The sequence below is a fragment of the Sinomonas notoginsengisoli genome (genome assembly GCF_021554725.1).
In the GTDB taxonomy this organism is placed as follows: Bacteria; Actinomycetota; Actinomycetes; order Actinomycetales; family Micrococcaceae; genus Sinomonas; species Sinomonas notoginsengisoli.
Genome location: NZ_JAIZDP010000014.1, coordinates 1 through 56394, shown reverse-complemented (window position 1 = coordinate 56394; position 56394 = coordinate 1). Strand labels below are relative to the sequence as shown.

Annotated in this window: 50 protein-coding genes, 1 tRNA gene, 8 pseudogenes and 1 other annotated feature (1 of these 60 only partly in view); of the genes and pseudogenes, 25 read left to right on the top strand and 34 right to left on the bottom strand. The window is 68.4% G+C overall.

Going from position 1 to position 56394, the window contains the following annotated elements:
- The 3 genes in view from LF262_RS17030 to LF262_RS15780 are tightly spaced (at most 40 nt apart) and all read left to right on the top strand, a layout consistent with a single transcriptional unit that may run on beyond the window.
- Positions 1 to 17, top strand: the end of a protein-coding gene (locus tag LF262_RS17030) for a sugar ABC transporter ATP-binding protein (protein ID WP_308190550.1). The gene continues 991 nt to the left of window position 1, outside the view; 17 of the gene's 1008 nt are visible here — the last part of the coding sequence; its start codon lies beyond the left edge, outside the window; it ends in the stop codon at positions 15 to 17.
- Positions 14 to 1057, top strand: a complete 1044-nt coding sequence (locus tag LF262_RS15785) for an ABC transporter permease (RefSeq protein WP_235781355.1) — start codon at positions 14 to 16, stop codon at positions 1055 to 1057. The genes LF262_RS17030 and LF262_RS15785 overlap by 4 nt, the downstream gene beginning before the upstream one ends.
- Before the next feature lie 40 nt (positions 1058 to 1097).
- Positions 1098 to 2111, top strand: a complete 1014-nt coding sequence (locus tag LF262_RS15780; protein ID WP_235781354.1) for a sugar ABC transporter substrate-binding protein — start codon at positions 1098 to 1100, stop codon at positions 2109 to 2111.
- A 580-nt stretch (positions 2112 to 2691) separates the two neighbouring features.
- Here LF262_RS15780 and LF262_RS15775 read toward each other — a convergent pair.
- A complete protein-coding gene (locus LF262_RS15775; RefSeq protein ID WP_235781353.1) occupies positions 2692 to 3747 on the bottom strand; it encodes a PDDEXK nuclease domain-containing protein in 1056 nt (351 codons plus the stop codon).
- 514 nt (positions 3748 to 4261) lie between these two features.
- On the opposite strand from LF262_RS15775, the gene LF262_RS15770 reads away from it, so the two are divergent.
- The 4 genes and pseudogenes from LF262_RS15770 (at position 4262) to LF262_RS15760 (ending at position 6530) form a co-directional block, all read left to right on the top strand.
- Positions 4262 to 4564: a histone-like nucleoid-structuring protein Lsr2 gene (locus tag LF262_RS15770; RefSeq protein WP_235781352.1), complete on the top strand. Its 303-nt coding sequence runs from the start codon at positions 4262 to 4264 to the stop codon at positions 4562 to 4564.
- A gap of 188 nt (positions 4565 to 4752) precedes the next feature.
- On the top strand, positions 4753 to 5385 hold the full coding sequence (locus LF262_RS15765; protein ID WP_235781351.1) for a hypothetical protein: 633 nt from the start codon (positions 4753 to 4755) through the stop codon (positions 5383 to 5385).
- Between the two features lie 244 nt (positions 5386 to 5629).
- A pseudogene (locus tag LF262_RS17265) lies at positions 5630 to 5845 on the top strand (GH25 family lysozyme); the annotation flags it as partial.
- Between the two features lie 355 nt (positions 5846 to 6200).
- Positions 6201 to 6530, top strand: a complete 330-nt coding sequence (locus LF262_RS15760) for an LLM class oxidoreductase (RefSeq protein WP_235781350.1) — start codon at positions 6201 to 6203, stop codon at positions 6528 to 6530.
- Positions 6531 to 6536: 6 nt separating this feature from the next.
- On the opposite strand, the gene LF262_RS15755 is transcribed toward LF262_RS15760, so the two are convergent.
- The 5 genes from LF262_RS15755 to LF262_RS15735 form a co-directional block, all read right to left on the bottom strand.
- On the bottom strand, positions 6537 to 8018 hold the full coding sequence (locus LF262_RS15755; protein WP_235781349.1) for a sugar porter family MFS transporter: 1482 nt from the start codon (positions 8016 to 8018) through the stop codon (positions 6537 to 6539).
- A gap of 452 nt (positions 8019 to 8470) precedes the next feature.
- Positions 8471 to 9490, bottom strand: a complete 1020-nt coding sequence (gene iolG, locus LF262_RS15750; protein ID WP_235781348.1) for an inositol 2-dehydrogenase — start codon at positions 9488 to 9490, stop codon at positions 8471 to 8473.
- An 89-nt stretch (positions 9491 to 9579) separates the two neighbouring features.
- Entirely contained in the window at positions 9580 to 10446 is an 867-nt protein-coding gene (locus LF262_RS15745) for a sugar phosphate isomerase/epimerase family protein (protein ID WP_235781347.1), read from the bottom strand.
- A 20-nt stretch (positions 10447 to 10466) separates the two neighbouring features.
- Positions 10467 to 11549: a Gfo/Idh/MocA family protein gene (locus LF262_RS15740; protein ID WP_235781346.1), complete on the bottom strand. Its 1083-nt coding sequence runs from the start codon at positions 11547 to 11549 to the stop codon at positions 10467 to 10469.
- Positions 11550 to 11736: 187 nt separating this feature from the next.
- Positions 11737 to 13353 carry an IclR family transcriptional regulator gene (locus tag LF262_RS15735; RefSeq protein ID WP_235781345.1) on the bottom strand — a complete coding sequence of 539 codons (1617 nt, stop codon included), beginning with the start codon at positions 13351 to 13353 and terminating at the stop codon, positions 11737 to 11739.
- Positions 13354 to 13882: 529 nt separating this feature from the next.
- On the opposite strand from LF262_RS15735, the gene LF262_RS15730 reads away from it, so the two are divergent.
- From LF262_RS15730 to LF262_RS15715, 4 genes are all read left to right on the top strand, one after another.
- Positions 13883 to 14995, top strand: a complete 1113-nt coding sequence (locus LF262_RS15730; protein ID WP_235781344.1) for a maleylacetate reductase — start codon at positions 13883 to 13885, stop codon at positions 14993 to 14995.
- Positions 14996 to 15150: 155 nt separating this feature from the next.
- Positions 15151 to 16059: an aldo/keto reductase gene (locus tag LF262_RS15725; protein ID WP_235781363.1), complete on the top strand. Its 909-nt coding sequence runs from the start codon at positions 15151 to 15153 to the stop codon at positions 16057 to 16059.
- A 52-nt stretch (positions 16060 to 16111) separates the two neighbouring features.
- Positions 16112 to 17044 (top strand): hydroxyquinol 1,2-dioxygenase, encoded by a 933-nt coding sequence (locus LF262_RS15720; protein WP_235781343.1) that lies wholly within the window; start codon positions 16112 to 16114, stop codon positions 17042 to 17044.
- A 234-nt stretch (positions 17045 to 17278) separates the two neighbouring features.
- Complete coding sequence (locus LF262_RS15715) at positions 17279 to 17485, top strand: tautomerase family protein (protein ID WP_235781342.1); 207 nt, start codon at positions 17279 to 17281, stop codon at positions 17483 to 17485.
- Positions 17486 to 17784: 299 nt separating this feature from the next.
- Here the strand turns inward: LF262_RS15715 and LF262_RS15710 are convergent, their stop codons facing one another.
- From LF262_RS15710 to LF262_RS15685, 6 genes are all read right to left on the bottom strand, one after another.
- Positions 17785 to 18150, bottom strand: coding sequence for a TIM barrel protein (locus tag LF262_RS15710; protein WP_268933970.1), 366 nt, complete (start codon positions 18148 to 18150; stop codon positions 17785 to 17787).
- A 520-nt stretch (positions 18151 to 18670) separates the two neighbouring features.
- Complete coding sequence (locus LF262_RS15705) at positions 18671 to 19243, bottom strand: dioxygenase (RefSeq protein WP_235781341.1); 573 nt, start codon at positions 19241 to 19243, stop codon at positions 18671 to 18673.
- A 28-nt stretch (positions 19244 to 19271) separates the two neighbouring features.
- Positions 19272 to 20129 carry a sugar phosphate isomerase/epimerase family protein gene (locus tag LF262_RS15700; protein WP_235781340.1) on the bottom strand — a complete coding sequence of 286 codons (858 nt, stop codon included), beginning with the start codon at positions 20127 to 20129 and terminating at the stop codon, positions 19272 to 19274.
- Positions 20122 to 21495: an MFS transporter gene (locus tag LF262_RS15695; RefSeq protein WP_235781339.1), complete on the bottom strand. Its 1374-nt coding sequence runs from the start codon at positions 21493 to 21495 to the stop codon at positions 20122 to 20124. The genes LF262_RS15700 and LF262_RS15695 overlap by 8 nt, the downstream gene beginning before the upstream one ends.
- A 73-nt stretch (positions 21496 to 21568) precedes the next feature.
- On the bottom strand, positions 21569 to 22399 hold the full coding sequence (locus tag LF262_RS15690; RefSeq protein ID WP_235781338.1) for a shikimate dehydrogenase family protein: 831 nt from the start codon (positions 22397 to 22399) through the stop codon (positions 21569 to 21571).
- Positions 22396 to 23079, bottom strand: a complete 684-nt coding sequence (locus LF262_RS15685; RefSeq protein WP_235781337.1) for a hypothetical protein — start codon at positions 23077 to 23079, stop codon at positions 22396 to 22398. The genes LF262_RS15690 and LF262_RS15685 overlap by 4 nt, the downstream gene beginning before the upstream one ends.
- A gap of 221 nt (positions 23080 to 23300) precedes the next feature.
- Between LF262_RS15685 and LF262_RS15680 the strand changes: the two genes are divergently transcribed.
- The 3 genes and pseudogenes from LF262_RS15680 to LF262_RS17025 form a co-directional block, all read left to right on the top strand.
- Positions 23301 to 23894, top strand: coding sequence for a nuclear transport factor 2 family protein (locus LF262_RS15680; protein ID WP_235781336.1), 594 nt, complete (start codon positions 23301 to 23303; stop codon positions 23892 to 23894).
- A 115-nt stretch (positions 23895 to 24009) separates the two neighbouring features.
- Positions 24010 to 24795: an IclR family transcriptional regulator gene (locus LF262_RS15675; RefSeq protein WP_235781335.1), complete on the top strand. Its 786-nt coding sequence runs from the start codon at positions 24010 to 24012 to the stop codon at positions 24793 to 24795.
- Positions 24796 to 25134: 339 nt separating this feature from the next.
- Positions 25135 to 25203: pseudogene (locus tag LF262_RS17025) on the top strand (leucine zipper domain-containing protein); the annotation flags it as partial.
- Positions 25204 to 25415: 212 nt separating this feature from the next.
- On the opposite strand, the gene LF262_RS17185 reads toward LF262_RS17025, so the two are convergent.
- The 14 genes from LF262_RS17185 to LF262_RS15600 all read right to left on the bottom strand — a co-directional run bounded on the left by LF262_RS17185 (position 25416) and on the right by LF262_RS15600 (position 40709).
- Positions 25416 to 26432, bottom strand: a complete 1017-nt coding sequence (locus LF262_RS17185) for a Gfo/Idh/MocA family protein (protein ID WP_235781333.1) — start codon at positions 26430 to 26432, stop codon at positions 25416 to 25418.
- Complete coding sequence (locus tag LF262_RS15660) at positions 26429 to 27322, bottom strand: sugar phosphate isomerase/epimerase family protein (protein WP_235781332.1); 894 nt, start codon at positions 27320 to 27322, stop codon at positions 26429 to 26431. Before LF262_RS15660 ends, LF262_RS17185 begins: the two co-directional genes overlap by 4 nt.
- Positions 27319 to 28104, bottom strand: a complete 786-nt coding sequence (locus LF262_RS15655) for an SDR family oxidoreductase (RefSeq protein WP_235781331.1) — start codon at positions 28102 to 28104, stop codon at positions 27319 to 27321. Before LF262_RS15655 ends, LF262_RS15660 begins: the two co-directional genes overlap by 4 nt.
- Complete coding sequence (gene iolG, locus LF262_RS15650) at positions 28104 to 29117, bottom strand: inositol 2-dehydrogenase (protein WP_235781330.1); 1014 nt, start codon at positions 29115 to 29117, stop codon at positions 28104 to 28106. Before iolG (LF262_RS15650) ends, LF262_RS15655 begins: the two co-directional genes overlap by 1 nt.
- The gene (locus LF262_RS17180; RefSeq protein WP_235781329.1) at positions 29107 to 30147 is read right to left on the bottom strand and encodes a Gfo/Idh/MocA family protein; all 1041 of its coding nucleotides are present in this window, start codon (positions 30145 to 30147) and stop codon (positions 29107 to 29109) included. The genes iolG (LF262_RS15650) and LF262_RS17180 overlap by 11 nt, the downstream gene beginning before the upstream one ends.
- On the bottom strand, positions 30144 to 31070 hold the full coding sequence (locus tag LF262_RS15640; RefSeq protein ID WP_235781328.1) for an NAD(P)-dependent oxidoreductase: 927 nt from the start codon (positions 31068 to 31070) through the stop codon (positions 30144 to 30146). The genes LF262_RS17180 and LF262_RS15640 overlap by 4 nt, the downstream gene beginning before the upstream one ends.
- Before the next feature lie 92 nt (positions 31071 to 31162).
- A complete protein-coding gene (locus LF262_RS15635) occupies positions 31163 to 32185 on the bottom strand; it encodes a LacI family DNA-binding transcriptional regulator (protein ID WP_235781327.1) in 1023 nt (340 codons plus the stop codon).
- A gap of 2 nt (positions 32186 to 32187) precedes the next feature.
- Positions 32188 to 33399 (bottom strand): Gfo/Idh/MocA family protein, encoded by a 1212-nt coding sequence (locus LF262_RS15630; RefSeq protein ID WP_235781326.1) that lies wholly within the window; start codon positions 33397 to 33399, stop codon positions 32188 to 32190.
- On the bottom strand, positions 33396 to 34202 hold the full coding sequence (locus tag LF262_RS15625) for an HpcH/HpaI aldolase family protein (RefSeq protein WP_235781325.1): 807 nt from the start codon (positions 34200 to 34202) through the stop codon (positions 33396 to 33398). Before LF262_RS15625 ends, LF262_RS15630 begins: the two co-directional genes overlap by 4 nt.
- Positions 34199 to 36139, bottom strand: coding sequence for a 3D-(3,5/4)-trihydroxycyclohexane-1,2-dione acylhydrolase (decyclizing) (gene iolD, locus LF262_RS15620; protein ID WP_235781324.1), 1941 nt, complete (start codon positions 36137 to 36139; stop codon positions 34199 to 34201). Before iolD ends, LF262_RS15625 begins: the two co-directional genes overlap by 4 nt.
- 27 nt (positions 36140 to 36166) lie before the next feature.
- Positions 36167 to 37597: an aldehyde dehydrogenase family protein gene (locus LF262_RS15615; RefSeq protein WP_235781323.1), complete on the bottom strand. Its 1431-nt coding sequence runs from the start codon at positions 37595 to 37597 to the stop codon at positions 36167 to 36169.
- A gap of 7 nt (positions 37598 to 37604) precedes the next feature.
- Positions 37605 to 38570: an ATP-binding cassette domain-containing protein gene (locus LF262_RS15610; protein ID WP_235781322.1), complete on the bottom strand. Its 966-nt coding sequence runs from the start codon at positions 38568 to 38570 to the stop codon at positions 37605 to 37607.
- A 26-nt stretch (positions 38571 to 38596) separates the two neighbouring features.
- A complete protein-coding gene (locus LF262_RS15605) occupies positions 38597 to 39646 on the bottom strand; it encodes an ABC transporter permease (protein ID WP_235781321.1) in 1050 nt (349 codons plus the stop codon).
- A 67-nt stretch (positions 39647 to 39713) separates the two neighbouring features.
- Complete coding sequence (locus LF262_RS15600) at positions 39714 to 40709, bottom strand: substrate-binding domain-containing protein (RefSeq protein ID WP_443729158.1); 996 nt, start codon at positions 40707 to 40709, stop codon at positions 39714 to 39716.
- 451 nt (positions 40710 to 41160) lie between these two features.
- Between LF262_RS15600 and LF262_RS17260 the strand changes: the two genes are divergently transcribed.
- Positions 41161 to 41373: an ArsR family transcriptional regulator gene (locus tag LF262_RS17260; protein WP_372462791.1), complete on the top strand. Its 213-nt coding sequence runs from the start codon at positions 41161 to 41163 to the stop codon at positions 41371 to 41373.
- 506 nt (positions 41374 to 41879) lie between these two features.
- Here the strand turns inward: LF262_RS17260 and LF262_RS15595 are convergent.
- Positions 41880 to 42299, bottom strand: coding sequence for a DUF4913 domain-containing protein (locus tag LF262_RS15595; RefSeq protein ID WP_235781320.1), 420 nt, complete (start codon positions 42297 to 42299; stop codon positions 41880 to 41882).
- A pseudogene (locus LF262_RS15590) lies at positions 42292 to 43425 on the bottom strand (type IV secretory system conjugative DNA transfer family protein); the annotation flags it as partial. The pseudogene LF262_RS15590 and the gene LF262_RS15595, both read right to left, overlap by 8 nt.
- A gap of 43 nt (positions 43426 to 43468) precedes the next feature.
- Between LF262_RS15590 and LF262_RS15585 the strand changes: the two are divergent.
- Entirely contained in the window at positions 43469 to 43771 is a 303-nt protein-coding gene (locus tag LF262_RS15585) for a hypothetical protein (protein ID WP_235781318.1), read from the top strand.
- A gap of 72 nt (positions 43772 to 43843) precedes the next feature.
- Here the strand turns inward: LF262_RS15585 and LF262_RS17255 are convergent.
- Positions 43844 to 44002 (bottom strand): annotated as a pseudogene (locus LF262_RS17255) (hypothetical protein); the annotation flags it as partial.
- A pseudogene (locus tag LF262_RS17250) lies at positions 43974 to 44219 on the bottom strand (IS110 family transposase); the annotation flags it as partial. The pseudogenes LF262_RS17255 and LF262_RS17250, both read right to left, overlap by 29 nt.
- A gap of 549 nt (positions 44220 to 44768) precedes the next feature.
- Here LF262_RS17250 and LF262_RS15575 point away from each other — a divergent pair.
- Positions 44769 to 45044 carry a hypothetical protein gene (locus LF262_RS15575; protein WP_235781317.1) on the top strand — a complete coding sequence of 92 codons (276 nt, stop codon included), beginning with the start codon at positions 44769 to 44771 and terminating at the stop codon, positions 45042 to 45044.
- Positions 45045 to 45055: 11 nt separating this feature from the next.
- Positions 45056 to 45301, top strand: coding sequence for a hypothetical protein (locus tag LF262_RS15570; RefSeq protein WP_235781316.1), 246 nt, complete (start codon positions 45056 to 45058; stop codon positions 45299 to 45301).
- Between the two features lie 442 nt (positions 45302 to 45743).
- Here the strand turns inward: LF262_RS15570 and LF262_RS15565 are convergent, their stop codons facing one another.
- Together LF262_RS15565 and LF262_RS15560 are read right to left on the bottom strand one after the other, a co-directional pair.
- Positions 45744 to 46199, bottom strand: a complete 456-nt coding sequence (locus LF262_RS15565) for a hypothetical protein (protein WP_235781315.1) — start codon at positions 46197 to 46199, stop codon at positions 45744 to 45746.
- Positions 46200 to 46986: 787 nt separating this feature from the next.
- Positions 46987 to 47062: transfer RNA gene (locus tag LF262_RS15560), tRNA-Phe, on the bottom strand.
- Positions 47063 to 47797: 735 nt separating this feature from the next.
- Between LF262_RS15560 and LF262_RS17175 the strand changes: the two genes are divergently transcribed.
- The 3 genes and pseudogenes from LF262_RS17175 to LF262_RS15545 form a co-directional block, all read left to right on the top strand.
- Positions 47798 to 50491, top strand: coding sequence for a bifunctional YncE family protein/alkaline phosphatase family protein (locus tag LF262_RS17175; protein WP_235781314.1), 2694 nt, complete (start codon positions 47798 to 47800; stop codon positions 50489 to 50491).
- A 427-nt stretch (positions 50492 to 50918) separates the two neighbouring features.
- Positions 50919 to 52079, top strand: coding sequence for an alkaline phosphatase family protein (locus LF262_RS15550; protein ID WP_235781313.1), 1161 nt, complete (start codon positions 50919 to 50921; stop codon positions 52077 to 52079).
- Positions 52080 to 52645: 566 nt separating this feature from the next.
- Positions 52646 to 52750, top strand: a pseudogene (locus LF262_RS15545) (phosphotyrosine protein phosphatase); the annotation flags it as partial.
- Between the two features lie 80 nt (positions 52751 to 52830).
- Here the strand turns inward: LF262_RS15545 and LF262_RS15540 are convergent.
- Complete coding sequence (locus tag LF262_RS15540; protein WP_235781366.1) at positions 52831 to 53085, bottom strand: hypothetical protein; 255 nt, start codon at positions 53083 to 53085, stop codon at positions 52831 to 52833.
- A gap of 691 nt (positions 53086 to 53776) precedes the next feature.
- Between LF262_RS15540 and LF262_RS15535 the strand changes: the two genes are divergently transcribed.
- From LF262_RS15535 to LF262_RS15520, 4 genes and pseudogenes are all read left to right on the top strand, one after another.
- A complete protein-coding gene (locus tag LF262_RS15535; protein ID WP_235781312.1) occupies positions 53777 to 54304 on the top strand; it encodes a DUF805 domain-containing protein in 528 nt (175 codons plus the stop codon).
- Between the two features lie 101 nt (positions 54305 to 54405).
- Complete coding sequence (locus tag LF262_RS15530; protein ID WP_235781311.1) at positions 54406 to 54639, top strand: hypothetical protein; 234 nt, start codon at positions 54406 to 54408, stop codon at positions 54637 to 54639.
- Between the two features lie 48 nt (positions 54640 to 54687).
- Positions 54688 to 55334: pseudogene (locus tag LF262_RS15525) on the top strand (transposase family protein); the annotation flags it as partial.
- Positions 55023 to 55157 (top strand) — a sequence feature (AL1L pseudoknot). Its footprint overlaps the pseudogene before it by 135 nt.
- Positions 55335 to 55571: 237 nt before the next feature.
- Positions 55572 to 55757, top strand: coding sequence for a hypothetical protein (locus LF262_RS15520; protein WP_235781365.1), 186 nt, complete (start codon positions 55572 to 55574; stop codon positions 55755 to 55757).
- Between the two features lie 224 nt (positions 55758 to 55981).
- Here the strand turns inward: LF262_RS15520 and LF262_RS15515 are convergent.
- A pseudogene (locus LF262_RS15515) lies at positions 55982 to 56394 on the bottom strand (hypothetical protein); the annotation flags it as partial.

The following is a 56394-nucleotide window of genomic DNA, read 5'->3' as shown; positions in this document are numbered from 1 at the left end:
AGATCGAGGTGGCATGACAATGCTGTCCAAGCTGAAGGGCTTCGAAGTAAGCCGCTACTCCATATTCATCATCCTCGCCGTCGTGTTCATCGCCGCGAGCTTCCTCAGCCCCAACTTCCTCAGCGGGGACAACCTCCTGAACGTGCTGCGCCAGGTCGCCGTCATCACGATCCTCGCCTGCGGGGCCATGACACTGATCATCGGCGGCATGATCGACCTCTCCGCCGGCGCCGTCATGGCACTGGCCGGCGTCGTCTCGGTCCTGGTGTACAAGGACACCAAGAGCCTGCTCCTGGCCCTCGTCGTCGGCATCCTCGTCGGGATCGCCTGCAACCGCATCAACGCCTTCCTCGTCGCAACACTGAAGACCCCGGCGTTCATCGTCACCCTCGGCATGATGATGGTCGCCCGCGGCGCCGTCCTCCAGCTCACCAACGGCCAGAACGTCCTCCAGCTCGGCGACTTCGTCATCTTCGGCCAGGGCAACTACGGCTGGATGCCCATCCCCACCATCTTCCTCATCGCCATCACCGTCCTCATCTGGTACCTCATGAACCAGACCCGCTACGGCCGCTCCGTCTACGCCGTCGGCGGCAACGAGGAAGCCGCCCGCGCCGCAGGCATCGCCGTCGAGCGCGTGAAGTACAACGCGTACATCGTCAACGGGCTCCTCGTCGGCATCGCAGGCGTGATCTTCATGTCCCGCGTCAACGCCGGCCTGCCCAACGCCGGCGTCGGCTACGAGCTCCAGGCCATCACCGCCCCCATCATCGGCGGCACCAGCTTCTCCGGCGGCGTCGGAACCACCGCCGGCACCCTCGCCGGGGCCCTCATCGTCGGCCTCCTTGGCAACATCATGAACCTCACCGGCGTCGGCTCCTACATCCAGCAGATCGTCATGGGCGTCATCATCGCCGTCGCCGTGGCCTACGACGTCTGGAGCAAGCGCGGCAAGGCCAAGACCGTGATCCTCAAGTCCCGCAAGGAAGAGCCCCCGACCGCATCGCCCGGAACGGCCCCGGAAACCTCCCCCGCCGGCACCCGCTCCGCCCTCTGACCCACCCCCCTCCCCTCCCCTCCTCCCACGAAGGAAACCAGTGAAGAAGAAGCTCGCCCAGCGCGTCCTCGCCGCCGGCGCCGCAGCAGCCGCCGCCCTCTCCATGGCCGCCTGCTCCGTCACCGTCGGGAACCAGACCGCCCAGAACGCGTCAGACCGCCAGGCCAAGGACCACTACCGCGTCGCCTACACCGCCCGCGCCCAGGTCGACTCCTTCGCCGCGTGGCTCGCGAACGAGATGAAGGCCGAGGCCGCAGCCAACTACAAGGACATCAGCCTCGACGTCTTCGACGGCCAGGCCGACGACGAGGTCGAGAACAAGGCGATCGAGAACGCCGTGGCCAACAACTACGACGCCATCATCGTCCAGGCCAACAACGGCGAGGCCCAGCGGCCCTACATCGAGCAGGCCGTCCAGAAGGGCATCGTCACCATCACGACGAACCCCCGCGTGCAGGGCATCGACGGCGCCAACTCCGTCGACGCCAAGCCCTACGACCAGGGCGGAGTCGTCGCCAAGTACGCCCTGGACAAGATCTCCCAGAACGCCAATGTCGTCGTGCTCAACGGCCCCGGCGGCAACTTCCACAGCGAACAGCGCCGCAAGGCCTGGCAGGACGAGTTCTTCGCCAAGCGACCCGACGTGAAGATCGTCGCCGAGAACATCGCCAACTGGAGCAAGGACGAAGCCCTCCGGCTCATGGAGGACTGGTCCCTCGCCAACCCCAAGATCGACGCGATCGTCTCCATGAACGACAACATGGCCACCGGCGCGCTCGAGGCAGTCAAGGGCAAGCCCGCCTTCGCGAAGATCCTCGCCTTCGGCGTCGACGGGACCCCGGAAGCTACCTTGGCCATCCAGAACGGCCAGATGACCGCGACCTCGCTGCAGAACGCCAAGGAACTGGCCCAGCTGAACATGAAGTCCGTCCACGACCTCCTCAGCGGCGCCCAGAAGAGCGTCAACGTCGACATCGGCAACCCCCTCATCACCAAGGACACCGCCGACCAGTACGTCAAGCTCTACAAGGACGCAGGACTCATCAAGGGCTAGCACAGGGCGAAACCAGTCCCTTCCTTCCGCTCCCACTCGAGCGCACAAAGGCCCCGGACCCGCACAGGGTCCGGGGCTTCCCTGCCCTCACACCGGATTCATCAATATGCACCACGGGCGTGCCAACCGGGGCGCCGGGGCGAGCGGACGGCCCGCCAGCTCCTCGGCGGCCACGGCCACGGCCAGCGCCGCCACTGACAGTCCCAGACCCGGCCACGGCTCCAGCAAGCAGAGCCGTCCTGTCCGCCTGCGCGAGTACGTGCGTCCACGGCCGCGCACAGACGAAGCGAGGGGACGGTCAACGGAGATCATCGTCAACTCGGCCGCCCCGGAGAGGATGCCCCCCTGTTCCCGGACCAGGAGGATCCGGACGCCGACGACAGCAGGCTCCGCCGCTGCGTACCTGATGGTGCGGGGGGAGCGAGCAGACAGCCCCGGAGCAGGTGCTGCGCCTCTCGGCCGGGGACGTCTGGCTGACTGTCCCATCTGACCTGTCTGCTCCCCGCTGTCCCTCCGGGGCCCTCGCTGCCGGGGCCTCAACTGGCTCTGGGGGCAGCGATGTCGGCGGCCGGAGGCATGCTCATTCTGCTTCTCCGGACGCTGGCACAGTGCCCTGCTCGAGGGCGGCCGTGATTGCCTCCGGAGAGGGCAGCGTGGCCTTCTCCTGCGGCGGAAGGGTCTCGTAGGTGTAGGCCGTGACGGCGACCGGTGCGGCGGAGGCGTCGAGTGCGTACCGGACGGTCTGGTCGTTCTTAAACCCGCAGACCAGGATCCCCACGGTCGGGGCGTGCTGGGGCAGGCGGAGCATCCCGTCGACTGCCGCGACGTAGAAGTTCAGCTGCCCCAGATGCTCAGGACGGAACCTCTTCGACTTCAGCTCCACCACGACATAGCGGCTGGAAGGGATATGGAACAGGAGCAGGTCGATGAAATAGTCCTCGTCCCCTTCGATGCTGAGCCGGTACTGCCGTCCGACGAACGCGAACCCCGGCCCGAACTCGGCCAGCGTCTGCGACATCCGCAGCGTCATGGCCTCCTCCATGGCAAGCTCGTCCGCCTCCTCGGTCAGGCCGAGGAAGTCCAGCACCAGCGGGTCCTTCGCGACCTCCCGTGCCAGGTCCGTCCCCTCCCCCGGCAGGCGGGCCTCGAGATTGTTCGGCGCGGCCCCGGCCCGGGTGTGCAGGGCGGTCTTGATGTGGTGCTCGAGCACGGCCACCGACCAGCCATGCTGGACAGCCTTGGCCGCGTACCACCGGCGGAGCTCCTGGTCGTCGAGCTTGTTCAGGAGCACGACGTTGTGGCTCCAGCTGATTCGTCCAGACACTGTCTGGACAATTGGCTCCGGCCCGGCCCACGCGGCGGCGAAGGCCCGCATGCTGTAGACGTTGGTCCGGGAGAAGCCCTTCACGTTGGGGAACTCGGCCCTGAGGTCTTGGGCGAACCGGTCGATGACCCTGTTCCCCCAGGGCTCGGACGCCTGCCGGTCCAGGATGGTGCGGCCGATATTCCAGTAGAGCTCGATCATCGCCGCGTTCACGATCCGAAGCGCACGGTGCTGGGCCTCCCGGACCTGTTCCTTGACCGAGGCAAGGGCCTCGGCGTAGCCGCTAGGGAGGTCCGTTTCGAGCTGCACCATGGAGCCCAGCCTAGAGCGCCGGGCACAAGTAGTGCCGCAGAGTGTCCAGACACTGTCTGGACACCTGCCGGGAAACCGGTCCGTTCCAACCCCTCGCCCAGCATCCCGAACGGCCGAGGCAGCATTCGGCTGCAGTGGCGGGCTCCGTGCCGACTTCAGCGCGTCACCGGTGTGGCCGACCATGATCAGCCATCAGCCGCGCGGACGCCGACTTGGTCCCCACACGACTCGGCCCCCTCCCTGGCGGCCTCAGACCTCCGTCGCGGCCCTCCCGGGAACTGCGGCCGCCTGCGTGTCTGAGCGATCCGGGTTCCGGAGGCGTCTACGGTCATGGCATGGCCGTGGCGGAGGAACTCGAGGGCCAGACCTCCATCGAGGACGCTCTGGCGGAGCTCGGCGAGCCCTGGGCCGTCAGGACTGCAACGGATGGCACGGAGCCGCCGACGCTGTTCTGAACGTCTTCCGTCCATGCCTCTTCACAAGCTGATAGGTTCACGGCCATGGGGCAAGGACAGTGATCACCCAGCTCGTCGACGACATCGACGGCGAGCCTGCCGCGGAAACCGTCCGCTTCGCGCTCGACGGGACGCGCTACGAGATCGACCTCAGCGCGTTCAACGCTGCCCGCCTGCGGGAGGCCCTTGCCGAGTTCACCTCGGCGGCCCGCACGGCCTCGGCGCCCCGGGCGCGCCGGACCGTCCTGAAGCCCCAGCAGCGGGTCATCCGCGAGTGGGCCGCGGCCCAGGGAATCGCCGTCAACCCCCGCGGCCGCATCCCCCAGGCCGTCGTCGACCAGTACATGGCGGCTGCCGGTTAGGGCCGGTGCCCCCACTTCCGAAGAGCAGCACTCCCCCAGCGTCCTCCCCCAGCGCCGAATGTCGTCCGGGGGAAGGAAGTTCTCAATCCGGTCAGGGCTGGACCACAGGGCAGCGACAGGTTCGGGCCGGACTGTGGGAAGAACGGTGCGGCGAAATTCGCCGGACCGCCAACCGACAGGAGAACGCCATGAGAGTCACCCGACGCATGCGCTACGCGGCCGCATCCGCGGTCGCTGCGGCCGCCCTCATCGGAGGCGGGGCGGCCGTCGCCAACGCGGCGACCACCCCGAACCCCTCCGCTACTTCGGGCACGTCCAGCGCCGGCGCGCAGCTAGGGGGCCAGCACACGGCCGCCTCAGCGGACGAGACGGCCAAGGTCACGGCCGCGGTCGCGGCCAAGGACGCCAATGCCAAGGTCACCCAGGTCGAGAAGGACACCGATGGCTCCTTCGACGCCACCGCGACGTCCAACGGTTCCACTGTCCGCTACGAGGTCGGCGCGGACTACCAGACCGTCACGGCCGATGACCATGCCGGCCGAGGAGGTGGCCAGCGGACTCCTCTCTCCAGCGATGAGCTCGCCAAGGCAACCGCCGCGATCAAGGCCAAGGACGCCAACGCCACCGTCGAGGACTCCTGGAAGGACGCGGACGGCTCGTTCGACGTCGTCGTGACGTCGGGAAGCACAAGGACCAAGTACGAGGTGAGCGCCGACTACACCTCGGCCACCGCCGATTCCGGCTTCGGCCAGGGCGGCGGACGCCACGGGCACGACGGGACGGCTCCGTCGAGCGCGCCCAGCGGCACCACTCAGGGCTGACCACCTGCAGGCGAGCCCACACCGGCGGCTCCGCCTCCCCAGGTTTACCTGAGGCGGCGGGGCCGTAACGCTTCTGCATGGCCGGCGGACGCGGCGAAGAAGCCCCTGCTGCGCATCCGAGTGGCACGTGACCTGGTCCGGCCGATCGGCGTGGAGGGGACAGCCAGCTGGCCAGTTGGCCGGTTCGAGCGCAAGGGGTCCTTGGCCGCCTTCGGCACGCTCATCTCCGTGAGCGGCCTCCTGTATGGCTTGGATCCAGGACTTCTCACGCGAAGTGCAGCAGCGCATCGGCCGCCCGCCTGCCATCCGTTCAGGATCCGAGTGGTGGAGCGCCTGCACGGGCAACAGCGCAGCGTTCCGCGAGAACCCGCTGTGGATCACCGCGCGCGACAGGGCTGGCCCGGGCACCCTGCGGGCGGGCCGGCAGTCGTACTCCTTCTGGCAGTACAGCAGCGCCGGGCCATTCGCTGGCGGCTCGGACAAGTGGAGTGGCAGCTACGACTCCCTGAGGTGCTTCGCCGGCGGCGATGGACCGGTCAAGGCCCCTGTCTCGGTCGGGGACCTGCTCGTGGCGGACACCGCGGGGCACCTCTTCGACCACCCTCCCGACGGACACGGCGGGACAGCACCGCCCCACCAGGAGTGGTGGGCCTCCTGGCAGAACGTTGCCGCGTCCTACTTCGTCGACTGGAACCAGGACGGGGTCCTGGACATGGTCTACCAGCTGGGGGACGGCACCCTCTGGGTGCGCCTGTGGTCGCCGGAGACGCCCGACGGCTATCGGACAACCACCCAGACGTCCCCGCCCCGAGCTCATGGTGCTGCGCCACACCCACGTCCATTCTGCAGAGGACCCGGACGGGTGGCGCCCCGCGGCCGAGGCCATCAACCGCTACTACCGCACCTTCGATGCATCGTTCGGCAACAAGACCACCCCGCTGAACGGATTCCTCGAACTCAACCGCGAGTCGACGTTCGAAGGGCGGCCGGAGTTCGAGCCGGAATCCCTGCACAGGACGGCGATGATCGGAACACCCGACGAGGTCATCGCGCGCCTGCGCGAGTACGAAGCGCTCGGTGTCGACGACAGCATCAGGAGGCAGCGGTCCCTTGGGCCTTCGTTGAGCGTTCCCGAGCTCAGCTAGCGCCCATCAGGACGCGTGGGTCCGCTGGCCCCTGGTGATGGTGTTGATCGCACCGGTGGTGACGTCCATCTCGAGCGCCTCGAGCGACCGACCTCGCGTCTCGGGCACGAGCCGCCACACGAACAGGACGGCTCCCACGCCGATGACGGCGAACATGAAGAACGTTCCCGTGATTCCGATGGAGGAGATCAGCGTCGGGACGAACAGCGCGAGCACCCCGCCCATGGCCCAGCCGCAGAGGGCCGCGATGCCGAAGCCCAGCCCCCGCATGTGCAAGGGGAAGATCTCTGCGAGCCAGACCCATACGGCGATGTTCAGGAAGCTCTGCATTGAGAACACGAAGCCCACCACGAGCACGAGCACGACGAAGGGACGAGCTGGGTTGCCCTCGGGGAACATGATCGACGCGGCGCCGACGAGGAGGTGGAAGGTTGTTGTGAGGGAGAGGCCGATGAGGAAGGTCTTGCGGCGGTCGATGCGGTCCATGTTCCGCAGGGCGATGATGCCGCCTACCACTGCGACGACGCCGAAGGAGATGTTCGCGAGGACGGCCTGCTCGGCGGTCATGCCTGACTGCTCGAGCACGCGTGCGCCGAAGTACATGATCGAGTTGATGCCCGTGAGCTGCTGGATCATGCTGAGTCCGGCGCCGACGGCGACGATCCGCACTAGCCACTTGTTGCTCAGAAGCGCCCGGAAGCCGACCTTGGCCTGGCTTTCCTCCTCGGCGATGATCTCGACCTGTTCGAGCTCGGCGTTGGCGCGGCCCTCCGACCGCACTGTCTCAAGGACCTTCAGTCCCTCCTCGGGGCGCCCGTTCTCGACGAGCCAGCGCGGCGACTCTGGCATCCGCACCATGCCGAAGAACAGGAAGGCAGCCGGGAGCGCGCACACGGCGAACATGAACCGCCACACGTGGCCCTCGGAGCCGAAGATCGTCGCTATGACGGCGTTGACGACGAACGCGGCGAGCTGCCCGGAGACGATGGCGAGTTCGTTGCGGCCCGTGATCGAGCCGCGGATCTCGTATGGGGCCAGCTCGGCGAGGAACACGGGCACCACGGTGGACGCGCCACCGACCGCGAGGCCGAGCACGATGCGCCCGGCGAGGAGCATGGTGAATCCGACGGGCGAGAAGTTGCCGCCGCCGCCAGGCGAGAAGACAACCAGGAGCACTCCGACGAAGAACAGGACGGCGAGCACGATGATCGCCCTGCGGCGTCCGATCGCGTCCGAGACCTTGCCACCGACGAAGGCGCCCACCGCGGCCGCGAAGGAGAGGGATGCGATGACGAGCCCGAGCTGGAGGAGGTCGAGGCCGAGATCTTGGGCCATGGGGCCCTCGGCGCCGTTGGCTACGCCCGTGTCGTAGCCGAACAGCAGACCGCCGAGGCAGGCGACGACTGAGATGAGCCCGAGGCGCCTGGTGTGCGGTCCCGGTTCGAGTTTCGGCAGAGCGGCTTCTGCGGCTCTCGCGGTGTGTGTCACGGTGACTCCTTTGTCTTGGGATGTGGGCCTCGGACCGGCAGGGGCGGAGCGGCAGGGCGGACGCTGCCGTCAGGGCGAGGCCGGGAGCTGTTCTCTTATGTGCGCGGCATCAGGGGCGGCAACGAGGAGCACGCTGGCCCTCGCGCGTCACGGCAGAGGTGACGAAGGGCGCGGATGCAGCACAGATCAGTCACGGCGTCTTTGGACGCGCTGCCGGATGCTGGCACCCGGGCGGCTGGCCGGCCCAAAGCCGGCGGTGGGGTGAGGATCGTCTCGTCCCGCCAGATTTCTTGGCGGATCTTGGCATGGGGTGCCGGGGTTGCAGGCGATCCCCGCTCGTCACCACGCGGAAGCGTTCCTTCAACCCGAATGGGGGCGTGGCGCCCGCGGGGTGGCGTTGCCCTGAGAGGTCCTCCGAGCCGACCTCTCAGGGCACGATTCGTTTCTTCGGATCAGGCGTTCGCGCCGGCGACACTCACAGTCTTGCCAGTGAGCGCAGACTCCGCGGCCGCATTGGCGAGGACCAGAGCGGCGACGCCGTCCTCGAAGCTGGGCGAGCAGGGCGCGCCAGTGCGGATCGAGTGGGCAAACGCGTCCAGTTCCGCCATGTAGGCCTGGGCGTAGCGCTCAAGGAAGAACGGCAGGTAGGGGGCCGACTCCTCGGTGCCTTCGGCACCGGACTTGCGCACGGTGGTCGGGGTCACGTTCCCTGCGGAGAGCATGCCTGTGGCGCCGAATGCCTCAAGTCGCTGGTCGTAGCCGAACGCGCAGTGGCGCGAGTTGGTGATGGTGATCAGTTCCCCGCCGCTGCCGCGGAGGGTGACCGTGACCGAGTCGAAGTCGTCGAGTTCCTTGATCTCGTCGCTGAAGACGTTGGAGCCGACGGCCGAGACTTCGACGATGTCCGGAACGAAGAACCGCGCCATATCCAGATCATGGATGGTCATGTCCCGGAAGATTCCTCCAGAGCTGGCGATGTAGTCGCGTGGGGCCGGGGCGGGATCACGGCTGATGATCGTGACCTGCTCAAGCCGGCCGATCTCGCCCGCCTCGACGCGGCTGCGCACCTCGGCGAAGCTGGGATCGAAGCGACGGTTGAAGCCGAGCATGATCGGGACGGTGTAGCCCCTGATCTGTTCGCGGCAGGCCAGGACCGTGTTGATGTCCAGGTCGATGGGCTTCTCGCACAGCACGGCCAGACCGCGCGCCGCGGAACGGGAAATGAGGTCCACGTGGGTGGGGGTCGGAGAGCCGATGATGACCCCGTCGAGCCCGGGCTCGGCGAAGACCTCCTCGGGGTCCTGCACGGCCCGAGCGCCGGTCGCCTCGGCGAGGCGGCGGGCACCGTCGATGAACGGGTCCGCGATCAGGGCCAGCTCAATGCCGGGGTGGGCGGCCATGTTCCGGGCGTGGACCTGGCCGATGCGGCCGGAGCCGAAGAGTGCCAGGCGCAGAGGACGTTCGGTGGACATGATTCGTCCTTTCGAGGAAGAGAAAATGGGGAGGGAATCGGCACCACTTCCCGAAGGAGGCCGGTGCGACAGCTGTTGGTGGATCTGTCTCAGCTTGTCTGGAGCGCCCCGGAGAAGCAGCTCATAGCGGTGTCGTAGGCATACTGCAGGCCTTCGAGGAGCGGCCTCTGGCGGTGCTGGGCGGAGATGATCTCCACGCCCCACGGTCCTCGGTAGCCGGCTTCGACTGTGCGCTGGACGAAGGTGGCGGTGTCGAAGTCGCCCTCGCCGCAGTAGGCACGGTTGTTGATCGTGTCCTCGAAGAGGGTCCCCACGACCTGCTGGTAGCCATCGTCGATCTCGACGGCGTAGACCCGTTCGATCGGCACGACCTTGTACAGGTCCTCGTGGGAGAGCCCGCCCCTATAGGTGTGCCAGATGTCGATCATGAGGCCGGCGGCGGGGCTGTCGGACTTGCTGACGACTTCCACCGCCTCCTGCGTGGTGCGCAGGTGCGAGAAGGGGGTTGCCTCCAGAGCCAGGCGGATGCCGGAGTCGGCGGCCTGGTCGGCGAGGTCGGAGAAGGCGCTGGCCAGCGTCGACAGCGGCAGGGGGTTGTCCGTCATGCCCGCCCCGACCTTGATGTGCCGGGCGCCGAGGGCGGTGGCCGCCTCGAACAGGTCTGCGCGGATGACGTCGGAGGCTGCCCGCTCCGCGCCGGTGGTCCACCAGTCGTTGAGGAACTCGACTTCCACGAAGCTGAGGCCGGCTTCGCGAATCATCCGGGAGAGCGAGTCGTAGCCGATGGTGTCGCGTGCCTGCACCAGGTCGGCGTGGACCAGGCCGATGCCGGCCCACCCTGTCTGGGCGACCGCTGAAATGCGCTCGGCGATGGGGAGCGGGCTGCTCTCGTCGCCTCGCATCGGGGCGGCGTCGCCAGCGCTGACCCAGCAGGTGGCGATGAATTGGGGCTTCATGTGTTCCTCGTTCTGCTGGTTCATGCGGAGCCCACCTCGACGCTGGCGCCCTGCTCCTTCTCCGAGCGGTAGCAGGCGTCGACGATGCGCGCGACTGCGAGGGCGTCGGAGACAGGGGCCACGACCGGGGCGCCGGTGCGGATGCTGTCCACCCATCCGCGCATCTCGGTGTGGAAGTTGCTGATGTTCTCAAGCTCGGGGAGCTCGGAGAACTTGTTGGCCTCGGTGCGCGCAAATGGCGGTGTGAAGTAGCTCTGGGTCCACTCCGTCCAGCCTGCCGGCCATCCGGCCCTGTCCGAGTCCACGTATACGCGCAGGGTCTGGGGCAGGACGCCCGCCTCGATCATCCCGCGGGTGCCGTACACGGTGATGCGGGAGGTTTCGAACCACTCCAGAGGATCGTGTCCGTCGAAGCTGAACGTCGCGGACATGTCGGGGTAGTTGAGCAGGACGGCCGCGGAGTCCTCACGGCTGGACTCGTCCGAGAGCCTGGCGGACTTGTGCACGCGCGCGTTGACGGACTCGGGCGCCCCGAACACGCGAACCAGAGAATCGAGCATGTGGCAGCCGAGGATCCACAGGACGCCGCCCATGTCCGCGGCCTGGTTGAGGTGCTCGGTGCGGTGCTCCCCCACCAGGGCAGCGCCGCGGGCGGACACGGAGACGACTTCCCCGATCAGCCCGGCTTCGATCAGCTCCTTCGCCCTGGTGATGGACGGGGCCAGACGCACGTTGTAGCCCACCTGGACGACCTGCCCGGGCCCGGCCTTGGCCTCTGCCTCGGCGAGGTGCTCGAGGTCCTCCACGGTTCCACCGCCGGGCTTCTCCACGACCACGGACTTGCCGGCGGCAAGGGCACGCACGGCATGCGGGACCATGTCCTTGCTCTTGGAGTGCACCATGACCGCGTTGATGCGGTCGTCCTGGAGCACCTCGTCGATGCTGCGGGCCTCCATGTCGTACTTGTCCGTGAAGTACGTGAGGCGCGGGTCCGTGTCGGCGGCGGCCACGACCTCCACGCCCTCGATCTCGCGAAGCGCGCGCACCCGGGCAGAGGCGTGCGGGTGGGTGATTCCCAGAAGTCCTACGACGATCGGTTCCATCGGATTGTCTCCTGTCGTTGCGAGCACCGGGCTCGGTAGTGATGAGGCTTGCGGCACGCTGGCGGGGCCTCGACATTGTCTGTGCTGGTCGGCCCTCCGCTGCTCCACTTCAGGCATCTGCGCCAGAGGGGTGCGGTGCCACGTAATGGACAACTTGTCCAAAGCATGTCACGTGGGGCTCGCCACGTCAAACTATGAGCTGCGACACTGCGCGGCCCTCCAGGGCACCGCCCTCCGAGGTCAGCTGGGGGGCGGCCGACCCGAGGTAGGCAGAGAGCGCCCGGGCCCCTTGGAGCACGCGGTCGGTCACGGAGGGTCCGTCCTCTGGGGTGGCGAGAATGCCCTCGCGCAGTCCACTGACCGAAAGGGAGGCCACTACTTGCCCGCGATGGTCGAAGATCGGGGCGCCGACGGCTGCGATGCGCGGGGTGACGTCGTTGTCGCTCCGGACGAACCCCTGCGCTCGGATTTCCTCGAGCTCTCCGAAGAACTCGGAGCGTGAGCGCACGTCGCGCCACGGGTCGCCGCTGTTCGTCACGACAGCGGCGTATTCCTCCCAGGCGGCGCGTTCTTCGAACGCCAGCAGGGCGCGGGGTGCCGCGCCCACGTGCAGGGGGAGGGACTCCCCCAGCTTCAGCACGCGGCTGTTGACGCGTATCCCGTCGATGCGCTCGATGCACACCGCACGGGTGCCCCTTCGGATGCAGAGGAACGTCGTCTCCCCGGTCGCCTGATGGATCTCCCTCAGGATCGGCGCTGCAGCCCTCCGGACATCGAGGCGACGGGTCAGCTCTCCGGCCAGTGCGAGCATCCTGCTGCCGACGCGGTACGCTCCGCGGTGGCCGATCTGCTCAACCCATCCGGCCTCCGCCAAGGTGGCAAGCATGCGGTAGACCGAGGTCACCGGCTCCTCGAGCAGCTCAGTGAGGCGCCCGGAGGTGGCGATGCGTTCCGCAGCCAGGGCCTCCATGAGGGCGCTGGCCTTGGCGATCACAGCCCGGGGCCGAGGGCCTTCCGGCTCCCCGCCCAGAGTGGGCGGTCCGAGGCGACCCGACGGGCGCGTCCCCTTGGCGGAGGCGGCGATCGCTCGGGCAGCAGCGTCCAGGGCGCGGACCGCTTCGGCCTCCTGGCCGAGTACGCCTTCCCGTAGCCCCGCCACGGCAACCGCCCCCAGCAGCTCCCCCTCGGGGTCCCGCACGGGCATCGCAATCGACGCCACGCCCTCGGTGATCGAGCTGTCCTCGAGGCTCCAGCCCCTCGCGGCCGTCTGGGCGAGCCTGTCCCCGAGTGCTTGGGCAGCCAGGGATGTGCCGGATGCGAGCCGTTCGTACGTCCCCCTGGCGAGCATGGAACTCCGCGTTTCCTCGGGTGCGAAGGCAAGCAGGGCGTGCGAGGGGGCCCCGGCGTGCAGGGGCAGGACCACGCCAGGGCTGACGTTGAAGAGGTCGACGTCGGCGCCGTCGACCTGGTCCAGGCACAGCGCGCCATCGTCACGAAGCACGCAGAAGAACGCGCTGATGCCCAGTTGTCCCCGGATCCACTGCAGCTGCCTGTGCAGCTCGGCCCGGTCCACCAGGGCATCGACCGCGGCGTCCCCCAGCCTCAGCAGCGCAGTTCCGAGCTCGAGCCGGCCCTCGCCGGCCGGCCGGACCAACTCGACCTGCTCCAACCCCGCAACGATGCGGTACACGGTCGGCCGGGGCTCAGAGATCGCCTTGGCCAGCTCGGCTGGCGTCGAAGGACCCAGCCGGGCCAGCTCGTCGACCACTTGGGCGGCCTTCATCAACAGCTGGATCGTCGTCACTGCCCACCTCCTCCTTCTCCGCACGCTGGACGGCGCTCCATGGGTGCCGGGGAAGCGGCTGGCGCCCCGGCCGTGGCGGCGGTCATCTGCCCTGCCGCCGAGCTGCCGGATTGATGGGCGGGCAGGGCCTGGGCCCTGAGGTAACGCGGATCATCTCTGGCGCGACCCCGTGGTACTGTGCGAACATGTTGTCCATTCTACGGTAGTAGGGCAGGATTAAGGCAACAGACTGCGCATACGGACCGCGTCCGAAGAGCCCAGCGCGGCCCGTCAACCCCCCGAGCTTCGAAGGAGAAGACGGTGTACAGCAGGCTATTGGTCCCCGAGGGGTCCGACCTCCTCACTCCTGTGCTGGCGCCGTCGGCGCGGGCAGGCGGCCGTGAGAATGCGTGTCTCGCGGCCCCAGCGGTCGCCCCGCGTCCGCCGCAAGTCCCCGGCCGGTCCTTTCCTGACCGTTCCCCACACCGCAGAGCCACCCCGGCTCTGCCCTGATGACCACCAGAAAAAACTGCAGAAGGAAGCTCATTCCATGACTCGTAAGTTCGTCTATGAAGCCCTCCCCATGCGCGTGCGGTTCGGCGCCGGCTCCCTGTCGACGCTCCCCGAGGAACTCGACCAGATCGGTCTCCGCCGCGTTCTGGTCCTGTGTTCCCCTGAGCAGGAGGCCACAGGCCGGCAGGTGGCCGAAGCCCTCGGTGACCGCAGCGTCGGCGTCCTCGCCGAAGCGGTCATGCACGTGCCCAACGAGGTGGCCCAGCGCGCCAGCGACGAGGCGGCCCGTGTCGGCGCCGACGGCTGTGTAGCCGTCGGCGGCGGCTCGGCCATCGGCCTCGGCAAGGCCATCGCACTCAAGCACGGGCTCCCCATCGTCGCTGTCCCCACCACCTATGCCGGCTCGGAGATGACTCCCGTGTGGGGCCTGACCACCGACGGACGCAAGGAAACCGGCCGTGATCCGCGAGTGCTGCCGCGCAGCGTCGTGTACGACCCCCAGCTCACGGCCACCCTGCCCGTGCCGATGTCGGTCACCAGCGGCATCAACGCCATCGCGCATGCGGTGGAGGCGCTCTACGCCCCCGACGCCACGCCGATCATCTCCCTGATGGCAGAGGAGGGCGTGAGGGCCTTGGCAACCGCCCTGCCGGCGATCGTCGCCGACGGCTCCGACCGCGAGGCCCGCAGCAACGCCCTGTACGGGTCCTGGCTGTGCGGTGCCTGCCTCGGAGCCACCACGATGTCGCTGCACCACAAGCTGTGCCACGCCCTAGGCGGCACGCTCAACCTCCCGCATGCCCAGACCCACACCGTCGTTCTCCCCCACGCCCTTGCCTTCAACCAGCCGGCGGTCCCCGACGCTGTCGCTGCCCTGTCGCGGGCACTCGGCGGGGTGGAAGACCCCGCGGACCGGCTCTGGGAGATCGCCGGGGAGCTCGGCGCCCCGCGCACCCTGGCCGAACTCGGCATGAAGGAAGAGGACATCCCCCGGATCGCCGAAGAGGCGACCAGCCGCTCCTACGGCAACCCCCGGCCCATCGCCTATGACGACGTCACGGGCATCCTGTACGCGGCCTGGGGCGGGCAGCGGCCCAGCGCCAACCCCGTCTGGGCCGGACAGAAGCAGAACTCACCAGCGGGCGCCTGAGGCACCCGCCACCACAGGCAGCCGGCCGGCAGGTCCCGCGCGGAGAAGGGCTCCGGTCCCTTCCCCGCGCGGCCCCGCCGCCTCTGCCACCCCTCGACCCCGAACACCATCCAGAAGGTAGACCCTTGCCCGCCAATAGAACCATCACCCCAGGCATTGACGTGTCCCCACTCGCGCTCGGCACCAACGTCTTCGGCTGGACCGCCGATACCAGGACGTCCCACACAATCCTCGACGCCTACATCGCCGGGGGCGGCAACTTCCTGGACACCGCAGACTCGTACTCGTTCTGGGCACCGGGCAACTCCGGAGGCGAATCCGAGTCCGTCATCGGCAAGTGGCTGGCCAGCCGCGGTACCCGGGACGACGTCGTGATCGCCACCAAGGTCAGCCACCACCCTGATCTGCAGGGGATGGCGCCTGCCACGATCCGCAAGGCCGTGGACGGCTCGCTCACCCGCCTCGGAGTTGATGCCATCGACGTCTACTACGCCCACTTCGACGACCCCGAGACGCCGCTCGAGGAGAGCATCGCCGCGATGTCCGAGCTCGTCGATCAGGGCAAGGTGCGAACCATCGGCATCTCCAACTACTCCGCCGACCGCATCCGCGAGTGGCTGAAGATCACCGAGCGGGAACAGTTCCACGCCCCCGTCGCTGTAGAGCCGCAGTACAGCCTCGCAGAACGCGAAATCGAGGCCGACATCCTCCCCCTGGCTCGCGAGCACGGCCTGGCTGTGATGCCCTACTACTCCCTCGCCCACGGATTCCTAACCGGAAAATACGCGGTGGGCCAGGCGGTCGACAGCCCCCGCGCCGGCGACGCCTCCAAGTACCTCACACCTCGGGGAGAGGCGATCCTGGGTGCCCTCACGCAGGTGGCTGCAGAGCAGTCCGTCGAACCCGCCGCGGTTGCCCTGGCCTGGCTGGCCGCTCAGCCCGGTGTCGTCGCCCCCATCGCCAGCGCCAGGAATGCCAATCAGCTGGCGCCCCTCCTGCAGTCGATGGATATTGAGTTGAGCGAAGCCCAGATGCGCCAGCTCGATGACGCATCCCGTCCCTGACCCTGCAGGACCCAACGACACCGACTCCCACGCCACAGCAAGGAATACCACCATGATTGAGCAGACTCGAGTGCCCCACACCGGAGGCGCGCAAGGCTCGCAGCCAGTTTCCGAAGCCCAGCAGGCCGTCGAAGAACGACTCGTTCAGAACGTGCTGCGATCCTTCGAGAACTGCGAGGACCCGCGGCTCAAGCAGCTGATGCAGTCGCTCGTGAAGCACCTGCACGCCTTCATCCGCGACGTGCGGCTGACCGAGGATGAGTGGAACAAGGCCATCGAGTTCCTCACCGCAGTGGGCCACATCACCGACGACCGGCGCCAGGAGTTCATCCTGCTCTCCGACGTCTTCGGAGCCTCGATGCAGACCATCAACGTCAACAACGAGGCCTACGGCGACGCCACAGAGGCCACGGTGTTCGGGCCGTTCTTCGTCGAGGACGCCCCGGAGATCGCCAATGGCGGAGACATCGCGGGCGGCGCCCCGGGACAGCCCTGCTGGGTGGAGGGCACCGTGACCGACACCGACGGCAACCCCGTGCCGGGGGCCCGCATCGAGGTGTGGGAAGCCGACGAGGACGGCTTCTACGACGTGCAGTACACCGACGACCGCGTCTCCGGCCGCGCACACCTGTTCAGCGACGAACACGGGAACTACCGGTTCTGGGGACTGACTCCCACGCCCTACCCGATCCCTCACGACGGACCCGTCGGCAAGATGCTGGACGCGGTCGGACGGTCGCCGATGCGCGCCTCCCACCTGCACTTCATGGTCACCAAGCCGGGGCTGCGCACCCTGGTCACGCACATCTTCGTCCGCGGCGACGAACTGCTGAAGTACGACACCGTCTTCGGCGTCAAGGAATCGCTCATCAAGGACTTCGTCCAGCAGCCCGCAGGCACCCCGACTCCGGACGGACGAGATCTTGGCGACAGCACCTGGGCCAGGACGCGGTTCGACATCGTCCTCGCCCCGGCAGCGGCCTAGGTCACCAGACCCGGTCCCCTTGACGGCCAGGGCCGGTCCACGCCCGCCGCGCCGGGTCGTCCGCGCTTCACGGTCCCCGCATCCGGTCACAGCCGGGTGGCCACGTCGGCCATCACCGCGTCTGTTGTCCGCTGGACGTCTTAGGACAGCCCGCCCCTCCCGGACAACCGCCGGACCACCGCCTCGCCAGCACACCGCACCGCGACCTTCGAGGCCACAACGAATCGAGACAAAATGCCCATAGTCACCATCAACATGGTCGCCGGACGAGATCGAGGTGCAGTCCAGGACTGCCTGCGAGAGGTCGCCAAGGCGGTCTCCAGCACTCTGGACGTCCCACTGGCTTCAGTGCGCGTGCTGGCCAACGAGGTCGACCCCGAACTGTGGGCAGTGGGGACAACCCTCAAGAGCGAGGGGACATCCCCGCTCCCGGCACCCTAGGCCGCCATGCTCCTCCGGTCCCACACAGAGGACGCGAGGACGGGCTGGGGTGCTCTTGGAAGGACGGCGCCGTACTCAAGCAGCAGTTCAGCGACCACAAGCGCACGGGCAAAGCGGCTTGGCCACGCGCCAGGCGTTGCTTGTGGAGACCGCCACTATCTGGAGGGCATCAAGGGAAAGGACCCGGTCTCGGATAGACCGGGACCTTCCCCTTCAAGGTGGACCAGCAGGCAAGGAGCCCGCCCCGCGCCAGTGGGGCTTCCGTTCACCCGTCGCCGCGTCGGTCTTGCCGAAGCAGCTCAACGCTGCGTGTCGCGCCCGCTGCAGTCCCTCTCCCAAGGGCATGCTCCGATGCTCGGCCGAGAGAGCATCTCCACGCCCCTGGACCCCTCCCAACCCAGGCGCCGCATGCTCGTGATGAAGCCTGCAACGTCCCGCTCGCCCTGGCCGGGGTAACGGCGGTTGTCTCGGGTGTCTTCGAAGAGCGTTCCGCGAGGCTCGGCATCGGCATCGCTGAGCTCGACGCCGAAGACCATCTGGGGCGGCGCCACCACTGCCTCGAAGTCCTCAAGGGCAGTTCCGGCCCGGAAGACGTGCCAAGAGTCGACGATGAGACCGGCTGCCTTGTCGTCGGCCTTCCTGATCAGGTCCGCGCCCTGGGGCAGGGAAGGCGATCATGGCGAACCGCAGCGGCTCGAGTGCAACCCTCGTCCCAGCTGCAGCAGCCTCGTCGGCTAGCCTCCGCAGGGGGCAGCCAACGGGTCCACCGCGGAAAGGGCAGGACCGAAGCTTGTTCCGATCTTGATCCACGGCGCGTTCAAAGCCTTCGCCCGCGTCGAGGCGCAGCGACCAGGTCTGCCGCCACGGCGATCCTCCCGGTTCGAGCCACCACTCACTTGAGCTCCACTTCGATTGGGCGGGCCCCCGCGCGTCAACTCTGGATTGCCACGCATCTTGGTTCTCGGGACCAACGTAGGAACTTGTGATCCCGCGGGTGTGGGTCTCCCTACACAGCGCGGGTTCTTATGATCGAGGATGGTTCTTTTCTAAGCAGGACTTGGCCTGACGAAGGGCGAGTCCGGCCCCCAAAAGACTGCGGACGTCTCAGCCGTCCAGTGGCAGGTGCACCGGGAGGAGGTGCCTTCGCCATTTCCTGGCGCATGGCCATGCCCTTCGGCCAGTCATTCATTCGACGTGACGGGTTCGCCATTGAGCGCTGCGCTGAGGAGTCCCAGGATCCCTTCGGGGGTGGCTTCCCGCGGGTTGCCGTATGGGTTGCGGGGCGCTAGTTCGACCGCGGCCTCTACGTCCTCCTCGGTCGGCCGAGGTCGCGCGGGGATCGGGGGGTGGCGAGTTCGAGGCCCAGTTCGCGCAGGTGCGCGGCGGGGCCCTCGGTGCCGGTGACCCTCTGGAGGGCGGCGATGACCCGGAGCGCTGCGGGGCTTTGTAGGCGACGGCGTGCGGGAGGACGACGGTGTGGGTCTCGGCGTCGTTGACGGTCTCCGCGAGCATCGACACGCCGAGGACGTCGGAGAGGAGGATGAACTCCTGCCGTGCGTCGGTGCAGGTCTTGCCGGTGCGTGCGAGGAAGTCGATCGCCTGTTCCCATTCCTCGATCGAGGGCGCGACCTCCCGGACGAAGGCGTGCAGGTGGGTGGTCAGGCTGGTCAGGACGCGCCGGAACCGCTCGTCGGGGGTTTCAGCGAAGCTGCGGATCACCTCCCCCGTCAGGGTGTCGGTGGCGAGGTCGGTGGCCATGGCGGGTTCTCCCGGTTGGTCGGTCTGGTCAGTGGTCGGCCGGGGCAGTCTGGGCTGCCCTGCGGCCGGAGTCGTAGGCATCGAGGAACGCCCTGGTGGCCTCGCCGCAGAGCCTTCCGCGTTCGACGACGGGCAGGTCGCGGTGCTTGAGCACGGGAGCCTCGACCCCGAGCGGGAGGCCGGGAGGGAGCGCGTCGAGGATCTGCGCCAGGGGCGCCTCGCCCTCTCCGGGGAAGCGGCGGTCGGTGCGGGCCTCCTGGCGCAGGAGGGCGGTGGTCTGCGGCCGGGGGCCGGCGAGGTCGGCGAGCTGGCAGTAGGCGAAGGCCTCTGGGACCAGGGCCGAGAGCGCCTCGGGGCCGTCACCGGAGCGCATCAGGTGCAGGACGTCGATGAGGAACTTGGCGTTGGGCCTGCCGGCGCCCAGGACGAGGTCCTGGGCGCCGGCGAGGGTCCCGGTGGCGCAGTAGGGGATGAACTCGACCGCGGCCGTGAGTCCGTGCGCGGCGGCGAGGTCGCACAGTTCCGCGTAGTTGGCCTGCTGCCGTCCGGGGTCCGGGTCGTTGCCGACGACGAGGATGTTGGTCGCCCCGAGCCGGGCAGAGGTCTCCAGGACCGGCTCCAGGTCCTTCGGCCGGATCTCGGGGGTGAGCCAGAGGGCCTCGGTGTCCAGGATCATGATGCCGCAGTCGTCCTTCTTGCGGATGACCTCGGCGAGCAGCTTCTCGTCCCCGACGACCGGGATGATCTCGTCGGTGGGCATCGGCGGGACGATCCGCAGGCCGATGGCGTTGAAGCCCCCGGCGACGGCCGCGTCGATCAGCTCGAGCGGGTGCGCGTCCACGACCGAGAGGTGGGCGAGCGAGAGGACCCTGCCCTGCTCAGGCATCCTGGCTTGCTCCGTGGGAGGCGACGTCATCCTGGTTGGGAACGACGACGGGTGCCTCCCCGGCTGTGGCGCGGACGCCCTTGTGCTTGCCGAGGGGGATGTAGATCAGGCCGGCGAGAGCGGTGACAAGGGCCAGGACGATCAGGCCGCCGAAGCCGGAGTTGAAGCTCTGGTCGGCCCAGACCTTCACGTTGGGGGCGAAGAAGTTGCCGATGTTGGCGATGGTGTTCACCAGCGCGATGCCCGTCACGGCTGCGGCGCCGGTCTTGTAGTTCGTCAGGAGGGTCCAGAAGATCGGCTGGCACGCCCATAGCCCGGCGACGGCGAGGCAGAGCGCGACGACGGCCACGACGGGGGTGGTTCCGGCCGAGACGAGCATGCCCACGGCGGCGAGGATGAGGCTGGCGCCGCCGATGATGCCGTAGCGGCGGACCTTCTCCGCGTAACGCGGGACGAAGTAGGTGGCCAAGAGCGCGCACGTCCACGGGATGGCGACGACGAAGCCTGTGACGACGGGGTTGGCGCCCTTGCCCATCATGGCCGAGATCTGGGCGGGGAGGAAGAACAGGGCGACGGAGACGCCCATCTGCACGAGGGCGAAGACGAGGCCGAAGTACAGGACTGTGCGGTCCTTCATCGCGCTGAGCATGCTGGTGTGGCCGTGCTGGTTCTTCGCCGCGTTCTCGGCGTCCAGGACGGCGGTGAGGGCCTTCTTCTCGGGCTCGGTGAGCCACTTGGCCTTCCGGGGCGCGTCGCAGAGGACGAAGAGGGCTGCGATCCCTACGGCGGTGGCGCCCAGGCCCTCCATGAGGAACATCCACGGGTAGCCCCACAGGCCGGCGACGCCGTCCATGTTCAGGAACATCCCTGACACGGGAGCACCGAAGATGAACGCCAGGGGTGCGCCGAAGTAGAAGAGCCCGGTGACCCTGCCGCGGTACTCGTCCGGGAACCAGTAGGTCAGGAAGAGGATGATGCCCGGGAAGAACCCGGCCTCGGCGGCGCCGAGCAGGAGGCGCAGCACGTAGAACCAGGCCTCGTTGTTCACGAACATGGTCGCTGCCGAGATCAGGCCCCAGGAGATCATGATGCGGGCCATCCAGATGCGGGCGCCGACCTTGTGCATGATGACGTTGCTGGGTACCTCGAGGAAGCAGTACGTGACGAAGAACAGCGAGGCGCCCAGGGCGTAGGCGGCCGTGGAGACGCCGGCGTGGACCTTGAGCTCGTTGGTGGCGAAGCCGAGGTTGACCCGGTCGACGAAGGCCATGATGTACATGAGCAGGATGAAGGGCACGATCCGGATCGTCGCCTTCTTCATGGACGATCTGACCGCCGAGGCGGCCGCGGTGGATAGCGATGTCACTGGTGTCCTCCTTGACACGTGGGTGCACTGGCTTTGGTGACGGGGTTCTGCAGGGGGGAGGGAAGGCGGGGTCTCAGCCGAGCCGTGCGGTGGTCTCCGGGCTCCAGTCGCCGGGCCCGAAGCCGAAGAACTCGGCCATGGTCGCGAGCTGGTAGTCCATCATGTTGAATCCGGGCTGGACGGGGCAGCCGCGGTCGGCGGCCAGGGTGAGCAGCCTGGTCATGCGCGGATGGACCACGACGTCGGCCACGATCGTGGCCGGGGAGAGGCCGTCGCAGTCGATCGGGAGCGGGTCATCGGCCTTCATGCCGATGGGGCTGGCGTTGACGACGAGGTCGAAGGCCGCAGCGGCCGCCGCGCCCACGCTCGAGGGGACGCCGGTGGCGCTGATCCGGTCCGCGAGGTCCTGCGCCCGGCTCGGCAGGACGTCGGCCACGACGACTTCCTTGGCCCCGGCGTCGGCTATCGCGAAGGCGATCGCCGAGCCGACCCCGCCGGAGCCGACGACGAGGGCACGCATGCCCTGGAGGTCGTGGCCCTTGGACGTGAGGCCGTTGACGAAGCCGACCCCGTCGAGGATGTCCCCTTCCCACTCTCCGGTCCCGTTGAGCCTGATGACGTTAACGGTGCCGACCCGGGCCGCCCGCTCCGTCGGGTGCTGCACCGAGGCCAGCGCGGCCGGCTTGTGCGGGATGGTCACGATGAGGCCGTGCATGTTCTTCAGCGCCCTGCACCCGGTGAGGAAGTCCCCGAGCCGCTCGGGGCTGACCTGGAGGGGCACGCAGACGGCGTCTATGCCGTTGAGTTCGAACAGGGCGTTCCAGACCTCCGGGGCGCGGACCTGCGCGATCGGGTCGCCGATGATCCCGAAGAACTTCGTGGTTCCGGTCAGTGTGCGGGTCATGGCTGCAGGTCCTCGGTGGTCAGAAGGTAGGCAAGGTCGTAGGTGGCGGTCTCGGTCGAGCCGACAGGGCCGAGGCTGCCGATGGCAGGTGCGAGGTCCTTGACCGCCGCCTCGACCTCCCGGCGCCCGATGCCCTCGATCATCACGACAGCGTCGAAGACGTCCTCCCCGGTGTCGGCCCGCAGCTCCGTCTCCTTGGTGCGGATGTGGGTCGTCTCCGGCCGTGCGGCCCCCAGGTGGACCCCGCAGATGCCGTGGAGCGAGAGCGCCCGCTCCAACTGCGGCCGCACGAGGTCCTCGAAGCGGGCCTCGTCCGAGACGTTCACCCGGATCGTGGCGACGGCCCCGCCCGTGCCGGAGCCGGCGGTGGAGACGGTCGAGCACGCGGACCGGACGAAGTTCAGGAAGTTGGGCTGCATCCGGAACGTCCACGGGGTCGGGTTGTTCAGCCGGCGGCGGTACTCCTCCGAGGAGAAGGTCCCCAGCTCCCGCCCCTCGTAGAGGGTGAAGTAGCGGTACCGGTCCAAGCCCCAGTCCACGAAGCGCCGCCCGGCGAGGAAGCCCGGGGTGCTCACGCGCTCGGGCATGTGCTCGACCGTGTGCCACTGGTTGTACTCGGTCTCGCCCTCTTCCTTGATGTCGTGCCAGACAGCCATGAAGGCGGTTCCACGAAGAGTCATCTTTCCGCTTCCCATATCAGTCGTCGACCTGTGGCATTCAGGGAGCCTGCCCGCCTCGGCGGAGACACTCCAACCACAGATCCTGTTTCCATACTGGAACAACTCTGCCGCAAGATGTGACCCACGTCAACCGCTAGTCGGCCTAATTCTGCAGTCTTGACCGCCATCGGGGGCTTGAGCTAGTTTTCATATGGAAACTATATCGACGAAGGAGTCTGACTATGGAAGATCTGATGCTTGAGCGGATCCGCATCCGCGAGCTTGTGGAGAACTGGGCCGTGTGGCGCGACGCCGGGGACTGGGACCGGTTCCGCACGGTGTGGGCCCCAGAGGGCGAGATGATGGCCACCTGGACGCAGGGATCTGCCGAGGCGTTCATCCAGGCGAGCATCGACGGGTGGAACCGCGGCGTGAGCATCCTGCATTTCCTCGGGGGGAGCTCGATCGACGTCGCCGGCGACCGTGCCGTGGCCCAGACGAAGATGACCATCACCCAGCGGGCCGACGTGGAGGGAGTGGTCTGCGACATCGTCTGCACCGGGCGCTTCTACGACTTCCTCGAGAAGCAGGACGGGGAATGGAAGATGGTGCTGCGCCAGCCCATCTACGAGGCCGACCGCCTCGCCCCCGTCGCCCCGGGGCCGGGACCGCGCCTGGACCCCGAGCTGCTCCAGGGATTCCCCAGCGGCTACCGCCACCTGGCCTACGCGCAGTCCAGGATCGGCTACCCCGTGAAGAAGGACATGCCCGGACTCACCGGCCCCGAGGTCGAGAGCCTCTACGAGCGCGGCAGCCGCTGGCTGTCCGGGTCATGAGGAAGCCCTGGGGCGCACCCTACGGCGCGCCCCCGGGCCGCTCGCCGGGCCGCAAGTTGGACCCGGCACCTAGAATGAGGATTTGATGCCGCCGCACTTCCGTCTGGAGCGAACGATGACAGCCTCCGAGCAGACTGCCGCGGTCAAGTCGGCCGACCGGGTCCTGGACGTCTTCGAGCTGCTCGCCGACGCGGGCCACGGGCTCACACACGCCGAAATCGGAACCTCGCTCCGGATCCCCAAAGGCAGCCTCACCAAGCTCCTCAAGACCTTGGTCGTGCGGGGATACCTGACGTTCGACGAGCCCACCCGCACTCACACGCTCGGTCCCTCCCTCGCCCAGCTCTCGGACCGGCCCGCGAGGGTCCAGCAGCTCATCGACGTCTCTCTCCCCGTGCTCCAGGCACTGACCCGCTCTATCAATGAATCCTCGGCCCTGAATAGGCTCCACGGGCAGCACACCGAAGTCATCGCCGCCGCCACCAGTACCCAGCGGCTCGTCTCGCACCTACGCGAGGGCGACCTCGCGCCCCTCCACGCGGTCTCAGGCGGGAAGGCCATCCTGGCGCAGATGACCGACGACAAGCTCGATCACTACCTGCACACAACGGAGTTCGAGAAGGTCACACCGCACACCGTCACCGACCTTCCCCGCCTGCGCCACGAGCTCGAGCAGGCGAGGTCCACTGGAATCGCCTACTCCCGGGAGGAATACACCCCCGGCATCATCGGCATCGGGACAGCCCTGGACCTGCCGGCATCCTTCCCTCCCTGCTCGATCAACGTCGCCATCCCCGCCGTCCGCATCAGCGACACCCTCGAGGCCCGCGCGGTGCGGGCACTCCGAGACGCCAAACGCGACATCGAGACCCAGCTTCGCGAAGACGTCCGAACTGCCTAAACCGAAAAGCGATCCCGGTTGCCCTCACGGATAGGAGCGCAACCGGGAATTGCGTACCAACGGGAGTGCCGCGCGACGGCCTGCTTGGTCATCTTCCCTGCACTGCCGAGGTACCAACGGAGTAGCAGAGCTCGTGGATGCAGGCGGCGCCGAGCTGCTCGACGAGGTCGTCATGACGCAGAAGCTCGTCCTCAAAGGTCGGGCCAGTCCCGATCGCTGTGGTGGGCGCCCCGTAGACCACCGTGTTGGCACGCTGCCGGCCAAGCATCGGCGCGACTGCCATCATGACCGCCTGGGTGTGATGTCCGGGGACGTTGTCCCGGTCTCGGTTAGCGGAGCTACCGGGCCGAGGGATCGGCCGGGATGGCCGACCGCGGCTCCCGCCCGCACCGCAGTCCGAACAGGACCGGCCCGGGCTGGTCAAGAGCGTCGTCAGAGCGTGGGCCACCGCGGTCTCCAGGTCAGCCGCGTCGGCCAGGCGCAGCTCTCCGGTCTGCTCGCCCGTGGCCGGGTTGAAGACCGGCTGCGTCCGCTCGCCGACGCCCTGGGTCTCCTCGCCATTGAGGAAGTGCGGAATGGTCTTGACAGCTGTGGTGGTGGGGCTCAGAGGTTCCTTCCTGCTACTGGACGTTGAGCGGGCTGGCAAGGGCGAGCTGCTGGGGCAGCCCCGTCACCATGGATTCGTGGAGGGCGTTCCGCACGATGAGGTTCTGCTCGGTGAGCTCGCGGAACGGCATGACGGGGCCCGGGGTGCGGATCAGGTCGCCGAACGCTTCGATTTCGGTTCTGAAGCTGTCGTGGACGAGTGGGAACGTCTGGGTTTCGCCTGCCCGGGTGGAGAGCGTCAGGGTGGCGGTTTCGTCGGGGTCCGGGTCGAAGGCCTTGTCCAAGGTGATCGCCCCGTCGGTGCCGATGATCTGGAGGGTGTGGCTGCGGCTGCGCGGGCCTTCGAAACCGCAGTCGATGGTTCCGAGGATTCCGTCGTAGTCCAGGATTGCGGCCATCGTGGTGTCGACGGGGTCTGTCCAGCTGGTCCCTCGGCCGTACACCGTGCCGGGCAGGCGGCCGACGACGCTGTTCAGCGCATCGACGCCGTAGGTGCCGACGTCGTTGAGTGCACCGCCGTCCATGCCGGGGAGCAAGCGGGGTTCTTGGGGCTGCCGGTCCATCACGAAGTGGAACCGGGCGTGGACTGAGACGATCTGCCCGATGCGGCCTGCTGCGATGAGCTCCCTTGCCCTGCCCTGATGGGGGTGGAAGCGGTACATGAAGGCCTCCATGATCCGCACTCCCGCCTCATCGGCGGCGCTGAGGACCCGTTGGAGGTCTTCGGTGCTGGCCACGAGCGGCTTCTCGCACAGGACGTGCTTGCCGGCCTCGGCGGAGCGGACGGCCCAGTCGGCGTGCAGGCTGTTCGGGAAGGGGAGGTAGACGGCGTCGATGTCCGGGTCGGCGAGGAGCTCCTCGTGGCTGCGGTAGGACTTGGGGATGCCGAACCTGCGGGCCACCTCCTCTGCGCGGCCGCTCGGGCTGCTGATTGCGCCGACGACGGCGTTCTCGGCCTTCGCTGCTGCGGGCAGGAACCGATGCTGGGCGATCCGGGCGGTGGTGAGCACGCCCCAGCGCACGGCCGTCACGATACCGCTGCCTTCTCGAGCGACTTCAGGTAGGCGATGGACTGGCGCACGTCCGCTACAGGTCCTTCGCCGATTGGGGCCTGGTCGAGGATGGTGTCCTGCTCCATGGTGAACCAGCCCTGGTAGCCGGCGTCGAGGAGGCCCAGGACGATGTCGCGGATGCCGACGTCGCCCTGCCCGAGGGGGACGTACATTCCGGCCTTGACTGCGTCGGTGTAGGTCAGTTCCCCGTTCTGGACCTGCCGGGCGAGGTCTGCCCGGACGTCCTTGAGGTGGGTGTGCCCGATCCGCGATGCGTGCTCTCGGACGAGCTGCTTCGGATCGGTTCCCCCGATGAGGAGGTGGCCGGTGTCGAGGCAGACCTTGGCGGTCGTGCCCTCCAGGAGCCGCTGGACGTCTTCGGTGGACTCCACCATCGTTCCGACGTGGGGATGGACGACGACGGTGATGCCGCGGTCGGCGGCCGCCGCGACGATCCGGTCGAGGTTCCGGCCGAACAGGGTCCAGCCTGCTTCGTCCAGCTCGTGGCGCTGGTCGTAGCCGGCGACACCGGTCTCAGCGGCCAGGACCATGATGTCCGCGCCGGCGGCTTCGTAGGCGTCCAGTTCGGGGGCGACGGCTTCCATGGGGTCCTTGTCGGGGTCGTGCAGGATCACGGGGAAGAACCCGCCGATAGCCTGGAGGCCGTGCCGTGAGAGGACGGCGGCGCGGGGCGCGGGCTCGGCCGGGAGGAAGCCGGCAGGGCCGAATTCAGTGGCCACGACGCCAAGCTCGGACATCTCGCCGAGGACGCGTTCGGCGTCGAGCTGGTAGCCCCAGCCGGGCACCTCGCAGACTCCCCAGGAGATCGGCGCAGCCGCGATGCGGCCGGTGATGGATGTACTGGTCATTCTTGTCCTCCGATGACTTGCTGGTCCCAGTCGATGACGGACCCGGTGACGACTCCGCTGCGGTCCGAGAGCAGGAACACGATGAATTCGGCGATCTCGTCGGGCTGTCCGAGCTTGCCCATGGGCACACTGGCGCTGGCCTTCTCGAGCCAGTCGTCGCCGGCGCCGTGGAAGGCCTTCTGGGTCGCGGCCTCCCCCGCTGTCGCCGTCCATCCGATGTCGAGTCCGTTGATCCGGATCCGGTCCCAGCGGTGGGCATGGGCGGCGTTGCGGGTGGCGCCGGCGAGCCCGGCCTTGGCGGCCACGTAGGGCGCAAGGAAGTCCTGCCCGCCGTGCTCCGCGATCGAGATGACGTTGAGGATGCTGCCCGGTGCGCCGCGGCTGACCAGGTGCCGGATGGTCTCGGCCATGATGAAGAACGGTGCCCTCAGATTGATCGCGATGTGCGCGTCGAACAGCTCCTGCTCGGTGTTGAGGAAGGTGCCTCGCGTGGTCAGCCCGGCGCAGTTGGCGACCGCGTCGAGGCGCCCGAACTCGGAGATGGTGTCCTTGACCGAGGCCCGGGCCTGGTCGACGTCCGCCAGGTCTGTCTTGAGGTAGAGGGCCCGGGCGCCTGCCGATTCGAGCTCGGTGCGCACCCGCTCGCCCTCCGCGGCGTTTCGTCCCGTCACTACGATGCCTTCGGCGCCCTGCAGGGCGGCGCGTCGGGCGACGGCTTCTCCCAGTCCCTGGGTTCCTCCGCTGACCAGGACGATCTTGCCTGCGAGCTGCGGTGCGTCCATCACCAGCTCCCTTCGACGTTGACGGCCTTGCCTGCCGCTGCGGACTCGGTGGCGGCCTCCGCCAGGACGAGGGCAGCCATCCCATCGTCGAAGCCGGGCGAGGGCGCTGTCCCGGTGCGGACCGCGGCCGCGAACGCGTCGAGCTCGGCGCGGTATGCGGCCTGGTAGCGCTCGAGGAAGAAGGGCAGGTAGGGGCCTGCCTGCTCCGTCCCGGATGCGCTGTAGAAGCGGACGGTGTCCGCGGCGAGGTTCGCGGCCGAGAGCATTCCGGCGGAGCCGAAGGCTTCGAGCCGCTGGTCGTAGCCGAACGCGCAGTGCCGGGAGTTGGTGATTGTCACCAGCTCTCCTCGGGCTCCGCGGAGCGTGACGACAGCAGTGTCGTAGTCGCCAAGGTCGCGGATGTCGTCGCTGAAGAGGGTGGAGCCCTGGGCGGAGACTTCCACGATGTCCGGGACGAAGAAGCGCGCCATGTCCAGGTCGTGGATGGTCATGTCCCGGAAGATGCCGCCCGAGCTGGCCAAGTAGCCGACGGGGGCCGGCTGCGGGTCGCGGCTGATGATCGTCAGCTGTTCGAGGGTGCCGATTTCTCCGGCTTCCACCCGCCGCCGTACTGCCGCGAATGCCGGGTCGAAGCGGCGGTTGAAGCCGAGCATGATCGGCGTCCGCGATCCCGCGATCCGCTCGCGGCAGGAGCGGACGGTCGCGAGGTCGAGGTCGATCGGCTTCTCGCACACGACGGCGAGTCCGCGCTGGACTGCGGCCTCGATGAGTTCGACGTGGGTGCTCGTGGCTGAGCCGATGACGACGGCGTCGAGCCCGGGGGTGTCCAGGGCCTCCTCGGTTGAGGCCACTGCGGTGGTGCCGGTGGAAGCTGCGAGTCTGGATGCGCCGTCGAGGAACGGGTCTGCGATGACTGCCAGGTCCAGATCGGGGTGGCCGGCGATGTTGTGGGCGTGGACGTGGCCGATCCGTCCCGAGCCGAAGAGTGCCACGCGGAGGCGTTCACTTGACATCGGAGTTCGTTCCTTTCGTTGCTCTGGTGTTGGCGAGCTCGGGCCGGCGGACCGGCGTGGGGACTCCTTCGTTGTTCATGGAGGCGAGGACGGCTTCTGCGACGAGGGCGGCGTCGAGGGCGTCGTCGGCGCTGGCGAGGGTGGTGCTACGGTCGGCTGCGATCGAGTCGGTCCATTCCTGCAGTTCCCGCCGGTATGCGTCGGCGAAGACGGGGCGCCAGTCGGGGGCCAGTCGGGTCGACTCCTTCAGGTTGGAGGTGAGGTGGGCGGCTGGCGGCTGGGCCATGCGGGCCGAGCCGTTCTCTCCGACGACCTCACAGTGGACGTAGTAGCCGGCGCGGTAGTCGACGCTCACTTCCACCGAGGCCAGGGTCCCGGCAGCGGTCCGGAGGTGGATCAGCTGGGGGGCGTGCCAGTCGCTGGGCGAGTCCGGGAGGCGCGGTGCGTGCCAGCTCGCCTCGACGATGGGGGAATCGAGGAGCCAGGCGGTGATGTCGATTTCGTGGATAGCTGAGTTCGTGACGATCGACGATGCGCTCGTTCCCGGGTACGCGCGGACGTTGCGGTGCACTTCGTGGAGGAGGACGAGGCGTCCGAGGTCTCCTGAGCGCAGGGTTTCGCGCAGCTGTCGGTAGGGCTCGTGGAACCGGCGCATGAATCCGACCGAGACAAGTGGTCGTTCGAGCCCGAGGTCGGCTTCCATGTCCCTGAGGCGGAGGCACTCCTCGGCCGACGGCGCGAGGGGCTTCTCGCAGAGGACGGGCTTGCCCTGCCTGATGCATTGCTCGACCTGGGCTGCGTGGGCCGAGTCATGGGAGGCGATGATGACGGCGTCCACAGTGGGGTCCGCGATGAGGTCGTCGGCTGTCGCCTGGCCCCTTGCGCGGTGCCTTTCGGCTGCTCCTGCGCGGCGTTCGGAGTCGAGGTCGGTGACTGCTGCGATGTGGGCGCCGCTGATGCATGAGGCGAGCGTCTCCGCGTGGTCGGCTCCCATGACGCCCAGGCCGATGATACCGATTCCGAGCGTCACGGCTGCGCCACCGCCGTCGGGGCGCGGCCGTCCAGGACCGCGAGGGCGCCGCGGACGGCGTCCCTGACGGTGTTGGCCATGCTCTGCTGGGTGAAGCCCATGACGTGGGGCGAGAGGGTGACCCGGGGGTGGTCGAACACCGGGTGGTGGGCGGGAGGCTCAGGGTCATAGACGTCGAGGCCCAGGCCGCCAAGCCGGCCGTCCTCAAGGGCGGAGAGTGCTGCGTCCAGGTCGACGAGGCCCCCTCGGCTGCAGTTGACCAGGATGCATCCACGCCGCATCGACGTGAACCGGTCGGCATCGAACATCCCGCGGGTCTGCGGGCTGAGGGGCAGGTGGAGGGTGACGAAGTCGCTTTCCCGCAGGAGCTGGTCCAGGTCGTCCCGACGGATGTCCTCCGGGATGTCCGCGAAGGGATCGTATGCGACGACGTTGAGGTCGAAAGCGCGGGCAAGGCGCTCGACGCGCTTGCCGATCCGGCCGTATCCGATGATGCCCAGGGTGTGGCCCTCGAGGTCTCCGACGTGCACTTCGGCCCGGTCCTCCCACTGGCCGTAGCGGACGAGCGAGGTGAGGTCTCCGAGCCGCTTCACGAGTGCCAGCAGGTGGGTGAAGACTCCTTCGGCGACCGAGGACGTGTTGCTGCCCGGTGTGATCACGACGGGGATGCCCCTGCGTCCTGCCTCGGCGACATCGACACGCTCGGTGCCGACGCCCGTGCGGGCGAGGACCCTCAGTTCAGGCATGCGGTCGAGCATCGGGGCGTCGACAGTGTAGGCGGCGCGGACGATGGCCGCGCGGGCCTCGGCGAGGTCGCGCTCGTCCGGGTCGGGCACGAACCGCTGCCCCGGCATCAGCAGCGGCTCCACGATGCCGGCCTCGACCGGTCCAAGGGCGACGATTGTCTGGATGGATTCAGGCATGGGATTTCCTTCGTCCTGCGAGTGACCGGCTCCGTCGCTGCCCCTGATCGGGGAAGGCCGCTCTGTGGACCGGCTATGGGGAATGTGTGGTGTCAGCGCAGGCCGTGGCGGCTGGAGTCGCGCACGACGAGGTGGGGCACGATGGTCTGCTGGCTGTAGGGCTTCTGGTTGGCCCCGCTGATCCGGTCAAGGAGCGTCTGTGCCCCGCGGAGGCCAATGGCCTTGCTGTCCGGGTCGACGGTGGTGAGCGAGAGTCTGGGCATGGCGGCGACCGAGATGTTGTCGTATCCCGTGATCGCGACGTCGATGCCCCGCACGTCCGCGGCGGTCATGGCTCCGAGGGCCGCCAGGTCGTTCAGGCACACCAGGGCTGTGGGCGCCGTGCGGTCCGTGGCGGCCAGGGCCCGCAGCGCTGCGGCCCGTCCAGTGCCCTCCCAGAAGTCCGCCGGGTACACGGCTGTGTGGCGTTCGAGACCGTGGCGGCGCATGGCCTCCAGGTACCCCGAGGCACGTTCGGTCGCCGCCGACCCGCCTTGGCCGCCCACGTGCACGATGCGTTCGTGGCCGAGCGAGACGAGGTGGTCGACGACCATGGCTATGCCTGCGGCGTCATCGGTGCGGACTATGTCGGCGGTGTCGACATAGTCCGGGCCGCCGCCGGCGAAGACGACGGGGCCCTTCCCGACAGCCTCGTGGAACACGGCAGCGTCCGGCACCGACCCGATCACGAGCAGTCCCGAGACCCGCAGGTCACGGTAGGCCTGCAGCGTCGAACGGTCGACGCCGTCCCGCCTCGAGGAGGTCGCCGCGCTGAAGAGCACGGTGTGGCCGGCGTCCTCGAGGACGGGCCGGGCGGCGTCCGCCACATCGAAGGCCCACGGGTTGTGCAGGTCGCTCACGAGGATCCCCACCGTGCCGTTGTCACGGGTGGCCAGAGACCTGGCGGCGAGGTTCATCTCGTAGCCCAGCTCATCGATGACAGCAAGCACCCGGGAACGGCGCTCCTCGCTCACGCCTGGAGAATTGCGGAGGACGAGGGAGACCAGGGACTTGGACACGCCAGCGGCGTCGGCCACGTCCCTGATCGTCGGCCGTCCCGCGGATGCTGCTGTCATCGTCAGGCCCTTGCCGCGGTGGTGCCGTCGAGGTCCTCGAGCTTCTGCCACTGCCCTGTCTCGGCCGAGGTCTCCGCAGCGGAGACGATGGCCGCAGCGGAGGCCGCGTCGTTGATGTTCGAGTTCGCCTGCTCGCCCCCGGCCACGGCCAGGAGGAACTTCTTGGCCTCGATGACCTTGAGGTCGTCGAACCCCATGGAGTTCCCGGGGCCGGGCTGGAAGCGCGCGTAGTCCCCGTGTCTGGGGCTGGCGTTGACGGTCGTGTAGCCCTGCTCGTCGTTGTTCCGGCCGAGGCAGACTTTGAGCTCGTTCATCCGCTCGAAGTCCCATTTGAGGGACCCCTCGGTCCCGTAGACCTCGATCTGGTAGCCGCACTCGGGGCCCACGGCGACCCGCGACGCCTCGAGGGTCCCCACCGCTCCGGCGCCGCGCGCGGAGGGCCCGAAGCGCACGATCGCGGCTGCATAGTCCTCGTTCTCGACGTCGCCCATCTCCCCGTCCTCGATCACAGCGAAGTGCGTTCCGGTCCCCATAGGGAGCTTCGGCCGCTGCGTGTAGACGGTGTTCGTCAGGGCTGTGATCTCGGCTACTGGGCCGACAACATACTGGCACAGGTCTGCGGCATGGCTGAAAAGGTCGGCCAGGACGCCGGTCCCGGCGAGCTTGCGGTCGAAGCGCCAGGACAGGGCGCCGTTCGGCTCGGAGGCGTAGCCGGAGAAGAACGCAGCCCTGACGTTGGTGATCCGTCCCAGTGCCCCCTCGGCGACGAGCCGGCGGGCGTGTTCGACGGCCGGTGCGTGGCGGTAGTTGTAGCCGATCGAGGTCACGACTCCGGCGGCCGCCGCAGCCTCGCGCACCGCATTGGTCTCCTCGAAGCCGCGGCCGACGGGCTTCTCGATCCAGAAGTGCTTGCCCGCCTTTGCCGCGGCGATGCCGATCTCGGCATGCAGGAAGTTCGGCGCGCAGATGGAGACGACGTCGACGTCGGGGTGTGCCAGGACGTCGCGGTAGTCGGTGGTTCCTTCGGCGAAGCCGAGGACGTTGCGGGCGAAGTCGATGCGGCTCGGCTCCGTGTCCGCGGCGATCACGAGGCGCGGCTCGATCCCCAGCTCGGGGTAGACGTACGGGACGTTCGAATAGGCGCGGGCGTGCAGCTTGCCCATCCATCCGACGCTGATGAGCCCGACGCCGATGCTCCGGGAGGTGGTGATCATGCCGTGGCCTTCCTTGTCTCTGTGAATGCTGTTGTCCGGGCGAGGTCGAACGAGCTCCTCAGGGCCGCCGCGAGGACGGTCGAATCGGACCCGATCGCCACGAAACGGAATCCCTCTGCGATGTAGCGCGCGGCTGCTGGCGCGTCGAGGGCGAGGATTCCGGCTGCTTTGCCGTGTCGTTCCGCTGCTTCGAGGACCCGGTGCAATGCTGCGCGGTACTCGGGGCTGTCGAACATCCACGGGACCCCCAGGGCGGTGGAGAGGTCGAGTGGGCCGACGAAGAGGACGTCCGCGGCGTCCAGGGCCGCGATCTGCTCCACTTCGTCCAGGGCACTCCGATTCTCGATCTGGACGATGCCCAGGCTCCGCTGCTCGGTGGAGGACAGCGGCGAGGCGTCCATGCCCCAGCGGCATGAGCGGTTGTAGGTGGCGACGCCGCGGTCCCCGTGGGGCGGGTAGTGCAGGTGGCTAAGGGCCTCGGCCACCTCGCGATGGCCCTGCAGGCGCGGCAGCATGATCCCTGCCGCGCCTTGGTCGAGGACGCGTCCGACGCGGATGCGGTCGTCGGTCTCGACGCGGACGAGCGTGGGTACGCCGTACGCTCCGGCGGCCAGGACGGCCGGGCCGACCGTCTCCTCTGATCCCGCTCCGTGCTCGAGATCGACAAGGATCCAGTCCGCGCCGGAGGCGGCGCAGACCTCCGCGGCGGTCTGCGAGCCGAGTCCGACGAAGGTGCCGACGGTGGTCTCTCCGGCCTGGATGCGCGCCCGGAGGGATCCGTGGTCCAGCGGGCCGGCACTCATGCGAACCACCGCTGGCGGCCTCGGGCGTCCTCGTATTCGGAGCGCAGCTTTCGGACCCATTCCTGCTCCGAGACCTCTGCGGGTGCAACGTCCCACCACACGTCGCCGCCGGGGAGGTCCACGTGGGGGACGGTGGGTACGACGATGACCACCGGGCCGCGGGTGTCGCGGGTGGTGTTGAGGGCCTCGCGGACCTCTTGGGCGGTGGTGGCACGCAGGGCCGTGGCGCCGAGGCCCTCGGCGATCTTGCGCAGGTCGACCTGGAGGTAGTCGCCTTCGAGCCGGGCCGGAGCGCCGTCGGCCCCGGTCACGGGGCCACGCTCTGCACGGTAGCGGAACTCGTTGCCGAACTCGCGGCCGCTGCGGTTCATCTGGAGCCGGTGGATGACCTGGTAGCCGTGGTTCTCGGAGACCACGACTGTCATGTCCAGGCACTCCTGCGCTGCCGTGAGGAGCTCGGTGGGGGCCATGAGGTAGGTCCCGTCACCGATGAATGAGACGATCCGTCCGTCCGCGTCGCCCTCGGCGAGGCGGACGCCCATGCCGGCGGCGATCTCGTAGCCCATGCAGGAGAACCCGAATTCGAGGTGGCATGCCCGCCCGTCGGTCGCGTCCCAGACCTTCTGCAGGTCTCCGGGGGGCCCTCCGGCGGCGGCAATGACGGTGTCCCCGGAGCGGGCGTGCTCCTGCATGAGGCCGATCAGCTGCGGCTGGGTCAGCACCGCCCCAGTCGCCGGTGCGTCCGGGTGGTCCTCGGGGCGGAACGCCCGGTCGGGGTCGAGCCACTGTGCCCGGATCGGCGCCCACTCGGCGCGCGCTGCCTGCACCTCCTCCCGCCACGACTCGGAAGTGCTGTGGCCTTGGAGGGCGCCGGCGAGTGCCTCGAGCGCCAGGCGGGCGTCGGCGAGGATGCCCGTCGCGCCCTGCTTGCGGGCGTCGGCGTCGACGATGTTGACCGAGGCGAACCGGACGTCGGGGGCCTCGAAGATCGACTGGGAGCCGGTGGCGAAGTCGGTCAGGCGCGTGCCGACGCTGATGACGAGGTCGGCCTGCTTGACGAGCCGGTTGGACGCGAAGTTCCCTTCAAGGCCCACTCCCCCGACCTGCCACCATTCATCCTTGGTCACGGCGCCCTTGCCGCCGAAGGTCTCCACCACGGGCAGCCCGACCTGGTTGGCGAGCGCTTCAAGCGCAGCATGGGCATCGGAGTAGTGGATTCCGCCGCCCGCGATGAGGACCGGCCGCCGGGCGGCGCGGACCAGGTCGGCGACTTCTGCGATCTCCTGCGGGTCTGGGAGAGGCCGACGGACCTTCCAGTCGCGGGGCTCGAAGAACTCGGCCGGGTAGTCGTAGGCGTGGGACTGGATGTCCTGCGGGAGCGAGAGGACGACGGCGCCGGCGTCGGTGGGGCTCGTGAGGACGCGCATGGCCTGGGGCAGGGCGGTGAGGAGCTGCTCAGGCCGGGTGATCCGGTCGAAGAATCGCGAGACAGGACGGAACGCGTCGTTGACCGTCGAGTCGGCTTCGGTAGGGTGCTCGAGCTGCTGCAGGACCGGTCCCTGGTGCCTGGTGGCGTACGTGTCCCCGGGGAGGAGGAGCACCGGGATGCGGTTCACCGTCGCCAGTCCGGCCGCGGTGACGAGGTTGAGGGCGCCTGGACCGATCGAGGCGGTCACGGCCAGGACCGAGCGCCGACGCGATGCCTTGGCGTAGGCGGTCGCGATATGGGCCAGGTACTGCTCGTGGCGGCCCTGGATGAACGGCAGCTCCTCGGAGTACTGGTCGAGGGCCTGGCCGAGGCCGGCGACGTTGCCGTGGCCGAAGATGCCGAGCGCGGCGGGGACGAGGCGGCGGCGTTCCCCGTCTGCGACGCTGTGCTGGACGGAGAGGTACTTCACGATCGCCTGGGCGACGGTGAGCCTGATGGTGTTGGTCATGGTCTTCCTGTCGTTCTTCGCTGCCAGCTACCAGGGGCGCCCGTGGAGGACGACGGTCTTCTCTTCGGTCATCTCCTGGACCGCTGAGCGGATGCCCTCCTTGCCGATGCCGCTGCCCTTGAGCCCGCCGTAGGGCATGAGGTCGGCGCGCCACAGGGGCGTCCAGTTGATGTGGACGTTGCCGGCGTCGATCTGGCGCATGGCCCGCACGGCCCCGGCGACGTCGGAGGTGAAGATGCCGGCGCCGAGCCCGTAGGCGCTGTCGTTGGCCAGCGCGATGGCCGCCCCGAGGTCGTCGGCCCGGGAGACGGCCACGGCAGGGCCGAACAGCTCGTCCTGGCTGAAGGGGCTCGCGGGATCGACGTCGGCGAGGACGGCCGGCTGGAGCACGGCCCCGGAGCGTTCGCCTCCGGTCAGGACGCGTGCGCCGCTGTCGCGTGCGGCTGCGATGGAGCGTTCGACCCGTTCGGCCTCCGTCGTCGAGATGAGCGATCCCAGACGGGTTGAGGCGGAGGTCGGGTCGCCGACTTCGATGGCCTTGACCATCGGGACCAGGGCGTCGAGGAAGTCGGCCTCCACGCGCCTGTCGACGAGGACGCGCTGGACGGAGATGCAGACCTGTCCGGCGTTGATGTAGCCGCCGGCGGCGACGGCGGTGGCGGCCAGTTCGATGTCCGCGTCCGGCAGGATGATGACCGGGCAGGAGGCGCCGAGCTCGAGGGAGAGCTTCTTCACCCCGGCGATCGAGGCGATCCGGGTTCCGGTGGCGGTCGATCCGGTGAAGGAGACCTTCCGGACGCGGGGGTCGCTCACCAGCACGTCGCCGAGCTCGCCGCCGCTGCCGGTCACGACGGAGAGCGCTTCGGGCGCGAGCCCTGCATCGACGAAGCATGCTGCGAGCTTCAGCGCAGTAAGCGGCGTGGTGCGGGCGGGCTTGAGCACGACCGCATTTCCGGCCGCGAGGGCCGGTGCGATCTTGTGCAGGACCAGCAGCGAGGGGTAGTTGAACGGCGTGATCGCCACGATGATGCCGCAGGGCTGGCGCAGGGTGAAGCCGATCTTGTCTTGGCCTGTGCCGGGGTTGGCGTCCAGGGGCAGGGTGTCCCCGTACAGCTGGGTCCCTTCATAGGCGGCCAGGCGGATGATCGCGCCTGCCCGTCCTGCTTCGCCCCGCGCTTCCGTGATCGGCTTGCCGGTCTCGGCGGTGATGGTCTGGGCGATGTCTTCGGCCCGCTCATCCGCGAGGGCTGCGGCCCTGAGGAGGATGTCGGCGCGGGCGTGCGCGGGGAGGGTGCGCTGGATTCGGGCGCCGACCTCGGCCCGGTCCAGCGCCGCCAGTGCATCCTTCGCAGTCGCTACCGGCACGACGTCGACCACGTGCCCGTCGAAGGGGGAGGTGACCTCTTCGGTCCGGCCGCTGGTGGACTCCTGCCAGGTTCCCGACACAAGCATCTGCATCTCTTCTCTACTTCCTTTCCTGGTTGGCGGAAGGGCTCTCAGCGTTGACCGCGGCGGCCTCGGCCTGGACTTCCTCGAGGGCCTCGGTGTGGCCGCCGAGCTGTTCGAGCTCGTGGGCGAGCTCTGCGAGCTCGGCGCCGCCGGCCATCTGTGCAGTCAGTTCCTCAAGGGTGATGTCCTTCTTGTCGTAGTAGCCGATCGAGCGGCCGCGCTTCAGGAGCAGGAACCGGTCGCCCACGGGGTAGGCGTGGTGCGGGTTGTGGGTGATGAAGATGACCCCCAGGCCCCGGTCGCGGGCCTGGAGGATGTACCGCAGGACCACCCCGGACTGCTTCACACCCAGGGCGGCGGTGGGCTCGTCCAGGATCAGGACCTTGGCCCCGAAGTACACGGCCCGGGCGATGGCCACGCACTGCCGCTCGCCGCCGGAGAGCTGGCCGATGGGCTGCTCGACATCGCGCAGGTCGATGCCCATCTGCGCCAGTTCCTTCTTGGTGATCTCCTTCATCCTGTTCACGTCCATGCGCCGGAACGGGCCGACGCCGGTGGTCAGCTCCGAGCCGAGGAAGAAGTTCCGCCAGATCGGCATGAGCGAGACCACCGCCAGGTCCTGGTACACCGCGGCGATGCCCGCGTCCAGGGCCTCACGGGGGCTGGAGAGCTTGCGCTCCTCTCCCATGATGGTGAAGATGCCCTCGTCGTGGTGGTGCAGGCCGGCGATGATCTTGATCAGGGTCGACTTGCCGGCGCCGTTGTCGCCGAGGACGCAGGTGACGCGGCCGTTGTCCACGGCCATGGTCACGTCCCGCAGGGCGATGACGTTGCCGTAGTGCTTGCCGATCTTGTCCAGCCGCAGAAGGTGCACGGCTCGGTCGGTGAGCGGGTCCGTCTCGGCGCTCCCGGCGCGCAGCTGGGCGTTGCTGATGTTGCGTGACCTGGCCTCGGCCCTGGTCGATGCGTTCTGGGTTTCCATGATTCCGTCTTCCTTGGTCCGGGCTGTCATTTCCGCTCGGCGCGGTTCTTGACGACGAGGTTCACGATGGTGGCCATCAGGAGCATCAGGCCCAGGAAGAACTTGAACCAGTCGGGGTTCCACTGCGCGTACACGATGCCCTTGTTGGCCATGCCGAAGATGAATGCCCCGATTGCTCCTCCGATTGCTGAACCGTAGCCGCCGGTGAGGAGGCATCCGCCGATGACGGCGGCGATGATGTAGAGGAACTCGTTGCCCACGCCCTCCCCGGACTGGACGGTGTTGAAGGCGAAGAGGTTGTGCATGCCCAGCAGCCACCCGCAGAAGCCCACGCCCATGAAGAGTCCGATCTTGGTCTTGGTCACGGGCACGCCCACGGCCCGGGCGGCGTTCGCGTCGCCGCCGACTGAGAAGATCCAGTTCCCCACGCGGGTGCGCAGCAGGATCCAGGAGGCGATGAGAACCAGGACGACCCAGTAGAAGACGGTGACCTTGACCTCGACACCGGCGATCGTGATCGAGGAGGCGAAGATGGCATGGGCGGCGGAGAACCCGTCCATGTCCGCGATCGAGGGCGAGGAGACGGACCCGCCGATGAGGCGGGTGAGGGCGAGGTTGAGTCCCGTGAGCATCAGGAACGTCGCCAGGGTGACGATGAACGAGGGCAGCTTGGTGCGCACGAGGATCCAGCCGTTGACGAAGCCGATGCCCAGGGAGACGACCAGTGCGAGCAGGACGCCGATCCATACGTTCATCGAGAAGTACCACGAGAACATGGACGCGCTCAGCGCTGAGGAAATCACGGCTACGCCGGCGGAGAGGTCGAACTCGCCGCCGATCATCAGCAGCGACACGCCGACGGCCATGATCCCGATCGTTGACGACCCGTACAGCACGGTCGCGAACGAGCTGGGCTGCAGGAAGGTCGGAGCGACGACCGAGAAGAAGATGAACAGGACGATCGCGCCCACGAGGGCCCCGACCTCGGGGCGCGTCAAGAGCTTCTGGACTGGGTTTCTCCGCCCGATCCGCTCGTCAGAAACCGGCGCCGGGGCCGGAACGGTTGCAGTAGCCATGGGGAAAACTCCTTGGTGGTCGGGCCGCGCGACGCCCGCGCGTCGCGCGGCCCGGTGCCGATTCGGTCTAGCGGATGCCCTGCTGGACGTACTTGAGCACGTCGGAGATGTTGGACTTGTCCACGATTGCGGGGCCGGTCAGCACGGGCTGGCCGCCACCGACCTTGAAGCCGCCGCGCTTGTTCTGCCAGAGCGCATCAACGGCAAGGTAGCCCTGCAGGTAGGGCTGCTGGTCGACGGTGAAGAGGACCTTGCCGTCGCTGATCGCCTGTGCGAGGGCGGGGTTGAGGTCGAAGCTGGCCACCTTGATGGAGCTGTTCGCGTCCGTCACGGCCTTGAGGATGGTGACCGTGTACGGGGCACCGAGGCCGATGATTACGTCAGCGTCCTTGGAAGCCTGCAGCTTCGCCGTGGCGGTCGACTGCACGGCCGTCATGTCCTTGCCGTCGACGTAGAGGATCTCCGTGGACGGCACCTTCTCCTTCACGCCGGCACACCTCTGCTCGAGCTGCACCTGGCCCTGCGCCATGATCACGCAGATCGGGTGCTTGTAGCCCTCCTGGGCAAGCTTCGCGCCGACGGCCTGGCCGGCGAGGGTCTCATTGGAGCCGAAGTGGGTGAACGCTCCCATCTGGGAAGAGACGTCGCCGCCGGCGTTGAAGCTCACGAGCGGGATGCCCGCGTCGTTGGCCTTCTTCATGACGTCCTTCATGGCTCCCGGGTTCGCGATGGTGGCAGCGATCCCGTCGACCTTCTGGTCGATTGCCTGCTGGACGAGTTGGGCCTGACGGCCCGCGTCGGAGTCGTTCGTGTAGAGGACCTCGACGTTGTCCTTAGCAGCAGCCTCCTCGGCGCCCTTGCGGACGATGTCCCAGAAGGTGTCGCCGGCCTCAGCGTGGGTGATGATCGCCACCTTCATACGCGGAGTCGAGGCCGCTTGACCGCCGCCCCCTCCCCCGGAGGTGTCCGCCGGCTTGCCTCCCTGGCTGGAGCACGCGCTCAGGGCCAGCGCCGGCGCCAGCGCGAGGACGGCCAGGCCCTTCATCCACATGGTCTTCTTCAGCACAACTATCTCCTTTGATGTTCTGTGCGGCCCGACTCCAGTGCGAACGGAGGCGCAATGTGACGCCCGTCTCGTTCTGGACCGGTCCAACCGTAAGACCGCGCCAGCGCTGGTGTCAATGGACCGGTCCAACCTATTCTGGACCGGTCCACAGATGAAGTGGATCACATCAGGAGGAGAGCGTGGACAGTGCTCGCACGAGCTCAACATCGGGAGCCAACGCCGCTCGTTGGAACTCCCTTCTCGGTGCATGCGTAGAAGTCATACTCGAAGGCCGAACGATCGCACGAGGGGTCGTTGACGAGGTCTCCCCCGACAACGAATGCATCTAGTTGGCCGGGAGCGGCATCGAGACTCGGCGGCTCATTCACCGCTCTGAGGGGTACGTTCTCGTATTCCGGCACCGCAAATCGGTCGATGCCACCGGGCGTGCAGGCATCAAGGGGACTGGGTGATAACCGGACAGGACTTTGACGAAGGACCGCCGGCTTCCCTCCTTGCCGGGCGGCTTGCCAGGCTTGGGCCCACGGCGCGCGCCATCGTAGCCCTCATCGCCGACGGCATTGACGCGCCCGCTGCACTGGCAAGCCGCATCGGCAAGTCGCCAGCCACCGTCTATCAGCACCTCATAAGGCTCCGAGCGATGGGGCTCATACAGACTTAACGGACTGGTCGCACAATCAGGGGACAGCTCAGCCCGAACATCGATGCCGTCTGGGTCCGCTGCCGCCTGCTGGCGATTTCCGAGCAGAAGCCGTTCGGCTGACCACCGATGCAGCGCCACCCAGCGCACCGCTGAGTGCCTGTACCCGCGTGCGCACGGCCGTGCTGGAGTAGACCGTTGGCGCTAAGGAGAAGCCGTGGTCAATGGGGCCTGTCCGGAGGCCCGGAAGCGCCACGGCCATAGCGGGTGGGAAAGCGGCGAAGGGACGGGATGGATGCCGCCTGCGTTGGGGCCCGAGGGTCGGGCGCGACTGCCCGTAGGGACCGACGCCGCTGGTCTCGGGAGCGAGGCGACACGGGCTGTAGTTCCCTCGCCCGTTTCAGAGGGCCGAGGCCCGGTCCCCGCCGCGCCAGGTTCGAGGGCGGCAGACGACATATCTTCAACGAAGATCATCGACTTCTGAATCTTGTACCCAGTGAGTCGGCCGTCGAGATGGTTGCGGGGATCTAGAACAGGCCCGCCGGCGGTTCGTCGCAGGGCAGTGGTGCGATTTTGGTGCGGTGGCCGTCGTCGGGGCTGCAGCCTTTGAAGGGCACGTCGGTGGAGAGCAGGACGTTCATGTGGTGGTCTGCGTGGTCGCGCCACCAGACGCTCATGCCGGTGGCGCCGTCCAGGCGGAGGTGTTCCCAGGCGCGCCAGAGGGCTTCGAGGCGGCTGATGGCTTCGGCGTGCTTCCACCACTGCGGGCACCACGTGGTCCCGCCTTGGACGTTGGGCTGGCGGCGATAGGTGACTGCCAGCTTGTTGGCCACGAATTCAGCGATGTTTGGGTAGAACAGCTCGGGCTCGTCCGTGCTGTCCTCGGCCGGCTCGGCGGTGGCGGTGTGGTCGGGCTCGTCGTCCCACTCGCCCAGGCCCTCACCCACCGGGCGCTCCGGCGGGTGTCCGCAGGTCAGCAGTTGCGGCGGGCGCGGGCTGGTTGGCTGGGTCGTGGGCGACGATGGAGGCTTGTACTGCCTCGGCGTGCGGGCCGTTCATCCAGGGCACGGTCTCCAGCAGTGCGGCGGGGGCGCCGGAGGCGAGCATGACGGCTCTGCCTCTGGGGAGGGCGGCGAGGTCTGAGACGTCGAGGGTGCGTTCCTTGCGGTCGTTGTCGTGGCTGTAGGAGGTGCCCTGCCTGGAGCGGTTCCGGGTGGTGTTGGTGTAGCGGTACTCGCCGACGAGCTGCGCGAGCTCGCCCAGGAACTCGGCTTCGGCGACGCCGCCGCCGTAGACCTTGATGTTGGCCGCAGACCAGAGCTTGCGCATCCCGTCCCGGCCCCAGACCTCCACGCCCTGGGACCAGGACTGCAGGACCGTCATGAGCACGATGCCCCGGGAGCCGTAGTGGCTGTAGAGGTTCGGCAGCTCGCGCCAGCGGCACACGTTCGCGGCCTCGTCCAGGACGCCGACCATCGGAGTGGCGAGGCGGCCGCCGGGCGAGTGGACGGCGAGCTCCTCGGCGGCCTCGACCACCGCGACGGTCAGGGCGGTGACGAGGGGGCCGGCGGTGCCCTTGCCCTCCTTGGACAGGCTGTACAGGGCCCCCTTGGAGCGGACGAAGCCGGCCGGGGCGAACTGGGGCCGCGGGTCCTTCTCCCCCTGCGGGGTCACCCAGCGGGCGATCTGGCGGTTGGTGAGGCAGGAGGCCATCTGCAGGGCCGTCCCGTACACGCCGCCTCGCTGCTTCTCGGGGGCGTTGACGACGCCGCCGACCGCGTTGGCGGTCTGGATGAAGTCGTGGGCGCGGAGGATGTCCACGGCCTCGTCGTCCGCCGGGCGCGTCAGCCAGGTGTGGACCTGGGTGATCGGGCGGTGGTCGAGGGCGGCCGCGAGGAGGAGGCCGGCGAGGAGGTCCTGTCCGGCCGGGTCGAAGTAGGCGTCCGTCTTGGCGTCCGGGCCGCGGGAACCTGAGGCGAAGTGGTCGGCGAGGCGGGCCGCGCGCACCTCGTCGGTGACATAGGACAGGGGGTTCCACCACCAAGAAGGTTCCTCGAGGGCGACCGCCTGCGGCGAGCTGCGGCCCGAAGCCGGGCACGCTCTGGAGGATCTCGAAGTGGGCGTGAGCATGGAGTCGAGCCTCGATCTCTGCATCGACTTCGGCGATCTGCTCGATGAGGGACAGGATGTCCTTGGCGATCCGTGCGACGAGGGCCGCTGCGGCGGTCTGCCCCACCACAGTCGTGGACTGCTGTCCGGCGGCCTTCACGGCGGTCTCGGCGGTCTTGTCGGGGCGGTAGCAGCCCTGCTTGCGCAGCCAGGCTTCGATCCGTCCGTGCCCGGCCCGGCGGATCCCTTCGGGGGTCTGGTACTTGGTCAGGAGGATGACGGCGGCCTTGCGCTGGGAGAAGTCGAATGAGGCCTCCAGCGCCGGGAAGTACTCGAGCAGGGTGGCCCGGAGCCTGTTGTACGACCTGGTGCGGTCGTGGACGAGGTCGGCCCGGCGCGCTGTGAGCAAGCGCAGTTCGACGATCGTCTCGTCCTCGGCCCGTGACCGGCTGCAGGTCGCGGCGCATCCTGGCCTGGTCTGCGATGATCCCGGCGTCCTTCGCGTCGGTCTTGCCCTCGCCGCTGTAGATCCGTGCGGCATGGTGCACGGCCCGTCCCGGGATGTAGAAGACCGTCTGGCCATGCGCGAGGAGGGCGCTGATCAGCAGCGCCGCCCCTCCCTGGTTCAGGTCCGTGGCCCAGTGGACCTCCCTGTCCCCGGCCAGGGCAAGGACGTCGGTGATCAGGGCAAGGATCGCGTCCTCGGTGTGGGCCAGCCTCCGGGAGAGCAGCCGGCCTCCGTCCTGGTCTATGACCATGCAGTGGTGGTGGGTCTTGCCTGCGTCGATTCCGGCCCACAGTTCGGCCACAAGTACGCCTTTCTCTTTCGGTCCTTCTGGAGGGCCCACGGACAACCACGCCGTCATTTCCTTACACAGCGATCGATGCGCATCTCTCAATCAGCGGTCGAGTCGTCGGTGGGACGCGGGCGGCCATTCCGGCTAAGCCACGGCAACGGCGAAAACGAGGAAGCCATACCCGCACCCCTGGGCGGTCAGAAGCCTACGGAAGCCCCGGACCCGCACCGAAAACACCGTAAGGAAGGCGAGCGGCACCATGTGGGGGCCTGAGGGTCGGGACCCTGCGGCTTCCGACGACTACCATCCCCTCAACGGAGCGATCTTCCCCGTGCCCGGGGCGGACCGTCGGCACGTCCCCGCGCTGCCTGCCGCATCGCGCGCGGGCATACCCAGTCTCTGCGACCTCGATCGAACAGGACTGCGCGGAGCCTTCCTCAAGGCTCCCCTGCGTGCGAACCTTTCCGCATCCGGCCAGACCACCGGCCGGCGAGTCGAGAGGATGAGCAGATGAACCAATGGTTCCTCCCGGACCCGAACGGGATCAACGGGGCCTACATCTACCCGGGCAAGACGGTCGGGTGGGACTTCGGGTGGCCGGATCCGGCGTTCGGGCCGGCGATCCTCGCCGTCGCGATGCCGCCGTCCATCGTCACCGCAGGCGGAGACGTCACCACCGTCAGCAACGGCTTCTACCAGGACCGCGATGGGCTCAAGCACTACACCACCACCCTGAGCTCGGCCGGAGGCTGCGGCTACCGGCTTCTCATCAGCCAGCTGCGATGAAAGGAGGCGCCGTGAAGATCTCGATCGTCTCCGACGCCGAAGGACGCCTGATCGGCATCGCCCCCGTGCACGAGCCCTCCCGGGCGTCCGCAGGGGAAGGTCCTCCCCTGACGGGGAGGATGGTCGCCCAGGAGGGCCAGCACCTGCATGAACTCGAGGTCGACGAGGACTTCTTCGAGGACTGGGAACGACTCTCCCGGCTGCACGAGACGCACTGCATCAGGGACGGGAGGCTGGAGCCCGTCGAGGGCCGCTGAGGAAGGAGGAATGCCTCGGCAGCGACCACGGCCCCCACACGGGCCCCTCCGGAAAAACACTCACGCCGTTGGTCGATCGGTGCCTGCCCGCGGTGCCGGCCAGGGCTGACCCGACACCCGCTGGGCGTGGCCGGCATCGTGTGCGGCCGCGACGAGCCCCTGGCCAGGCCTGGCCCGCCTTCGAGGGCATGGCGGTCGATTCAGGTCTTCACGCACTGTCGCGACACACCCATCGCAGCAGCGATATGGGCCCGCGCCTAGCCCGCCTGATGGCGTTGGACGATCAGCCGGGCGACCATGGACGGTCACCCGGGCACTACCGTGGGACACGAGAACCTCCGAGTCGGAGTGGGCCCTTAGACAAGCCACATCCCACTCGGAGGTTCTCCCTCGTTCACCCGAACTCGCCGCCACCGCTACCAACGTCGTGGCCCCGTTCCATTTACGCGCTCTCCAGGACCGCAAGAGCCCCCTTGAATGATGCGGCGACCGGCTTGCCCTTCGACGTCCGGATCACCCTGCAGATCAGCCGCCCGAAAACAGTGCTGCCCGTGCGGTCCCAGGTCACGTGGACGACGCTGCCACCGTCACGACCGGCCCGGATGGTGGCCGCGACGTAGCTGCCCGGGGCGGAGAAGTTGCTCTCCTGGACCGTCCACCGCACGGTATGCAGGCCGGACCAGTCATAGCGCTCGCGCGCCCAGACCTTCCCGCCCGGGACCTTGCTGCCCTCGCGCACGTCCGCAGTGGTCTCGCCGACCGAGTAGACCTCGTACAAGGCTCGTCCCGGCCACAACTGGGTGCGGCGTTCAGAGAAGTCGATCAGCGCGGTGCGCACCTTCTCCGGACTCGCGGTTGTCTCCAGATCGAATTCGACTGCACCCACAATGCCGTTCATGGATCCAGCATCCTGCTCAAGGTCCCGGCCGCGCATCGCGCGATCGCACTACCCGACCACGATCATCCGCGCGTCCCCCCCGAGAAGGCGACCGACGGAGCCTCGCCCAACGCGCCCACAGAACTGCTCATTCACTCCAGCTGTGCCGTTAGACGGCACTCCACCAGGCGCCGCCCGGCGGCTCAACCTCACCATCAGGCGCCCACCACGCTGCGCAGACACCGTGCCCGAAAATACCCAGTGAAAGTGCCCTAAAAGCTACACTCCGAACCGTCTCTCAACCCTCGGCTCACAAGGCGCCTCGCCGGGCGCGCGGGGGGTGACCGGGGGACTGTACTTTCAACGGTGTAACTCTGACACAGGAGGTACCCGATGAGCGTTGACGTTGAGCCGGCCGTCGAGTCGGTCGTGGAGGGCAGAAGAGCCCGGCGTCATTGACCCGGCTGCGCTTCGATTTGAAGCGGCGAACCTAGACCCGGCCCTGTTCACCGGTTGCGCCCAGGCTACGAGCAGCCCGTGACCGCCGCCCAATCGCTGGCAGCCCCGGCTCACCGACGTACTTGCTCTGTGTCCCTAGATCCCAAGGTTTGGCAGCCCGTTTACGATCCGGTTGGTCTCCATACTGACGGTCCGGGCGGCGTAGGGCCACCTTTACCAAGGCCATACCAAGGCTGCGTACCAGATCTTGGCAGTTCTAGGCTGATCCAGACTGAATCTGCTGGTTGGGTCGCTCAACACAAGAACCCCATGCTTCCCAGCGATTCCGCGGGATGCAGGGGGTTCTCCCTGGTGGCGCCGACCGGCGTCGATCCGGTGACCTTTCGATTTTCAGTCGAACGAGGCGACCTCCACACCACGTCACCGGGACCACAATCCCCGGTATCCGCGGACGAAGACGGGATCTGCGATCACAGATCACGCATCCGGGCTCAGATTGTGTCCATTTCGTGCCCACGCCGGCCACCCCCGAGCGAGAGGTGCGTACGAAGTGAGCGTGAGAACCCAGAGCTGTTCCAGAACAGGACGGCCCACGTCCTGCGTTCGCCCGCTACACCGCTACGCCGCTACATCGCCGAAATCACGCGGAAGGCGATTAGGTCCTAAGCCGCTGCAGGGCCGCTACATCGCCAGGACCGGCAGCGGTCAGATGCACGGCGCCCTGGTCGACAGCCGATGCGAGCGGCTATGGCGGGCATTGGGATGAGGCTCCCGCGGCCTGTCGGGTCCCCCGAGCCCCAGAAGCTGGGGAGCCGAGAGAACCCGCGCGGGCACGCAGCAGCCCATGCCGCCGGCCAGCACAGCCCTCCCCTGTGCTGGCCGGGCCGCATCCAGTGGATGAGCCGGGAGGACCCCTGCCCGGTCGAGAGCGCCCAGGCCCCTGACCGCTCGCATGAAGCTTCCTTCCCTACAGGTTAGGCGCGGCGTCGCACGCCGTTCACAGGAATGTAAGGTCTGACCACAAGAGTGGCCGGTGCCGGGGTCCGGCCTTCACGCATCGCGTTCCTCAAGCCACCGGGGAAGTCCCTCCCCCGGCGCAACCAAAGGACGCCTCGCCCTCGCACTGTGCGCGCGGGCGGGCGGTGAAGAGGAGAACAGCAGTGGGAAAGAATCCCTCCAGAAGACGCCTGCGCCGGGCCGTAGCGGTCCCCGCCGCCGGTATCGCCGTTGCCTTGGCCGCTGGCACCGCGATCGCGGTGGCGAACGGCTGGGGCGATGCCCTGATCGGGCGCCAGCCCGACGGGTCGGTCCTGACCGCCACCAACCAGCGCATCACCCCCGCCGGCACCGCCGTGGAGCAGAGCGGCCGGCCGATCACGATGGCCGTGGCCCCGGACGGGAAGACCGCCGTGAACGAGACCTGGCACGGCAAGGGCCAGTTCACCGTCACCGACCTGGTCAACCACAAGGTCCTCCAGCAGATCAGCCCCTCCCAGGGCTGGGGGTCCTCCTACGGGGGCCTGCTGTACTCGCCCGACGGGAAGACCCTCTGGGCCGCCCAGCCCGGGAACCTGCAGAAGTTCACCGTCAATCCTGACGGCACCCTCGCCAGCCCCGTCACAATCCCAATGCCCTCCACCGACGGGAAGGACCCGATCCCCTCGGGCCTGGCCTGGGCACCCGGCGGCCAGCAGATCCTGGCCACCTTCAACGGCACCAACACCCTCGCCGTCCTGGACGGGTCCACCGGTGCAGTGATACGGCAGATCCCGGTCGGCAACGCCCCCCGCGACGTCGTCGTGCTCGGCGGGCACGCCTTCGTCGCCAACCAGGGCGGCCGGCCCGCCCAGCCCGGCGACACGACCAATGACTCCTACGGCACGGCCATCGTGACCGACAATGAGGACGGCTCGCCCTCCACCGGCACAGTCTCCGAGGTCGACCCAGCCACCGGCACGGTGGTGCGCACCTACCAGACCGGCCTGGCACCCTCGGCGCTGCTGGTCCGCGGCGACGAGGTGCTCGTGGCCAACTCCAACTCGGACACGATCTCCGTGCTGGACACCAAGACGGGCAAGGTCGGGCAGACGATCAACGTCAACCCCCTCCCGGGCGCCCCGGCCAGCAGCTCCCCCACCTCCTTGGCGATGCTCGACGGTGACCACCTTGCCGTCAGCCTCGGCCAGGCCAACGCCGTCGCCGTCTACGAGTACGAGGGAGAAGGGACACCGGCCTCGTTCCAGGGTCTGGTTCCCACCGGCTGGTACCCCGGCACCATCGCCTACGACAAGGCCCTGTCCCAGATGGTGGTCGCCTCCGAGAAGGGCGTCGGCTCCCTCGGCGCCCCGGGTGCGAACGGCGGGCACAACGTCAAATCGGACCTGGGCACAGTCAGCACCGTCCCCGTCCCGAGCGGTGATCAGTTGTCCGAGCTGACCAAGCAGGTCTGGGACAACAACCAGTGGACGACTGCCCTGGCCGAGCTGAAGAAGAACCCCTCCCAGGCGAAGGCCGCGATCCCGCGCCGGGACGGGGACCAGTCGACGATCAAGCACGTGTTCATGGTCGTCAAGGAGAACCGCACCTACGACCAAGTCCTCGGCGACGACTCCCGCGGCAGCGGCGACCCGGCCCTGGCCGAGTTCGGCGGCGCCGTGACCCCCAACCACCACGCCCTCGCCTCCGCCGCCGGGCCCCTGCTGGACAACACCTACTCCTCCGGGACGATGTCCGCCGACGGACACCAGTGGCTCACCCAGGCCACCGTCGACGAGTACCTCACACGCTCGATCGGCAACTACGACCGCAGCTACCCCTACAACGGCGGCGACGCCCTGGCGTACAGCGCCACCGGGTTCCTCTGGGACAACGCCGCCCGCCACGGCGTGACCGCGAAGGACTGGGGCGAGTACACCGACAACTGGACCGACGCCGCGGGCAACGGCGACACCCACACCTGGTCCCAGTGGTACCAGAACTCCCAGGCCATCGAGGCCGGCAAACCGGCGACCATCCCTGCCGACCAGTACCACGCCTCCACCGACGTGCCCTCGCTGTCCAAGATCCTGCACCCGCAGTTCCCCGGGTTCCAGCTGCAGGTCCCGGACCAGTACCGGGCGGACCTTTTCGTGAACGACCTCAGGCAGGCGGAGAAGGACGACAGCCTGCCGCAGCTGAACATCCTCACCCTCCCGGCCGACCACACCGCGGGGACTGACCCGTCCGAGCCCACGCCCTCGGCCATGGTCGCGGACAACGACCTCGCCGTCGGCCGCATCATCGATGCCGTCTCCCACTCGAAGTACGGCAAGGACTCTGCTGTGTTCGTCATGGAGGATGACAGCCAGGGCGGCGTGGACCACGTCGACGGGCACCGCCAGCCGGCCCTGGTCTGGAGCCCCTTCGCCAAGAAGGGCGCCGTCGTCAACACGTACTACACCCAGCTGAACATCGTGCGCACCATCGAGCAGATCCTCGCCCTGCCCCCGATGACCCAGATGGACTTGGCCGCCGAACCCATGTTCGACGCGTTCACCGACAAGGCCGACACCACCCCCTACACCGCCCGTCCCAACCAGATCCCCCTGGACACCCTCAACGGCGCCGCCATCGCGGCCGCCCCCGCGGCCGCCCAGTCCGCGGCGCAGGCCTGGTCCGACTGGTCCAAGAAGCAGGACTGGAAGGGCCCCGACCGGGTCAACCCCGCCCAGCTGAACCGGGCCGACTGGTACGCCGCCCACAACTACACCCGGCCCTACCCCGGCGACGACAAGATCCTCACCCCCGATCAGGTCCCCGGCGCCGGAACCAGCCGGGCACCCGTGAAGTCCGCGAGTACCGACACCGACGACTGACCGCCAGAACACCTGACGACACGGCGGGCGCTGCTCCCAGACCCCGGGAGCAGGGCCCGCCCTGGTTGCGGCAGCGGGGCACGCCTGCGCACGACGGTGACCTCGATCCGCTCGTCCCGGTCGACGGGCGCTGCGAGGCCAAACCTTTGGGCCGCAGCCCGCGTGGACCCCACCAGGGCAAGCTCGGTTCCCTCTTGGCGTCTGGCTTGGGCTGGTCGGAGACCGGGCTCCCCCTCCGCTAGCTGGTGCGCTCGTTCCTTCAGTCGGCGATCATCCCAGCCTGCCCCGACATTCCACCGGCAGGTGGGCGGGTTGGTGAACTCTATCGGAAGCTTCCCTCCTGGGCGGTGACCAGGGGTGCTGGCTGCCGGAATAATCGGCGGCGAGAGCAGGCAGCAAGAGACCAACGAGACGGAAGGACAGTGCAGTGGCGAATAGCCGTGTCAAGCACGTGGTGGTGATGGTGCAGGAGAACCACACCACTGACAACTACTTCCGGGGCCTGGCCCCCTACGGGGCCAACGTCGCCCGCGACTGGCCCATCCAGCCCAATCCCCCCGCGGCCGACCAGCCGCACGACAGGCACGCCTACTACCGCTGGCTCACCGGGCAGCACAACGCGACCCGGGCCCAGTTCGACACCGCGGCAGTGCTGCCCTTCTATGCCCACCTGGCCCTGACCGGGGCGTTCCTGGAGAACCACTGCAGCGGCTTCGGCACGAACTCCACCCCGAACCACCTGCTCATCCTCGGCGGCCAGTCCCCGACCCTGCGCAACCCCTCCCGAACTCAGCCCCCGCCACTGTGGGACATGCCCTCCGTTCCAGGGCTGGCCCAGGACGCCGGCCTGGGATGGCGCTGCTACACCGGGAGCCAGAACTACCCGGCAGGGTTCTACGCCCAACTGCACGGCTCGGCGAACCTCGTCCCCAACTCCGCCTTCATCCCCGACGCCGCCGCCGGCAGGCTCCCGGCGCTGGCCTACCTCTGGCACGACTCCCCGGCCGACGAGCACCCGCCCGCGGACATAACAGTCGGAATGCAGAGGATCTGGCAGAGCGTGGACGCCGTCGTGCGCTCCGGCGGATGGGACGAAACCGTCTTCCTGCTGACCTGGGACGACTGGGGCGGCTGGGACGACCACGTGGCCACCCCCAACATCGAGCACACCCCCGACGGCGTGCAGCTGGCCTACGGGCCCAGAGTCCCGCTGCTGATGTTCGGAGGCCCGGTCAGGGCCGGGATCGACAGCCGCTGGTCCAACCACGCCACCGTCCCCAAGACCGTCATGCAACTGCTCGGACTGCCCCCGCTCGGGGTCGACCGGGTGGACCGGGACCCTGGTCTGGCCGACCTCGTGGACGACACGGTCCACAACCCCGCCCCGCCGCCCTTCGGCAGCAGCGTCACCCTCCCCCCTCCGCCGCACCCCACGCCCGCGCCCAAGCCGCTCCCCCCTCCCCCGGCACCCTCCTCGAGCCCGGTGGGCCCCGTCGTTCTGCGCGGCGGAGGCACCCTGCCTCCGCCCAACGACGTCCCCCTCAAGCCCGCCACCCGGCAGGCACCGGGACAGGAGCCGGCCGGCTGACCCGCCCTCCCAGCACCGCTCACCAGAGACAGCAGCCAAGGCAAGGCCGAGAGGAAGACAAGCGCATATCCACATCGATCCACACCATGGACGAGAGCCCCAAGAACTGCTGGCGCGCAAGCGCGCCGTGATGGACCCCGTCGCGGAAAAGCTCGCCCCCTCCCACGGAACGGTGCTGCCCATCACCGCCCCCACCCCGGACGGGATCGTCGTGATCAACCTCTGGGATAGGGCCGAGGGCGCCGCCGAGTTCAGCCGGCACCCCGAGGCCCTGGACGCCCAGCCACGCCCTGGCCTCCCCGCCCCCTCCTCCTTCCAGCGCCTGGAACGGGGCCGCCCTCACCCGCTACGCCCGGGAGCACGACGGGCACGGCCCGAGGCACTGGCCCCTGCCGTAGGCCCGGCGGGACGCGGCCCGAAGCAGAGGAGCCTGCCGCACGTCGATGATCGTCACGCCCAACGGCTGGCGGATGTCCCGTTATTGGCGCCTTCTAACGAGACTCCGCTCGGGACGGCCTCTCCCTCACATCGGCGAGTTCCGTGAAAACTCTGTCGATGGTCGAAGTCACTTCCCCGGCAAGCGCTACGAGGACTGGGAACTCGAGGACCCGGCCGGCAAGGGCGTCGACCCCGCCCGCCCCATCCGCGACGACATCAAAGCCCGGATCGACCCACATCGCCGAACTCCTGCCGGGCGGCGACTGAGACAGTGGCACGGATCGCCCCGCAACCGATATGCCGGCGAGGTGGGTCACGCGTGGGCGACGGTGAGTCCCTCCGCCGGGTACAGCATCCGCCGGTGGTCGCCGTCCGCGACCACCCACACGACGCCGAGGTCGCTGGTCATCCCATCGACTCGCCCGAGGACGCGACGGCCGTCGGGGAACGCTACGAGGACCCGGTCCCCGGCCCCTACTGTGTGCCACGAGCCGTGCGGCGGCTGCTGCTGCCAGCCTCCTGCGCTCTCGCCTGCCACTGCCGGCCGGTTCCGTCTCATTCTTGCCATGTCATTCAGATTCCCTCGCTGGCACTGGGGAAACCCTGGCAGGGATGAACGCGCCGTGAACCTTGGGGAACGGCCTCTGGAGGACGTTCCCCGCAGGCTCCCTGGAGCTAGGGACCGCGTCAAGAGTTGGACCTGCAACCAGACCGTGAAGCGCCCAACGACGCGGCCTGCCCGGCCGCCGGCGATTGAAAGTGCCGGGGATGCCGGGAAGAGACCTAGGAGTTCACGATGGCCCGCGAGAGCGAGCGCATCGGACGGGAGATGGACCAGTTCCAGGCCAACGCTCAGGCATTCGAGGCGGCGCAGATTCCGCGCCGGGCGGGCGAGGCGCTCGAGGGGCTCCTGGCGGCCGCGCGTCTGGTGGCGCCCTATCCGCAGAATGAGATGTGGGCAGTGGTCGTCCGCGGTTGGGCTGGGCTCGTCATCTCCGGCTTGGGTGTGCTCAACGACGTGACCATCACGCAGTCCTCGGCCGCCCTCGAGGCAGAGCTCACCGAGCACCTCGGCCACGAGAGGCACGGGCCCGCCGATGTCCCCGATCTCGCACACGTCCAGGCGGCCTTTCATGATGGCATAGATGAAGCGGATGAACAGTTGCCGTCATCGTGGTGCGGCGAGGGCATATCTCTGGTTGGACAGGTCAACCGAACTGTAGAATCAGCTCGCCATCGCAACGACACGAGGGGGCACCATGTCATCACAGCAGGACCCGAACCCGAACTACCAGGCTCCGCAGTACCCGTCCCGGACCCAATACGGCTACCAGGGCGAGCCGCCGCTGTGGGCGCCCTACTACGGCGCACCGTTCAAGGCCGCCGTCCAGCGCGTCTTCAAGAAGTACGCCACGTTCTCCGGACGGGCCAGCCGCGCCGAGTACTGGTGGTGGGCGCTCGTCAGCGGTGTCGTCGGCATCGTGCTGAACATCATCACCGGCGCGGGCATGGTGAACTCCACGGACGCTTACGGCTACTCGGCCCCGACTCCGGGGCCGGTCTCGATCGTCGGCTACATCCTGCTGATCGTCTGGGGCCTTGCCATCATCGTCCCGAGCCTGGCCCTGACCATCCGTCGCCTCCACGACGTGAACATGAGCGGCTGGATGGTCCTGCTCGGCCTCATCCCGTTCATCGGCGGCATCATCGTCCTCGCCTTCACCCTGCTGCCCCCGAAGCCGGAAGGCCAGCGCTTCGACGTCCCACTAGGCCCGCCTACGGCCTGATTCCAAGAAGCCTCTGGGCTGAGAGCCCCGGCACGTCGCCATCCTCGGCGGTGCCGGGGCTCTCACCTTTTTGGGTGGTCAGCCCGTCAGTGAGTTCAGAGGTGCGTGACACCATCCAGGAGGCTGCCGTGCGCGAGATGATGGATCCCGCCCGCGGCCTCGCCGACGCGAAGCTGCTCGCCGGCCTCTACGCCGACGCCGTCGACCGGGAACGGTTCAACGGGAAGCCGATCGAACCTTGCGCCGGGAACAGCGCCTTGCGGGCGTGGCACCACGAGCAGTCCAAGCTCAGCCCACTCGACCGCGAGCACGACCCGAACGAATTCGGGGTCTAGATCGCCCAGGACTCGGCTACCGGGCGCTACTGAAGCGCCCTGGGTCTGTTGGAGGCTCCTGACCTTCGAAACAAGGATGGAGTCACGGCAGCGGGTCGGGGACCTGGGAAGCCGACGGCCCATCAGTATTCGCCGGAGGAGAAGGCCGCCGCGGTGCGGATGGTGCGGACCCTGCGTGCGGAGCTGGGGACCGAGCACGGGACGGTGCAGCGGGTCGCTGCGCAGCTGGGCTACGGCCCCGAATCGGTGCGGGCCGGTGCGCGTCAGGCCGACATCGACGACGGCGCGGCCCCGGGTGTGAGCACCGCGGAGGGCCGCCGGGTGCGTGAGCTCGAACAGGAGGTCCGCGAGCTGCGCAGGGCGAACGAGATCCTCAAGCGGGCCGCGAGTTTCCCCGGGGCGGAGCTCGACCGCCAACACCAGAAGTAGTCGCGTTCATCGACGCGAACAGGAACGACGTCGTTGAAGGCCGCCCGCTCGGAGTCGAGCCCATCTGCAGGCTGCTGCAGGCGGCCCCGAGCACCTACTACGCCGCGCGAAGGACCGGTGCCCCCTCGGCGCGGGCGGTCCGGGACGGGGAGCTGATCCCGCAGCTGGTGGAGCTCTGGGAGGCGAACTACCGGGTCTACGGGGTCCGCAAGCTGTGGAAGGCGGCCCCCCCCCCCCCCCCCCGCGCCGGGATCGGCCCGGGTCGTCTACGGGGTCCGCAAGCTGTGGAAGGCCCCCCCCCCCCCCGCGCCGGGATCGGCCCGGGTCGTCTTGACCCGTCTCCGCCCTCCACGCCTGCCTGCTCGAGGTGCTCGCCGTGTGTGAGTTCAGGACACCGTTCACGCCTGAGTCGGGACATGCTCCGCACGTTCTCCTCTGTCGAGCCATCGTTCACGGTTCCAGGGGTGAGTCGCGACATCGTTCACGCCTGCTTGGACCGGAGCATGGGCCATGTCGAAGAACAGGGCCATCGTGCTCGCGGTCTTCTGGCCGGCCTCCACGAGTACACCGGCGGAACGGTCTGCCCCGGCCACCGCCTCCACGTGGGCGCCGGTCCCCTGGCGTGGGGCATCGTGGTCGCCCTCGCGGTCGGGAGTGGGGTCCTCTTCTGGTCCAAGACCCGCCACTGAGGTCCGCTGGCGACTTCTCCAGCGTTTTCCGCGACTCGGCTGGCCGTGCCCATCGACCGCGGCGGCTCATGAGGACGATGGGCTGGGGCAGCAGGACGCTCCCCAGCCTGGATCCGTTCGACGTTCGAGCGGGGACAGGTTGGGGAGCTCTGCTCTCTGTGGTTCAGTCTTCCAATGTGAGCTGTGCCGGGGCGGACTGCTTCACCGCCGGCCCTGTTGCGGTGTTATCGCCGGCTTGAGCGGCGGCGGGCGATCAGGAGTCCGCTGGTGGTGAGCAGCACGGCTGCTGCCAGGAGCAACATCCCTAGGCCGTCGGCGCCGGTGGAATCCAGAGCGCCGGTGGATGCCCGGAGGGACACTGTCCCCCGGTCGCCTGCCTCAGTGGAAGCAAGGCTCCGGCCCGCGGCCATGGCGGTTCCGCGTCCTCCTGACCGGCCCGTCGTGGCAGCCGCGTGGTCGGTCCAAGCCGTCGGAACGAGCGCGTGGACCGGGAGCCCGGGAGCGGTCGGAACGAGGGTGTGGGCCGGGAGCCCGGGAGTGGCCGGGATCACCGGGAGTCCGGGAGTGGCCGGGATCACCGGGGTGATCGGCGTGACCGGGGCCCCCGGCGTGCACGGGCATCCCGGGCCACCGAGCA

Excerpts from the sequence above, each read along its gene's own strand:
- LF262_RS15760 (WP_235781350.1), top strand. The coding sequence starts at position 6,201 with ATGGTGCTGCGCCACACCCACGTCCATTCTGCAGAGGACCCGGACGGG.
- LF262_RS15575 (WP_235781317.1), top strand. The coding sequence starts at position 44,769 with ATGAACCAATGGTTCCTCCCGGACCCGAACGGGATCAACGGGGCCTAC.
- LF262_RS15630 (WP_235781326.1), bottom strand. The coding sequence starts at position 33,399 with ATGATCACCACCTCCCGGAGCATCGGCGTCGGGCTCATCAGCGTCGGA.
- LF262_RS15705 (WP_235781341.1), bottom strand. The coding sequence starts at position 19,243 with ATGGCCACCGACCTCGCCACCGACACCCTGACGGGGGAGGTGATCCGC.
- LF262_RS15765 (WP_235781351.1), top strand. The coding sequence starts at position 4,753 with ATGAGAGTCACCCGACGCATGCGCTACGCGGCCGCATCCGCGGTCGCT.
- LF262_RS15625 (WP_235781325.1), bottom strand. The coding sequence starts at position 34,202 with ATGAGTGCCGGCCCGCTGGACCACGGATCCCTCCGGGCGCGCATCCAG.
- LF262_RS15775 (WP_235781353.1), bottom strand. The coding sequence starts at position 3,747 with ATGGTGCAGCTCGAAACGGACCTCCCTAGCGGCTACGCCGAGGCCCTT.
- LF262_RS15730 (WP_235781344.1), top strand. The coding sequence starts at position 13,883 with ATGACTCGTAAGTTCGTCTATGAAGCCCTCCCCATGCGCGTGCGGTTC.
- LF262_RS15640 (WP_235781328.1), bottom strand. The coding sequence starts at position 31,070 with ATGCCTGAATCCATCCAGACAATCGTCGCCCTTGGACCGGTCGAGGCC.
- LF262_RS15715 (WP_235781342.1), top strand. The coding sequence starts at position 17,279 with ATGCCCATAGTCACCATCAACATGGTCGCCGGACGAGATCGAGGTGCA.
- LF262_RS15655 (WP_235781331.1), bottom strand. The coding sequence starts at position 28,104 with ATGGACGCACCGCAGCTCGCAGGCAAGATCGTCCTGGTCAGCGGAGGA.
- LF262_RS15660 (WP_235781332.1), bottom strand. The coding sequence starts at position 27,322 with ATGACCAGTACATCCATCACCGGCCGCATCGCGGCTGCGCCGATCTCC.
- LF262_RS15680 (WP_235781336.1), top strand. The coding sequence starts at position 23,301 with ATGGAAGATCTGATGCTTGAGCGGATCCGCATCCGCGAGCTTGTGGAG.
- iolG (WP_235781348.1), bottom strand. The coding sequence starts at position 9,490 with ATGTCCACCGAACGTCCTCTGCGCCTGGCACTCTTCGGCTCCGGCCGC.
- LF262_RS15535 (WP_235781312.1), top strand. The coding sequence starts at position 53,777 with ATGTCATCACAGCAGGACCCGAACCCGAACTACCAGGCTCCGCAGTAC.
- LF262_RS15540 (WP_235781366.1), bottom strand. The coding sequence starts at position 53,085 with ATGGCAAGAATGAGACGGAACCGGCCGGCAGTGGCAGGCGAGAGCGCA.
- LF262_RS15615 (WP_235781323.1), bottom strand. The coding sequence starts at position 37,597 with ATGCAGATGCTTGTGTCGGGAACCTGGCAGGAGTCCACCAGCGGCCGG.
- LF262_RS15635 (WP_235781327.1), bottom strand. The coding sequence starts at position 32,185 with ATGACAGCAGCATCCGCGGGACGGCCGACGATCAGGGACGTGGCCGAC.
- LF262_RS15565 (WP_235781315.1), bottom strand. The coding sequence starts at position 46,199 with ATGAACGGCATTGTGGGTGCAGTCGAATTCGATCTGGAGACAACCGCG.
- LF262_RS15785 (WP_235781355.1), top strand. The coding sequence starts at position 14 with ATGACAATGCTGTCCAAGCTGAAGGGCTTCGAAGTAAGCCGCTACTCC.
- iolD (WP_235781324.1), bottom strand. The coding sequence starts at position 36,139 with ATGACCAACACCATCAGGCTCACCGTCGCCCAGGCGATCGTGAAGTAC.
- LF262_RS15605 (WP_235781321.1), bottom strand. The coding sequence starts at position 39,646 with ATGGCTACTGCAACCGTTCCGGCCCCGGCGCCGGTTTCTGACGAGCGG.
- LF262_RS15745 (WP_235781347.1), bottom strand. The coding sequence starts at position 10,446 with ATGAAGCCCCAATTCATCGCCACCTGCTGGGTCAGCGCTGGCGACGCC.
- LF262_RS15720 (WP_235781343.1), top strand. The coding sequence starts at position 16,112 with ATGATTGAGCAGACTCGAGTGCCCCACACCGGAGGCGCGCAAGGCTCG.
- iolG (WP_235781330.1), bottom strand. The coding sequence starts at position 29,117 with ATGTCAAGTGAACGCCTCCGCGTGGCACTCTTCGGCTCGGGACGGATC.
- LF262_RS15690 (WP_235781338.1), bottom strand. The coding sequence starts at position 22,399 with ATGACCCGCACACTGACCGGAACCACGAAGTTCTTCGGGATCATCGGC.
- LF262_RS15700 (WP_235781340.1), bottom strand. The coding sequence starts at position 20,129 with ATGCCTGAGCAGGGCAGGGTCCTCTCGCTCGCCCACCTCTCGGTCGTG.
- LF262_RS15675 (WP_235781335.1), top strand. The coding sequence starts at position 24,010 with ATGACAGCCTCCGAGCAGACTGCCGCGGTCAAGTCGGCCGACCGGGTC.
- LF262_RS15685 (WP_235781337.1), bottom strand. The coding sequence starts at position 23,079 with ATGACTCTTCGTGGAACCGCCTTCATGGCTGTCTGGCACGACATCAAG.
- LF262_RS15520 (WP_235781365.1), top strand. The coding sequence starts at position 55,572 with ATGGGCCATGTCGAAGAACAGGGCCATCGTGCTCGCGGTCTTCTGGCC.
- LF262_RS15610 (WP_235781322.1), bottom strand. The coding sequence starts at position 38,570 with ATGGAAACCCAGAACGCATCGACCAGGGCCGAGGCCAGGTCACGCAAC.
- LF262_RS15740 (WP_235781346.1), bottom strand. The coding sequence starts at position 11,549 with ATGGAACCGATCGTCGTAGGACTTCTGGGAATCACCCACCCGCACGCC.